This is a genomic window from Acinetobacter sp. YH12076 (assembly GCF_013419525.1).
GTDB classification, from domain to species: domain Bacteria; phylum Pseudomonadota; class Gammaproteobacteria; order Pseudomonadales; family Moraxellaceae; genus Acinetobacter; species Acinetobacter amyesii.
Genome location: NZ_VOZY01000002.1, coordinates 230687 through 288357 on the forward strand (window position 1 = coordinate 230687; position 57671 = coordinate 288357).

Consider the following 57671-nt stretch of genomic DNA (forward strand, 5'->3'; position numbering starts at 1 on the left):
TGTGCCGGGCCATCGTATGGTATCCGATTTTGATGGTGAGCCTTTGCAGGTCTATCGTGCACTACGTCACCTCAATCCATCGCCATATTTGTTCTTGGTGCAAGGGCAGACACTAGAAAATGACATTCCTTTTCATATCGTCGGTTCATCACCTGAAATTTTGTCCCGTTTAGAAAATGGTGTGGCAACAGTTCGTCCTTTGGCGGGAACGCGACCACGGGGTAAAACAAAAGAAGAAGATTTGGCGCTAGAAAAAGATTTGCTATCTGATGAAAAAGAAATTGCAGAGCATTTGATGTTGATCGATTTGGGGCGAAATGATGTTGGACGCGTTTCTAAAATCGGTAAAGTTCACGTGACTGATCAAATGGTGATCGAACGTTATTCGCATGTCATGCACATTGTGTCAAATGTGCAAGGTGAAGTACGTGATGATGTCGATGCTTTGGATGTTTTTAAGGCAACATTCCCTGCGGGTACGCTTTCAGGCGCACCAAAAATCCGTGCTATGGAAATTATTGACGAAGTTGAACCAGTAAAACGTGGAATTTTTGGTGGTGCTGTTGGTTATTTAGGCTGGCATGGCGAAATGGACATGTCGATTGCGATTCGTACCTGTGTAATTCGTGAAAATAAGGTCTATGTTCAAGCTGGAGCAGGGGTGGTGTACGACTCAAATCCTGAATCAGAGTGGAATGAAACCCAAATAAAAGCTCGCGCAGTGATCAAAGCGGTTGAATTATCATCAAATGGATTGATTTTATGAGTTTTTCACGTTTTTTTTAGAAAAAACACTTGCAAGGATTTCAAGATTTGCTAAACTGCACACCGTTCCGATACGAAACGCTAAGAAACGCCGGCATAGCTCAGTTGGTAGAGCAACTGACTTGTAATCAGTAGGTCCACAGTTCGAATCCGTGTGCCGGCACCATCTTAGAAAGTTTGAGAGTGAGTAGAGAGAACAACACTGAAGTAAGTGTAAAATGGTGAGGTTCCCGAGCGGTCAAAGGGGGCGGACTGTAACTCCGCTACGAAAGTTTCGAAGGTTCGAATCCTTCCCTCACCACCAATTTTAAGACTTCAATAAGTGGTTTGTACCAACATCGTGCGGGAGTAGCTCAGTTGGTAGAGCGGTAGCCTTCCAAGCTACATGTCGCGAGTTCGACCCTCGTCTCCCGCTCCATATCTATTGAAGTGCTTATATTTGCTCTTATAGCTCAGTGGTAGAGCACTCCCTTGGTAAGGGAGAGGTCTCGAGTTCAAATCTCGATAAGAGCTCCAGATTTTACAGTTTAGCAACTTTAAATGTTGCGCAAGATTCCAGAAGCAGGCTTTTTAGTCTGCTTTTCAAGTATTGGGTGTTTATTTTTTTTAGGCGATATGTCGGAGCTGGGTTTTACTCAGAATTGTGTTCGACGTAAACGAGGAAGAAAAGCATGGCTAAGGCTAAGTTTGAACGTAATAAGCCGCACGTTAACGTGGGCACAATCGGTCACGTTGACCATGGTAAAACGACTTTAACAGCTGCGATTGCAACTGTGTGTGCAAAAAAATTCGGTGGTGAAGCGAAAGATTACGCTGCAATCGACTCTGCACCAGAAGAAAAAGCACGTGGTATTACAATTAATACTTCACACGTAGAATACGATTCTCCAATCCGTCACTACGCTCACGTAGACTGCCCAGGTCACGCCGATTATGTTAAAAACATGATTACTGGTGCTGCGCAAATGGATGGTGCGATCCTTGTTTGTTCGGCGACTGATGGTCCAATGCCACAAACTCGTGAACACATCCTCCTTTCTCGTCAGGTAGGTGTACCTTATATCGTTGTATTCCTAAATAAATGCGATATCGTAGACGACGAAGAATTAATTGAATTAGTAGAAATGGAAGTTCGTGAACTTCTTTCTACTTATGACTTCCCAGGCGACGACACTCCAGTAATCCGTGGTTCTGCTCTTGCAGCGCTTAATGGTGAAGCTGGTCAATACGGCGAAGATGCTGTAGTTGCTCTTGTTGAAGCTCTTGACTCTTACATCCCAGAACCAGAACGTGCTATCGACCAAGCATTCCTTATGCCAATCGAAGACGTATTCTCAATTTCAGGTCGTGGTACAGTAGTAACTGGCCGTGTTGAAACTGGTATCGTGAAAGTAGGTGAAGAAGTTGAAATCGTCGGTATTAAAGATACAGTTAAAACAACTGTAACTGGCGTAGAAATGTTCCGTAAACTTCTTGACGAAGGTCGTGCGGGCGAGAACTGTGGTGTTCTTCTACGTGGTACTAAACGTGAAGACGTTCAACGTGGTCAAGTACTTGCTAAACCAGGTACAATCAAACCGCATACTAAATTCGACGCAGAAGTATACGTACTTTCTAAAGACGAAGGTGGTCGTCATACTCCATTCCTTAACGGTTACCGTCCACAGTTCTACTTCCGTACAACTGACGTAACTGGTGCGATCTCGCTTAAAGAGGGCGTTGAAATGGTTATGCCTGGTGACAACGTAGAAATGTCAGTAGAATTAATCCACCCAATCGCAATGGATGCTGGCTTACGCTTTGCAATCCGTGAAGGTGGCCGTACAGTTGGTGCGGGTGTTGTTTCTAAAGTAACTGCATAATATAATACAGTTATCTTTGTACAGATCGAGAGTTTCGACTCTCGATCTGCTCTGCAGGTCAGTAGTTCAATTGGTAGAGCGTCGGTCTCCAAAACCGAATGTTGGGGGTTCGAGTCCCTCCTGGCCTGCCAAATTTTTTTAAAAAGAAGCTTGATGCTGGCTCAACTGGTCATATAATAAGTCGCGAATCCTACGACGAGTACAAAAATGTCGAATGATAAATCGCGTGACGCATTAAGCGACGCGCCAATTCCTCAAAGAAATAATCCTGCTGAAGTTGTTAATTCTGGTTCCCCTTTAGACTATGTTCTATGGGTTATCGCGTTGATTTTACTCGGTAGTTCTATGATGGTGAATCAACATTTGCCAGCATACTGGGCACCAGCGAATGATGTTTGGGTCCGTGTTGGGGTAATTTTGGCTTGTATCATCGTGGCTTTAGGTTTATTATACGCCACCCATCAAGGCAAAGGCTTTGTTCGATTGTTGAAAGATGCTCGAATTGAGTTACGTCGAGTGACTTGGCCAACCAAGCAAGAGACCATGACCACATCTTGGCAGGTACTTGCGGTAGTCTTAGTGGCATCTATTTTATTATGGTGCTTTGACTATGCTTTGAGCTGGTTAATGAAGTTTATTATCGGGTAAGAGAGCTATGAAACGTTGGTACATTATTCATGCCTATTCAGGCTATGAAAAACAAGTGTTACGCTCACTTAATGATCGAATCCAGCGTAGCGCTGTAGCCGATAGCTTTGGTGAAGTCCTTGTCCCTACTGAAGAAGTAGTGGAAATGAAGGATGGTAAGAAACGTAAATCTGAGCGTAAATTCTTTCCTGGCTATGTGTTAGTCGAGATGGAAATGAATGATGAAACTTGGCACATTGTTAAAGAATGTCCAAAAGTATTAGGTTTCATCGGTGGTACTGCAGAAAAGCCTGCACCAATTACGCAAAAAGAAGCTGATGCGATTCTTGCACGTGTACGCAATACTGGCGAAGCACCTCGTCCTAAGACGATGTTTGAACCAGGTGAAGAATTACTCGTAATTGACGGTCCATTCACCGATTTTAAAGGCGTGGTGGAAGAAGTTCTATACGATAAGTCACGTTTGACGTTGACGATTAATGTATTTAATCGACCAACTCAGGTTGAGCTGGAATTTCGCCAAGTCGAAAAATCGGTTTAATTTAACTTGGTTGATAAACGCCCGATTTGTTATGAGTCGGGCATTGTTGTTGTAACGGTATCGTTACTTATATGTATGGGGAGCCTAGCGGCGTTAGTACCCAGAGGTAATTGAAATGGCTAAGAAGATTGACGGCTATATCAAGCTGCAAGTTCCAGCTGGTAAAGCAAATCCATCTCCACCGATTGGTCCTGCACTAGGTCAACGTGGTGTTAACATCATGGCATTCTGTAAAGAATTCAATGCTGCGACACAAAAAGTTGAAGCTGGTCTTCCAATTCCAGTAGTGATCACTGTGTACAACGACAAGTCGTTCACATTCATCATGAAAACTCCTCCTGCTGCGATTCTTCTTAAGAAAGCTGCGGGCATCCAAAAGGGTTCAGCTGTACCTAACAAAACTAAAGTTGGTAAGTTGACTCGCGCTCAATTAGAAGAAATTGCGACTACTAAAGAACCAGATCTTACTGGTGCTGATTTAGACGCACGTGTACGTACCATTGCTGGTTCTGCGCGTTCTATGGGATTGGAAGTGGAGCTATAAGACATGGCTAAATTAACTAAACGTCAAAAAGCCATTGTTGCTGCTGTTGAAGCTAACAAAGTTTACACTTTGGAAGAAGCAGTTGCAGTTCTTAACGGCCTTCCAGCAGTAAAATTCAAAGAATCTTTGGATGTTGCTGTAAACCTAGGTGTTGATCCTCGTAAATCTGACCAAGTTGTTCGTGGCGCGACTACACTTCCTGCAGGTACTGGTAAAACTGTACGTGTAGCTGTGTTTGCTCAAGGCGCTGCTGCTGAAGCTGCTAAAGCTGAAGGCGCGGACGTTGTTGGTTTTGATGATCTTGCTGAAAGCATCCAAGCGGGTAACCTTGACTTTGACGTAGTAATTGCAGCTCCGGATGCAATGCGCGTTGTTGGTAAGTTAGGTACGATTCTTGGTCCACGTGGCTTAATGCCAAACCCTAAAGTGGGTACTGTAACTCCTGACGTAGCTTCTGCTGTTAAAAACGCGAAAGCTGGTCAAGCACGTTACCGTGTAGACAAAGCGGGTATTATCCACGCTGCGATCGGTCAAGTAGGTTTCACTGCTGAAGCTGTTCGTTCAAACGTTGAAGCTCTTGTAGCTGACCTTAAGAAAGCAAAACCTGCTACTTCTAAAGGTGTTTACATCCAAAAGATCACTTTAAGCTCAACTATGGGTCCTGGTCTTGTTGTTGATGTAGCAAACGTTTCTAAATAAGTTTCGACTTATTACAGAATTTTAAAGCCCTGAGTAATATTTGAAGCACTGCTTTAAATATTACGCAAGAAACGCTTCGTTGTATATTGCGTGATTCAGGCAAACTTTGAATTGATAAATTTAGATTTATCAGCGTCAAAGACCTCAGGCGAGGGGAGTTTTATGCTTTCTTCTTAATAGCCCAGCCTGAGTAGACGCGGTGGTGTGATTTGTTCCTCCTCCGCGTGTTGGTTCAGTGATGAGCTAACGAATTGGGAGTGCATCTGTATAGGTGCATAAATCACCGTTAGGAGGTTTTACAATGGCTCTTCTTATCGAAGGCAAAAAACAGATCGTAGCTGAAGTAACTGAAGTTGCTTCTACTGCGTATGCTGCTGTTGTTGCTGACTATCAAGGTTTAACTGTTGAGCAATTAACTGCTCTACGTGTTGAAGCTCGTAAACTAGGTGTTGCTACTCGTGTAGTTCGTAACACTTTGGCTAAACGTGCTCTTCAAGATACTCAATTCAATATCTTGAGCGACAACCTTGTTGGCCCAACAATCTTAGCTTTCTCAACTTCTGAAGACGACATGGGCGCAGCTGCTCGTTTGTTCGAAGAATTTGCTAAAACTAATAAAGCATTTGAACTTAAAGCTGCTGCATTTGACGGTAAAGTTTATCAAGGTGCTGAAGTTAGCGTTATCGCGAACCTTCCAAACCAAGAGAAAGCGCTTACTATGCTTGCAAACGTTCTTCAAGCTCCTATTTCGAAATTGGGTCGCCTTATTACTGCGCTCAAAGAGAAAAACGAGTCAGAAGCTGCTTAAGCTTAAATCAATTTACACACCATTCAATACCCATTTGGAGTTACTCTCATGGCTTTAACAAACGAAGAAATCTTAAACGCAGTTGCTGAAAAAACTGTTCTTGAACTTGTTGAACTTATTTCTGCTTTCGAAGAAAAATTCAACGTATCTGCTGCTGCTGTAGCAGTTGCTGCTGCTCCTGGCGCTGCTGGTGCTGCTGCTGAAGAACAATCAGAATTCAACGTTGAGTTGACTTCTTTCGGTGCTAACAAAGTTGCTGTAATTAAAGCAGTTCGTGAAGCTACTGGCCTTGGTCTTAAAGAAGCTAAAGATCTTGTTGAAAGCGCTCCTTCAGTTCTTAAAGAAGGCGTTTCTAAAGAAGAAGGCGAAGAACTTAAGAAAAAACTTGAAGAAGCTGGTGCTACAGTTACACTTAAGTAATCTTAAGGGGAGTCGATTTTTTTATAATCGGCTCCAAAAAATGGCTGGTGGCCCTTGGGTCATCAGCCTTTTTGCGTTACAATAATCGGCTCGATTTTTGTTTGCATGATATAAAAATCATACAAATTAAAAATAATTTATAAAACCAAACGCTTACCAATATTTTTCAGTAAAAAATATTGTTAAGCGTTTTAATACCACTAAAAATTGCAGCATTTGTGAAAGTGGTGGCCATATCGGCCTGCGTAATTCCTTCTAAGTTCGTTCTGCAGGCGGACTTAGTTTACTTTCCGAGGACTCCAGATGGCATACTCATATACCGAAAAGAAACGGATCCGTAAGAATTTTGGTAAATTGCCCAAGGTAATGGATGTTCCGTACTTGCTCGCGATTCAAGTCGACTCGTACCGAACTTTCCTTCAAGACGGCAAAACTCCAAAAAACCGCGAAGATATCGGTCTCCAAGCCGCATTTCGTTCAGTTTTTCCTATTGAAAGTTATTCTGGCAATGCTGCTTTAGAATTTGTTGAGTATAGTCTTGGTAAGCCTGAATTTGATGTGCGCGAATGTATTCTTCGTGGCTCAACTTATGCGGCGCCAATGCGTGTAAAAATTCGTCTGATCATTAAAGATCGCGAAACTAAAACAATCAAAGATGTGCGTGAGCAAGAAGTCTACATGGGTGAAATGCCACTTATGACAGACAACGGTACCTTTGTGATCAATGGTACTGAGCGTGTAATCGTATCTCAATTACACCGTTCACCAGGTGTATTCTTTGACCACGATAAAGGCAAAACTCACTCTAGCGGTAAAGTTCTTTACTCTGCTCGTATCATTCCTTACCGTGGTTCATGGTTAGACTTTGAATTCGATGCAAAAGATCTTGTATATGTTCGTATTGACCGTCGTCGTAAATTACTTGCGACTGTTGTGCTTCGTGCCTTGGGTTATAACAACGAACAAATCCTAGACATGTTCTACGAAAAAGTACCTGTATATCTTGATATGGGTAGCTATCAAATTGACTTGGTTCCAGAACGTCTACGTGGCGAAATGGCACAATTTGATATCGTGGGTACAGACGGTAAAACAATTGTTGAACAAGGTAAACGTATTAACGCGCGCCATGTTCGTCAAATGGAAGCAGCAGGTCTTGAAAAACTTTCTGTTCCTGATGAATACCTATATGAACGTATTGTTGCTGAAGATGTAACGTTACGTGATGGCGAAGTAATTGCTGCAAATACAGTACTAAGCCATGAAATTATGGTGAAATTGGCTGAAGGCGGCGTTAAACAATTCAACGTACTTTATACCAATGACATCGACCGTGGCCCATTCATTGCGGACTCTTTACGTGCAGATACTACAACTGGTCGTGAAGAAGCACTTGTAGAAATCTACAAAGTGATGCGTCCGGGTGAGCCACCAACAAAAGAAGCTGCTGAAAACTTATTCAACAATTTGTTCTTCTCTTCTGAACGTTATGACTTATCACCAGTAGGTCGTATGAAGTTCAACCGTCGTTTGGGTCGTCCTTACGAAGTGGGTACGGATCAGAAGTCTCGTGAAGTTGAAGGTATTCTTTCGAACGAAGACATCACTGATGTATTGAAAACATTAGTTGAAATCCGTAACGGTAAAGGTGAAGTCGATGATATCGATCACTTGGGTAACCGTCGTGTTCGTTCTGTTGGTGAAATGACAGAAAACCAATTCCGTGTTGGTCTCGTTCGTGTTGAACGTGCTGTTAAAGAACGTTTATCTCAAGCTGAAACTGATAACTTGTCTCCGCAAGATTTAATCAATGCGAAACCAGTTGCTGCTGCAATCAAAGAATTCTTTGGTTCAAGCCAGTTGTCTCAGTTCATGGACCAAAACAACCCGTTGTCTGAAATTACACACAAACGTCGTGTATCAGCATTGGGCCCAGGTGGTTTGACTCGTGAGCGTGCGGGCTTCGAAGTACGTGACGTACATCAAACTCATTATGGTCGTGTATGTCCAATTGAGACTCCTGAGGGTCCAAACATTGGTTTGATCAACTCACTTTCTGTTTATGCGAAAGCGAATGATTTTGGTTTCTTAGAAACGCCTTACCGTAAAGTTGTTGATGGTCGTGTAACGGATGACGTTGAATACCTTTCTGCGATTGAAGAAGTAGGTACTGTGATTGCACAGGCCGATTCAGGTGTAGATAAAGACGGTAATTTAACAGAAGAATTTGTTTCTGTACGTCACCAAGGTGATTTCGTACGTATGCCTCCTGAAAAAGTGACGCATATGGACGTATCTGCACAGCAGGTTGTATCTGTTGCTGCATCACTTATTCCATTCCTTGAACACGATGATGCCAACCGTGCATTGATGGGTTCAAACATGCAACGTCAGGCAGTACCTACGTTGATCGCTGACAAGCCGCTTGTTGGTACAGGTATGGAAGCAAACGTAGCGCACGACTCAGGTGTATGTGTTCTTGCGAAACGTGGTGGCCGTATTGAATTCGTCGACGCGTCTCGTGTTGTTATTCGTGTAAACGAAGACGAAATGATCGCGGGTGAAGCAGGTGTAGATATCTACAACCTGATCAAATATACACGTTCTAACCAAAACACTTGTATTAACCAAAAAGTGCTTGTAAGCCTTGGTGATCAAGTGGGTCGTGGTGACGTATTAGCTGATGGTCCATCTACAGATGGCGGTGAATTGGCATTGGGTCAAAACATGCGCGTAGCATTCATGACTTGGAACGGTTACAACTATGAAGACTCGATCTTATTATCTGAGCGTGTGCTTCAAGAAGATCGTTTAACATCAATCCACATTCAAGAATTGTCATGTGTAGCACGTGATACTAAATTGGGTGCGGAAGAAATTACTGCCGATATCCCGAACGTGGGTGAAGCAGCACTTTCTAAACTTGATGAGTCAGGTATTGTTTACATCGGTGCAGAAGTAACAGCGGGCGATATCCTTGTAGGTAAAGTAACACCTAAGGGTGAAACCCAACTTACTCCGGAAGAAAAACTTCTTCGTGCAATCTTCGGCGAAAAAGCGGCTGACGTTAAAGATTCATCTTTACGTGTATCTTCTGGTGTTAAAGGTACTGTTATTGACGTTCAAGTGTTTACACGTGATGGTCTTGAAAAAGACGAACGTGCTCAAGCAATTGAAAAAGCTCAATTAGATGCTTACCGTAAAGATTTGAAAGAAGAATTCAAAATCTTTGAAGAAGCAGCTCGTGAACGTATTGTTCGTTTGTTGAAAGGTCAAGAATCGAATGGTGGCGGTACAACTAAACGCGGTGACAAATTAACTGAAGAGTTATTGTCTGGTCTTGAGTTGGTTGATCTTATTGAAATCCAACCAGTTGACGAAGCGATTGCTGAGCGTTTAACTCAAATTCAAGTGTTCTTGAAAGAGAAGAGCCTTGAAATTGACGAGAAATTTGCAGAGAAAAAACGTAAATTGTCTACAGGTGATGAGCTGACAACTGGTGTACTAAAAGTTGTTAAAGTTTACCTAGCTGTAAAACGTCGCATCCAACCGGGTGATAAAATGGCGGGTCGTCACGGTAACAAAGGTGTTGTATCAAACATCCTACCTGTAGAAGACATGCCACACGATGCAAACGGTGTTCCAGTTGATGTTGTACTTAACCCACTGGGTGTACCATCACGTATGAACGTGGGTCAGATTCTTGAAACTCACTTAGGTATGGCGGCTAAAGGTCTTGGCGATCAAATCGACAAGATGATGAAAGAGCAACGTACTGTACTTGAGCTTCGTGATTTCTTAGACAAGATTTACAACAAAGTTGGTGGCGAACAAGAAGATCTTGATAGCTTGACTGATGAAGAAATCTTGGTGCTTTCAGGTAACTTACGTAAAGGTGTTCCTTTAGCAACACCAGTATTTGATGGTGCTGAAGAATCACAAATCAAAGAATTGTTAGAACTTGGTGGCATTTCACGTACTGGTCAAACAGTATTGTATGATGGTCGTACAGGTGAGCGTTTTGACCGTCCAGTAACTGTAGGTTACATGTACATGTTGAAATTGAACCACTTGGTTGACGACAAGATGCATGCGCGTTCTACTGGTTCTTACTCTCTAGTAACTCAACAGCCGCTTGGTGGTAAAGCACAATTCGGTGGTCAGCGTTTCGGTGAGATGGAAGTATGGGCACTCGAAGCTTACGGTGCAGCATATACACTTCAAGAAATGCTTACTGTGAAGTCGGATGACGTTGAAGGTCGTACCCGTATCTATAAGAACATTGTAGATGGTAACCATTACATGGACCCAGGTATGCCTGAATCGTTCAACGTATTGACCAAAGAGATCCGTTCTTTAGGTATCAACATTGAACTGAAAAATGGTGACTAAGTAACCATTCAATCCCCCCAACCCCCTTTATAAGGGGGGGATTTACTCCTCTTATTTTAAGGGGAGTTTCCCGCTTAAATCAGGCGGGATTGAGGGGGATTACTCAGTTAAAAAACAATATTTGTGACCCAGTTGTGAAGTGAAAATCTCCACAACACACGGAGAAAAAAATTGAAAGACTTGCTCGATATCATGCGCAAAAAGACGGATTCAGACGGTCATGCTCCTGTAGAGTTTGATCGCATCCGTATTGGTCTTGCGTCACCAGAAATGATTAAGTCGTGGTCTCATGGTGAAGTTAAAAAGCCTGAAACCATTAACTACCGTACGTTCAAACCTGAACGTGATGGTTTATTCTGTGCCAAAATCTTTGGTCCAGTAAAAGATTACGAATGCTTGTGTGGTAAATACAAGCGTATGAAATACAAAGGCGTCATTTGTGAAAAATGTGGCGTTGAAGTAACAACTGCAAAAGTACGTCGTGAGCGTATGGGTCATATTGACCTTGCTTCTCCAGTTGCACATATTTGGTTTTTAAAATCACTTCCTAGCCGTATCGGTCTGCTTTTAGACATGACTTTACGTGATATCGAACGTGTATTGTATTTCGAATCATACGTTGTAACTGACCCAGGTATGACTCCACTTGAGAAATACCAACTTCTAAACGATGAAGAATACTTCACTGCTTTGGAAGAACACGGTGATGAATTTACTGCGAAAATGGGTGCGGAAGCAGTTCAAGATTTGTTGAAAGACATCGATCTTGAAGCTGAAATTTCTCGTCTGCGTGAAGAAATTCCAAATACGACTTCAGAAACAAAGCTTAAAAAAGCTTCTAAACGTCTGAAATTGATGGAAGCGTTCAAAGAGTCGAACAACAAACCAGAATGGATGGTGATGAATGTACTTCCAGTACTTCCACCTGATCTTCGTCCGTTGGTTCCTCTAGAAGGTGGTCGTTTTGCGACTTCTGACTTGAACGATCTTTACCGTCGTGTAATCAACCGTAACAACCGTTTGAAACGTCTTCTAGACCTTGCAGCACCAGACATTATCGTACGTAACGAAAAACGTATGTTACAAGAGTCTGTTGATGCATTGCTTGATAACGGTCGTCGTGGTCGTGCAATTACTGGTTCGAATAAACGTCCTCTTAAATCTTTGGCAGACATGATCAAAGGTAAACAAGGTCGTTTCCGTCAAAACTTATTGGGTAAACGTGTCGATTACTCTGGTCGTTCGGTAATTACCGTAGGTCCGACTTTACGTCTTCACCAATGTGGTCTTCCGAAAAAAATGGCGCTTGAATTATTCAAACCATTCATTTTTGCGAAACTACAAGCATCTGGCCAAGCGACAACCATTAAAGCTGCGAAGAAAATGGTTGAGCGTGAAACTCCAGAAGTTTGGGACGTACTTGCTCACGTAATTCGTCAACATCCAGTGATGTTGAACCGTGCGCCTACACTTCACCGTTTGGGTCTTCAAGCATTTGAACCAACCCTGATTGAAGGTAAAGCGATCCGTCTTCACCCATTAGTTTGTGCGGCATTTAACGCCGACTTCGACGGTGACCAAATGGCGGTACACGTACCATTAACACTTGAAGCTCAGTTAGAAGCTCGTGCGTTAATGATGTCAACAAACAACATTCTTTCTCCTGCGAACGGTGAGCCAATCATCGTACCGTCTCAGGACGTTGTCTTAGGCTTGTACTACATCACTCGTGATGCGATCAATGCCAAAGGTGAAGGCATGGTGTTTGCGGATACTGACGAAGTAAACCGTGCACTTGCAACAGGTCAAGTTGATTTACATGCTCGCGTAAAAGCACGTGTACACCAAACTGTCATTGACGAAAATGGTAACCGTGAACAACAAACTATTGTTGTAGACACAACTCCAGGTCGTTGTTTACTTTGGGAAGTTGTACCTGAAGGTATGGATTTCCAACAAATCAACGTTGAGATGACTAAAAAGAACATCTCTAAATTGATCAACTCTTGCTACCGTAAATTAGGTCTTAAAGATACTGTTATCTTCGCTGACCAATTGATGTACTTGGGCTTCCGTCAAGCGACTCACTCAGGTGTGTCTGTTGGTATGGAAGACATGTTAATTCCGCCACAAAAACAAGCAATTATCGAAAAAGCTGAAGTTGAAGTTCGTGAAATTGAACAACAATTCGAGCAAGGTTTCGTAACTGCCGGCGAACGTTATAACAAAGTTGTCGATATTTGGGCGCGTACAAACGACCAAGTAGCGAAAGCGATGATGGACAACTTGTCTTTCACAACTGTTAAAAACAAACAGGGTGAAGACGAGAAACAAAAATCATTCAACTCGATCTACATGATGTCTGACTCAGGTGCCCGTGGTTCGGCAGCTCAGATTCGTCAGTTAGCGGGTATGCGTGGTTTGATGGCGAAACCAGATGGTTCGATCATTGAAACACCAATTAAAGCGAACTTCCGTGAAGGTTTGACCGTACTTCAGTACTTCATTTCAACACACGGTGCACGTAAAGGTTTGGCCGATACTGCATTGAAAACTGCGAACTCAGGTTACTTGACTCGTCGTTTGGTTGACGTTGCACAAGACTTGGTAATTACTGAGCCAGATTGTGGTACTTTCGACGGTCTTGTAATGACTCCGTTCATTCAAGGTGGCGATGTCATCGAGAACTTAGGTACTCGAGTATTGGGTCGTGTACTTGCTGAAGATGCGAAGAAACCAGGTTCGGATGATGTGATTCTTCCACGTAATACTTTAATCGACGAAAAACTTGCAAACTACTTAGAAGAGCAAGGTGTCGATGAAGTGAAAGTACGTTCAGTTGTAAACTGTGAATCTACTTTCGGTGTATGTGCGAAATGTTACGGTCGTGACCTTGCTCGCGGTCACTTGGTGAATCCAGGTGAATCTGTGGGTGTAATGGCTGCTCAATCAATTGGTGAGCCAGGTACACAGTTAACAATGCGTACGTTCCACGTAGGTGGTGCTGCGAGCCGAACTTCTGCTGCTAACAGCGTACAAGTTCGTAACAAAGGTACAGTACGTTTCCACAATGTGAAAACAGTACAACACGCTAAAGGTCACTTGGTATCAACTTCACGTTCAGGTGAAATCGGTATCGCAGATGACATCGGTCGTGAACGCGAACGTTACAAAATTCCATACGGTGCTTCAATCATCATTAAAGATGGTGAAGCTGTGGAAGCTGGCGGTATCGTAGCGACTTGGGATCCGCATACACATCCACTTGTTACCGAAGTTGCAGGTAAAGTGCGTTTCAGCCAAATCGCTGATGGCGTAACTGTGACATCGAAAACTGATGATGCAACAGGTATGACGACTATTGAGGTACTTCCAGTAACTTCACGTCCAGCATCTGGTAAAGATATGCGTCCAGCTGTTGTATTGGATACAACAGATGGCGGCGAACAGTTCTACTTCCTACCACAAAACACGATTCTGACTGTGCGCGATGGCGAAACAATTGGTGTCGGTGATGTTATTGGTCGTGTGCCACAAGAATCTTCACGTACACGTGATATTACCGGTGGTCTACCGCGTGTAGCTGACTTGTTCGAAGCACGTAAACCGAAAGAACATGCGATCCTTGCTGAAATTTCAGGTATCGTAAGCTTCGGTAAAGAGACCAAAGGTAAGAACCGTCTTGTGATTACTCCGGATGATGGCTCTGAGATTTACGAAGAGCTAATTCCGAAATGGCGTACGATTAACGTGTTCGAAGGCGAGCATGTGAACCGTGGTGAAACCATTTCTGATGGTCCGCAAAACCCACACGACATCTTACGTTTGAAAGGCGAAGTTGCACTGACAAACTACATCGTGAACGAAGTTCAGGACGTATACCGTCTGCAAGGTGTAAAAATCAACGACAAGCACATTGAAGTGATCGTACGTCAAATGCTTCGTAAAGTTGAAATCACTGACGGTGGTGATACAAGCTTCATCAAAGGCGAGCAAGTGGAATACATCCGCGTTGTTCAAGAAAACCAAGCTGTGGCAGCTCAGAACAAGTTCCCAGCGAAGTTTGAACGTCAATTGATGGGTATTACCAAAGCGTCGCTTTCTACTGACTCGTTCATTTCTGCTGCATCGTTCCAGGAAACAACTCGTGTGTTAACTGAAGCTGCTGTAACAGGTAAAGAAGATGAATTACGTGGTCTGAAAGAAAACGTAGTTGTAGGTCGTCTGATCCCAGCGGGTACAGGTTTGGCTTACCACTTAGAACGTCGTCGTCAAGAGTCTGAAGCTGCAGAGCTTGAGCTTCACAATGATTTCTCTGATGTAGATCAAGCATTAAGCCAAGCGTTTAGCGATGAATTTAACGGTCTTTAATTAGCCCTTAAATCATTCAAAAAAGCCACCTTTGGGTGGCTTTTTTTATGCGGATGAATTGAAAATTAAAGCTTTCCTAATGTTGATTTATTTCCTATAGTAAAAATAGAACATAACAAATCTCTTGATTTTTAAACTTAAACATAACGGGGTCTTTTGATGAAATTCGCACAACAATTATTCGCAGTTTCTGCATTATTCAGCTCATTGACAGCGATTGCTGCACCTATGCCCAATTCGATTGTGGTAGAAGATAAAGCTGTAGTTCCAGTACTAAAAACAGAAGTGATTCGCCGTGTTGCAGGTCAAGAACCTGTACGCCAAGTGACTGCAACAGTGTTAGAAATGACCAATAAAGGTCAGGATATCGTGGCACGTGAAATTGAACTTTCAGACCATCAAAGTGATTTTTCTGAAAAGAAATTATCGATTCCAGTACTTCAACGTGGTGGCGTCATCGTCCCGACCTCTAAAATTGAAACCAAGACGACGGTGAAGCAGGACGGTCAGATTATTCGTCAAAACACCAATATTGATGCAGAAGGTGTAGAGTTTAAGAAAGGGCAAGACCCGATTAAACGCACGCTAAAACTAGATCAGGCAACAGATCCAGAAAGCAAAGCCAAACTCTCTCATGCTGTGCTGACTGAAAATGGTGAAACCACAAAAGATTTGATGATTTTGGATGAAAACCCTGAGTGATTCGTGAGCGATTAGGCATGGTTTTTACAAAATGCAGCATTTATGCTCCAAGCCGTAACAAGCTATGTTTAATTGTTTCATACAATGGTTTTAGAATCATAGGTATTGAAGAAGACAAGGAACATCACAATGAAAAAAGTAATGAGCGTATGCGCAGTCGCGATGATGTCGACCCTAATGCTTGCTGGTTGTGAAAGCATGTCGCCAAATGAACAACGTATTGGTGCTGCAGCTTTAGGTGGTGCTATAGGTGGTGGTGTGGGTAATAATGTCGGTGGTGGTGTAGGTGCAGCCGTTGGTGGTGGTGCTGGTGCAGCTGTCGGTAGTAAAACTCAAAACGGTTCAAACCGAAATGCCACATATAGTGGTGTAGGTGGTGCGATTGGTTCTGCAGTCGGTAAAAGTATCTTTGGTGGTAACACCGGTGCTGCGATTGGTGGTGCAATCGGTGGTGGTGCAGGTGCTGCAATTGAGCAAAATCGCTAATCCAATCCGATAAAATTGAATGAAAAGGCGCTTAAAGATAAGCGCCTTTTTTATTTGCGTGGACGGGGTTGCTTGCGACGAATGTATAGGGTTTTTTGCACTTCAGCGATACGTAAGCCTGCTTCATCAAAAATATTTAAGCTATAGTTCCGTAGTACAGGTGCGTGGTTATCTGCTAAGTTTTTAATATGATTGATTTCATTTGGGTCGAGCTGGATGTCAGCGTATACCGTTCCACGCCCAGGGGATAAAAATTGGATATTTGCAGCTTTGTCCCACACGATATAACGTGAGCCAAGGTGATGCATCAAAATCAACATATAAAATGGGTCAACCATTGAATAAAGACTACCGCCAAAATGTACACCGACGATATTTTGATTTTTACGAGTTAATGGCATTTTGACGCGAATGTGATAATTGGCGAGATCAATTTTATCAATCGAAATGCCAGCACCTTTATAAGGGGCATAATGATTGAGTAAGAATTTAGAGACAATAGGCATTGTCATTATTTTCTGGATTATGCTCATACTGGGTCAATTTTTTTTTATGCTGAACTTTGCATACTAAATGAGTTTCAAAACTGTGGCATTGATCACATTGCCCATGTTCACAAATAAAACGTCAATTCGATGGAATCGATAAAAGGACAAGAAGAATGCAACCACTAAATACGCAATGGGTGAATACCACAGATCAACAACGGCTCTATGTGAAGACATGGGGTGATGAAACTAAGCCGGCATTGGTTTTGGTTCATGGTTATCCTGATAATCAGGAAGTATGGGAACCGGTTATTGAACATCTTATTAATGAATTTTATATCGTCACCTATGACGTGCGAGGTGCAGGGCAGTCCTCTGTGCCCCGTAAAGTACGAGATTATCGTTTGGAGCAATTATCACTTGATTTGGATAGTGTGACGCAAGCGGTATTAGGCGAGCGTAGTTTTCATTTGGCCGCGCATGATTGGGGCTCTATCCAATCTTGGGAATCGGTAACTGAGCCAAAATTTCGCTCACGTATTTTGTCTTATTCAACTATTTCTGGGCCATGTTTGGATCATGCGGCATTTTTGCTCAGAAATAGCTTTAAGCATCAGCAGAAAAAATTACTCAAATTATTAAGTAAGTCATGGTACATCGGGGTATTCCAATTACCATTTTTGGCACCGACGGCGTGGCATTTTTTGAATGCTGAACGTTGGGGAAAAATTGTGAATGATTTAGAACGTACTCAAGAATTGCCTTTGAATTATAATATTCAGCATGATGGTAAACACGGTATTGCGCTTTACCGTGCTAATTTTATTCCCCGCTTAACTCAGCCTAGACAACGTCATGCCGTCTGTCCTGTACAAGCGATTGTGTTGAAACATGATAATTTTGTCAGTCCAGATTACATTAAAGAATTACCTAATTGGGTTGAAGATTTATCTGTAGTTGAAGTCAATGCCAATCATTGGGCCGTGCTGAGCCAACCCGAAAAAATTGCAAGTTACATCGCTCAATTTGCGCAATCACAGCAGCTTTAAGTAAATCGTTCAACAGTGGCAGTTTCATCGATAGGGGGCTAAATAGCGAGCAAATTCTGATAAAATACGGTTTTTTGTCAGACTCCCTTTTTTCTTATGTTTGCTATTCTTGCCGCAATTACAGTCATGTTTGGACTGTCGCTGGCACGCGTTCCTGTTGTATTTGCGCTGATCATTGGTGCAGTAACAGGTGGCTTGTTAGCTGGTCTTGGTATTCATGGCACCATCGAAGCGTTTAATAGTGGCTTAGGCAACGGTGCTCAAATCGCACTTGCTTATGGCGTGTTGGGGGCATTTGCTTTGGCACTTGCGCGTTCAGGTTTGCCAGATTTACTGGCTTATCAACTCATTACTAAACTCAAAGGTAACAGTAATGTGAAAGCCCAGAATCGCGTGAAATACGTAATTTTCGCTACTATCGCTTTAGCCGCCGTATGTTCACAAAACGTGATTCCAGTGCACATTGCGTTTATTCCAGTATTAATTCCACCATTACTCAGTGTATTTAATCATTTAAAACTTGACCGTCGTTTGATTGCTTGTGTTCTGACTTTTGGTCTTGTGGCGACTTATATGCTGGTACCTTTTGGTTTTGGTGCTATTTTCCTTAATGATATTTTAGGTCAAAACATCAATACCTTTGGTAAGCCATACGGTTTCAACATCAGCTATGATCAAATTCCAACTGCTATGGCAATTCCAGTATTTGGGATGTTTGTTGGCTTATTAATTGCTGTTTTTTATAGCTACCGTAAACCACGAGAGTATGCTGACGTTCAGGTTAAGGAATCACAGCACACCATCTCATCTGATGTAAAAGCAGATGAAAATGGTAAACCACAAGTCGCTAAATTTACTTTGATTATGGCTGCGGTTGCAGTGGTTGCTACGCTTTCTGTTCAAGTCATATCTGAGTCGATGATTTTGGCCGGTCTCGTTGGTGTTGCGATCTTAAGCTGCGCAGGTATCTTTAAGTGGAAAGAAGCCGACGATGTCATTATCAGTGGTATGCGCATGATGGCACTGGTGGGTTTCATTATGATTTCTGCGCAAGGCTTTGCATCTGTGATTGAGGCTACGAATCAAGTACCAACACTGGTACAAGCTTCAGTTGAATGGATTGGAAACAGCCAAGGTTTAGCGGCATTTTGGATGTTATTAATTGGGTTATTAATTACCTTAGGTATTGGTTCTTCATTCTCAACAATCCCAATTTTGGCCATTATTTATGTACCACTTTGTATTCAATTTGGTTTTAGCCCAGCGGCAACGATTGCAATTATTGGTACAGCAGCAGCTTTGGGAGATGCAGGTTCTCCAGCATCAGACTCAACTTTAGGGCCAACATCAGGTCTTAATATGGATGGTCAGCATGACCACATGAAAGATAGTGTGGTACCGACCTTCATTCACTACAATATTCCATTAATGATCTTTGGTTGGATTGCCGCAATGGTACTCTAAAAAATTTTCAAAGATAAATAAAAAGGCGATTATATAATCGCCTTTTTTGTTATTTAATCCTGAGGATTTTGGTTGGATTAAAATAATTCATTTTATTAATTCTGATTAAAAAGGTTGGTATATTATGAATAATAAATTAATTATAACGGTGAAAATATAAAACCAAGCATTGCGCTATGATTAAAATAAATATATTTAATTAATAATAACTTATATAATAATGTAATAAATTATTAAATAATGTTATTGCATAATTTTAATACTAATGTTTAATATTAATTATTCATTCTAGAAGGTTGTTTAAAAATGTTGAAACAAGCTGCTCTTATTGCATTATTGAGTATGTCTGCATCAGCTATGGCTGGTCAATGGCAGGTTAAAGTTGGTGGTTCTGTAATTTCTCCAACAGGTGACACTGAAACCGCATTAGGTACAGTAAAAGCGGATGATGAGTTAGCATTTACACCATCGGTTGAATATTTCTTTAATGACAACATTTCAGCTGAATTACTTTTAGCTACTCCAATTGGTCATGATGTACTTTTGGATGGTGATAAAGCTGCTAAAATTAAGCATCTTCCACCGACAATTACTGCAAAATATAACTTTAAAAATTCAACACGCTTTACACCATATATTGGTGTAGGTGGTACAGCATTTGTTGCTTGGGATGAATCTGGCGCGGCTAAAAATGTAAAAGAAGATTTTGGTTTTGCAGGTCAAGTCGGCTTTAATTACCAACCAGCTGATGCGAAAAACTGGGGTGTATACTTCGATGCTCGCTATGCTCAATTAAGCCCTGAAGTGACTTTAATTGATGAATTAGGTGGCGGTAAATTCGATTTAGATATCGATCCTATGGTGTATACAATTGGTTATAGCTACAAATTCTAAGCTTGAACTGATCTTAAAACCCTGCCATTAGGCAGGGTTTTTTTTATGCAGCATATTCCATTCATCAGTTGATCGAATTGAACAAATAGGCAATAGAAAATTTAGGTGGAACTGTTAGAGTCGAAATAAATCAGCAAGTTGGAAGAAGAGAAAAGACGATGAAAAAAATTATTCAGGGTATGCTGGTCTTGGGCAGTGCTTATTTTATTTCGACAAGTTATGCCGCAAGTTTTGATTGTAAAAAGGCGAAAACCATTACCGAACATGCGGTTTGTGATAACCGGAGTATTAATGATGCCGATGTCAAAATGGCCACGACCTATACGATTATTCGTCATTTAGTTCCCATGGGGACACGTGGTGCAATTCAAGATCAACAAATAAAATGGCTACAACTACGCGATCAGTGCCGTGACAATGTCAGTTGTTTAAGTGATGTATATAAAATGCGGCAGCAAAAACTGGATCTCTACATGGACCGCGTTTATAAACAAGGACCTTTTTAAACCTTAAAATTTAGTGCGACAGAATAAAAATTTTCCATTCACACTATTGAAAAATAGTGAAGTCCCTCCATTCATATAGGCAATTGATAATTTTACTCAGTATGAACGGAGAGACTGATGAGCGAACAACAATCTCAAAAACACAGCTTCCAAGCGGAAGTGGCTCAGTTACTGCATTTAGTAACACATTCTTTATATTCAAATCCTGAAATTTTCCTTCGTGAGTTAGTATCAAACGCATCTGATGCCTGTGATAAATTACGTTTTGAAGGGATTAACCATCCTGAATATTATGAAAATGATCCAGATTTACATGTGCGTATTCATTTAAATAAAGAGCAGAAGACAATTACCATTTCGGATAATGGTATTGGTATGACACAACAAGAAGCGATTGATCATTTGGGTACGATTGCTAAGTCTGGCACTAAAGATTTTATGTCGAAGCTTACGGGTGATCAAAAGTCAGATGCACAATTGATTGGTCAATTTGGGGTGGGCTTCTATTCAGGTTTTATTGTTGCTGAAAAAATTACAGTGGAATCACGTCGTGCTGGGGTAAATGCCGCTGAAGGGGTACGTTGGGTTAGTAATGGTACAGGTGAGTTTGATGTAGAGCCAATTGATAAGGCTTCACGTGGAACCGACATCATTTTGCATTTACGCGAGGATGCTTTAGATTATTTAGATCGTTACAAAGTTAAGCAGATTATTAATAAATACTCTGATCATATTAGTTTGCCAATTGAGATGCAGAAAGAAGTTTGGCAACAAGAGGAAGCTGCCGAAGGCGAAGAAGCAAAACCTGGTCAATATGTACTGACGGATGAGTGGGAAGCGATTAACTCAGCAAGTGCATTATGGACGCGTAATAAAAATGAGATCAGTGAAGAACAATATACTGAGTTTTATAAAAACCTGAGCCATGATTTTGAAGCCCCGCTTGCATGGACACACAACCGTGTAGAGGGAAGTACGGAATATACACAGTTACTTTATATTCCATCTCGCGCACCAAGCAATATTTTCACACGTGAAGCTAAAGCAGGAATTAAGCTGTATGTGAAACGTGTATTTATCATGGATGATGCGGATAATTTGATTCCAAATTATTTACGTTTTGTTCAAGGTGTGGTGGATAGCGCAGACTTACCACTTAATGTAAGCCGTGAATTATTACAAGAAAGTCGCGACGTTAAAACGATTCGTGAAGGTAACGCCCGCCGTATTTTAACGGTGCTAGATGGTTTGGCGAAATCTGAAGATGTTGCTGATCAAGAGAAGTTTGCAAAATTCTACGCTGAGTTTGGTTCAGTCTTAAAAGAAGGCTTAGGCGAAGACATGGCGAATCGTGAGCGTATTCTAAAATTATTACGCTTTGCTTCGTCAAATAATGATGAAGTGAAAACATCATTTGCAGACTATAAAGCCAATATGAAAGAAGGCCAAAAGGCAATTTACTATGTGACTGCTGATAGTTTAAATGCTGCGAAAAACTCACCACAACTTGAATTGTTCAAGAAAAAAGGTATCGAAGTGCTGCTCATGACTGAACGAGTGGATGAGTGGGCGATGGAATTTGTTTTTGAGTTTGATGGAACACCATTACAGAATGTATCAAAAGGTGCAGTTGATTTGGGTGATCTACAAGATGCTGAAGAGAAGAAAGCACTTGAGGAAGCTGCTGAGCAGTTTAAACCTGTTGTTGAAAAACTGTCGGATGCGTTAAAAGATAAGACCTCTGAAGTGCGTGTAACAACACGTTTAGTGGACTCTCCTGCGTGTTTGGTGGTTGCTGAGGGTGAGTTGTCACCGCAACTGGTTCGTATGCTGAAACAAGCAGGCCAAGCGGTACCTGAATCAAAACCAGTCTTGGAAATCAATCCATCCCATCCGTTGGTACAAAAATTAGAAAGTTCGGTGCAGTTTGATGACTTAGCAAATGTTATTTTTGATCAGGCGTTGATTGCTGAAGGCGGTTTACCCGAAGATCCTGCCCAATACATCAAACGGATTAACAGCTTATTGCTGAAGTAACGGTAGATATGAAATGAACCTCCTTCGGGAGGTTTTTTATTTGGTTTTTCGATAGAGCACATGAATAAAAACGTCCATGTTTCAATCTTTAAAATAGATTAAAAATAGATAATTAATCTATAATAACGATCATTAAGTGTTGGGAATCTTAAGATGAAAATTTTAGTGATCGCTGTAATGGGCTCGCTGCTCTCTATGGGCCTCATGCAATCTGCTCAGGCAGACAGCGCTAAGCAAAAAATGGTGCGTAATGACCGTGTGCAGGTTTCAAAGCAGATCGCACAATACGATATCAACCCTTTTGTTGATAGTCGCCGTGTGATGCGAAATGATCGTGTTCAGTATAGTTTTCCTAAAGTGAAAAAAGTCGCTGAAAAACAGCCAAGTATTGTACGTAATGATCGTGTACGTGTGATTAATAAAAATTGAAGCTGATTTATTTAAAAAAAGCCCATTCTGTTGAGATGGGCTTTTTATTCGCTGTGAAATAGCGGGTTCTAGAACAAGGCTTCAAGGCGCACTAAAGCGCCCACAAAGTGGCTTTTATCGTCACGATGGTTGTTGAGGTAGTTGAGATCACCTTGGATATAAAACCATTCGCGCAGAAAGGGCTGTCGCCATGATACATAGGGTCCCCAACTGTTTAAACGCAGTTGATCGTTATTGTAAAAACCACCTGTATATAGGCCGTAGTTGAATCGGTTACCTTTAAAAAATTGGTGTTGGCGGTAACTAAAGTTATCCCATTTCAGATCATCATCCTGTGCATCTGCATAGGTCAGGTTGAATTGGTTTGAGATAAAGGGTTGGCCTGGACGGGCATGGGTTAATTCTAAATTGGTTCTTAGATAATTTTCACTATCGATACCATAACGATAAATTTGTTCGGCTAAAAAACTGTAATCATTGTCGAGTTGCCATTTTTTAGCTGCTTTTAAGCGGACATATAGGTCATCACCAGAACGTAAACCTAGATCAACGTCAGTTTCGAAGGGCAGTCGATCTGAAATTTCTGACCAACGTAAAGCCAGTGAACTGTTATCTTCACGGGTTTGCTTATTGTCATAATTTTTATCACTACGCCCCGCAGGGTTTTCATTGGTAATTGCAGCATTATTTTCTAATTCATTATCAAGTGAGTCATCACCAAATACGACGCTTAACTTTTTTTCTAAAGTGGGAAGCTTAATTTTACCGCGAATACGTGGCTTAATTTCGTATTCATCGTGCTTATTCCAACTGTTGTCTAAAATCACCCTAAGGGTAGCATTGGCTGGTTTATCAGGCTCACTTTGCCCAAACCAGTTATCCATGCGAACGGCCGTTCGATCTGCCCAATTTCGGACTTTCTTCTGTTGTCGATCGGTCCAGCTATTATTTTCCGTTTGTTCTATTGTCGGAACAATGGGGTGATCTGATTGTTCAGGTAAGAAGGTCGGTGTTGCATCAATCCAACGTGGAATTTGATCTAAAAAATCATAGGTCTTTGGCATGATATACGGTGAACTTTGCTCGGTTGCAGGCACATCCTGAGAATGTTCAGCCTCAGTTTCATTGATGACAGCATCAGTTTCATTGGCCCAAGCAACTTGATACATCAAGCTCATTGATGCGGAAAAAAGCAAAGTCCGAATAAAGTACTGTTGTTTTTTATGCATATGTTTTGGCTCTATTTAATTATCATCTGAGTATCCTGCATCTGTAGTTTTGTTATTTTTATCGGATAAATGCAAGCCAAACTACAAAATAAATGCAATTAATCTTCGGTCATTTGCTTAAGTGCTTGATAAAGCGAAATCACATCAATGGGTTGAGGCAATTGTTGGATCACATTTTGGATGCTTTGCCAATTTAAACCTTGCTGTCGATGGAGGATCAAATAGGGAAAGGTTTGTTCGGTATGCAAGAGTGCCATGCGTTTTTGACCGTGGATTAACCGTATTTTTTGACGTTCTTGTAATAATAACAACGGGGTATGTAGCGTCGGTTCAGGTTCATCAAAATGAATGAATTTTTGCGTATGAATTAACTGTGCCGGGATAAATGGATAATAGTCGTTTTGCGACCAAATTATTTCAGCCTGCTGAGACTGTTGATAGAGCTGATCAGGTGCAGCACAGAGTTGCTCTAGATTGTCCCATGTCATGACTTTAATCGCGGCAAGTTCATGTTGATGTTGTTGGCAAAACAGTTGAGAGAGTCTAATGGCTTCCATTTGCGCTTGCGCACCAAACAACAAGAGATATTTGATGAAGCGACCTTCGGTATTGATTTGCTCTGCTAAATACAGTGGCTGATTTTTCCAATCTGTACCATCTGTCGTATGCAATAGAACATCAAGTTGCGTTGTGAGTTCAGGCTGATCTATAAACTGCAATTCATACAAGGCCAATTGCGCATCGATGTTTTGCAGCGTTTGAACGCGAGCGGTATATTGAGCGATTTGAACCTGTTCAGGAAGTTCAACGCCTGCCATTGTCGAGTTGAGATATTCCTCCGATGGGGCATGTGTTGGCTGCTCAATTAGAACAAGAGGAACGGTATCAGGTGCAGAAAGCTCTGGTTTATTTGTATTTGAGTTATCAAGCAACGTATCTGCTTCATTGATTTGCTTATCGCAATGATCTATATCGACAGATCCATCTTTATTTATTGTTTCAATCGGCAGTAGGGCATCCACACTTGCTGCAACATTGTTTGGTGCTGTGCTGACTTCTTCTTTTAGGCGTACGGCATGTAGACGTAGATCAGTATCACTGATTAAACATTTATATAGCTGTTGTTGCTCAATTAACCAATCATAGCATTCACTGAAATTGCCCCATTCACTGAGTAACGCCGTGCGCTGTTTGGCTGGAATCATCCAAACTTGCCAACCTAACTCATGGTCATGCAGCAAGGCCCAACCCATCTCTGGATATTGATATAAAGCACTTTCGAGTGCAGCGTCATGGTTAAAATAGCCACGAAATAACCATGAATATGGCGTTTGTTTGGCAAATTCAGTGGCAGCCATCTGTGGTTCAGTTAATGCGCGATAACTTAATATTTGCTTTTGAAAAATCGGTTCGTCACATAAGGCAAAAATTTCATGAATCCGACGTTTAGAAAGCGCAGTTTCATAAAAACTCAAAGCACGGTGTTCAAGTTGATGGGTCAGTACATGGATTTCTTTTATTAATTGTACTTTCTCTTGTAAATTCATTTGTCCGCTTCCTAAAGGACTTTTTGTGCTTTTTCTAAATATTTAGCCAATACAATATTGGTTGCAAGTTCTACTAATTTATATTCAGCCGAATTCGGGTTTCGATATGTATTGGCCAATTCAATCAGGCGTTCAATATCGATGACCTGCGGTGAAATTTTTCCTTGTATCAGTGCCTGAAGTTCTTGCATAGGACAATGTAAATTTAAAAATAAAGAAGTCGATTAGTTCATTTGATTATAGAGATTTCATTAAAAAAAACATGGAAATAAATGTCAGCTTCTACAAATTAAGCGTTAAATATGACAATTAATGCGCATTTTGTTTAAAAATAATACCAAATCATTAGCTTAAAGATAGGTTTTGCAAAAGATATAGCGGTATGGTTTGATCAATTTTTTTGAAGTCATCATCAGCGATCGAGCGCTTTTAGATGTTCATTTTTAATGTTAAGTAAAGAATAAAGCCCAAAGTAAAGGCATATAAAATAAAAAACCGATGGTGGGAGCCATCGGTTTTTTTTTGGAAAAATCAGCTAAAAATTAAGCTTTTTTTTCTGTGTTTGTTATAACTTCAGTTGTATCAGCAGCAGGCGCTTGGCTCTCTGCATTGGCAGTTTCAGCAGTTTCAGCTTTTTTTACTGGAAAATCTGGTACGTAAACGATTTGTGCAGAAACAGTTGCAGAAAGCGCCATCACAGCAACAGCCATAGCATATTTGATTGCGTTCATTTGTGTATTCCTATCAATCATTAGTAACTCAAAAATTGAGTCAGGGAGAAAATTAATCACTTGAATTTATGTGAAAATAATATCAAAAAATAATCAATTAAAAATGATCGATTCGGCAACACAAGATAAATGGTAGGATTTAATATTTATATAAAACAGTCTATTAGAGTTATTGCTCTAGAGTTTTTAGTGGCTGAGTGACAGCGGCGTATCACTCAGATATAGATGAAAAATCTATGAATGTTTGGCACATTTCTTTTCATAGACTTTGCCTGCGATACCACCAATAATGGCACCACTAATCGTACCAAAAACAGGCAAAATACTGCCTGCAACAGCGCCGATCGCAGCACCTTTGACGGTCGGAGAGAAATGTGAGAGAAAGCTATTCTTCCCTGTTTGGGACTCGTTGGTGGTTGTTTGAGGGATTGTATTGGTAGATAGTTCGGTTTCAGCAGAAGTTGCTTGAGGTTCAATAGTCATGACATTACTCCCGAGCATGATCGTTAGAAGAATGAAGCTTTTAGCCTAATCGGTAGTGGCCTTGGCTTAAACAGAAAGCATGTAATAAATGATGGTCAGTTTGTAATCCCTCGAAGTGGAATTCACTCCTGTGTAAGACATGTAATATTTTGCTGTTTTGATGTTTAAAAAATAACCAAAATAAGTGACTTAATCATATGATGAAGATTCAAAATCATAACAATGAGGATAAATACAATGTCTGTTGCTAAAGTCGTTGAAGTAAATGCAAGTAGCGCAAAAAGTTTTGAAGATGCGATCCAAACGGGAATTAATAAAGTCACTGAAACCGTAAAGAACGTTCAGGGTGCATGGATTAATGAACAAAAAGTTGTGGTGAAAGACAATAAAATCGCGGAATATCGAGTGAACTTAAAAATCAGCTTCTTGGTGGAATAAGTTTCATTTTATTGATGTTAAAAACTGATCATAAAAAATCCCCGAAGTTCGGGGATTTTTTATTGAACGCGCTGAATTATTTTTCAGGTGTTTCACAGCTTTCATCATTACAGACAGGTGTAGGAGCAAGCTCAGGGAGTTCCGCAGCTTTGTCCATCACTTTTTTAAATACATCTTTCGGTTGAGCGCCTGCTAAAGCAATGCGTTGCTCAAATACAAAGAACGGTACACCCGTAACTTTAAGTTGATCGCGTGCTACTTCTTCGTCGTATTTGACGAAATCAGCAAATTCATCTGAGTCTAATAAGTCATCGACTTCAACAGGGTTTAGACCAATACGAGATGCAACATCTTCTAAGGTTTCACGTTCACCAATGGCCAAGCCTTGCGTCATATAGCTATAGAAGAACGCTTCTTTGGCTTCACTGCCGAGACCTTTGCTTTGTGCAAGATGAATCAAGCGGTGCGCGTTGAAAGTATTGCCTGAATTGGCTTTTTGCCAGTTAAATTCAATACCTTCAGCTTTTGCCATTTCGGCAATATTGCGCTGCATTTCTTCAACTTCTTCAATAGTGCGGCCATATTTTTGAGCTAGACGTTCAGTATTAGAAATTTCTAGACGAGCGGGCGCATCTGCATCAAGTTGATAGCTATGCCAAAACACTTCAAGTTCTACACCCGATTCTTCGGCAGCAGCTTCAAGGCGTTTTTTCGCAATATAACAAAATGGGCAAACCACGTCTGACCAGATATCTACACGCATGGGAAATCTCTTTTCTATGTTCTGGGAAAATGATGGGGGCAAATCCTAAAATTTAAAGCCAAGCAATGCAATCCATTTTTGTTTCGATGGCGCAATGTCGTTTTTTTTTTGATTTTGTTACAAGGATTGAATGTAGATTTGTCGAACGATTAATCCGTGATTAAACGTTTACCCAAACAAATCACTTCAACCTCTTCATAGCCCAATTGTTCATAAAAATTTTGTACGTCAATGTTGTCTTGGCGAATCAGTAATTGAAGTTTTGGGCAGCCTAAAGCAATTAAGCGTTTTTCTAATTGCTGAATGAGGGCAGTAGCAACACCATTACGTTGAAAATGTGGATGCACGGCAAGATAATTGACCCAGCCTCGGTGTCCATCATAACCACCCATCACAGTTGCAATCAGTTGATCATCTTTGACTGCCAACAAGAATAATTGGTCGCGTTGCGCTAGTTTTCGAAATATATCAATTTCAGGATTATTCCATGGACGGGTCAGATCACACAGTTCCCAAAGTGCAATCACATCGTCTAAATCAGATTCGAGATAGGGGCGGATAATAAACATAATTTTTGTTTTAGCATGTAATTTGACCAATTTAGATTAGTCGAGTTTTGCAGACTTGATAAGTCATATTAAAAAATAAAAGCCATAAAAAAACGCTCCGAAGAGCGTTTTTTTAGTTCACTGTCAATTAAGCAGTTTTCACTTCAGGCTGAGCAGCTAACATATGGCCGTTCTCTTCGAAGTTGATGTGCCAAGACAATGCTTCACGTAGAAGGTGAGGTGTTTGACCACCTTTCGCACAAGCACGGTCGAAGTAATCATTTAATGCTGCACGGTAGCTTGGGTGTGCACAGTTGTCGATTACAGCACGAGCACGTTCACGTGGAGCAAGACCACGTAAGTCAGCAAGACCTTGTTCAGTAACCAAGATGTCAACGTCGTGTTCTGCATGGTCAACGTGAGAAGCAAATGGAACAACAGAAGAAATGTCGCCACCTTTTGCAATTGATTTAGTCACGAAGATCGCCAAGTGCGCATTACGTGCGAAGTCACCTGAACCACCAATACCGTTCATCATTTTTGTACCGCAAACGTGAGTTGAGTTCACATTACCGTAAATGTCAAACTCAAGTGCTGTGTTGATACCGATGATACCTAAACGACGTACAAGTTCTGGGTGGTTAGAAATTTCTTGTGGACGTAATACAAGTTTGTCTTTGTATTGTTCAAGGTTATTAAATACTTTTTCGCCATATTTCGCAGAAAGCGTAATAGAGGAACCTGAAGCAAATTTCATTTTGCCTGCGTCGATCAATTCAAATGTACAGTCTTGAAGTACTTCAGAGTACATGATCAAGTCTTCAAAGTTTGAATCTTTAAGACCAGTCAATACTGCGTTTGCAATTGAACCAATACCTGCTTGTAATGGACCTAGGTTTTTCGGTAAACGACCTTCAGCGACTTCTTTTTCAAAGAAAGCGATAAGGTGGTTTGCAATACCTTGAGTTTCATCATCAGGGGCAGTAACTGTAGATGGAGAGTCATGCAATTCGTTGTTAAATACGATACCTACGATTTTTGAAGGATCGATGTTGATTGCATGTGTACCAATACGTTCGTCAACATGAGTCAATGGAATAGCTTGACGTGTTGGACGATATGTTGGGATATAAATATCGTGTAAGCCTTCAAATGCTGGGCTTAAGTTGGTGTTGATTTCAACAATCACTTTTTCAGCAAAAATTGCGAAGCTTGCAGAGTTACCTACAGAAGTTGTAGGGATGATGCCACCATCTTCAGTAATCGCAACAGCTTCAATGATTGCTACATCAGGCTTTTTAAGCTGAAGATTACGCATTTGTTCAACTGTTTCAGACAAATGCTGATCGATGAACATTACTTCGCCTTTGTTGATCGCTTTACGTAATGTATTGTCTACTTGGAACGGTAAACGACGAGCAAGAACACCTGCTTCAGTCAATTTTTTGTCCAAATCGTTACCCAAGCTCGCGCCAGTAATTAGGGTGATTTTAAGAGGATTAGCACGAGCCTGTTGAACCAACGCTAAAGGTACAGCTTTCGCTTCACCTGCGCGTGTGAAACCACTCATACCTACCGTCATACCATCCTGAATGAATTCAGCAGCTTTTTCTGCGCTGATAACTTTGTCGTGAAGGGCAGCTAAACGGATGCGATCTAAAGACATCATATACTCTCGTGAAATTCTCAAAACTGATACGGATTGTACCGATCAAAAAAGCCATTTTGCATCCCTGTTAGGCTAAGGTCTAATTTTTTGAAAAAATGTGGGTATAAGATTTTATTATGATTTTTAAGATACTGAATAATAAAGTTAAAAATAACAATGGTTAAGGATTGAACAAAACTGTTCGTTGCTTTTTTGAACGCTTGTTAAAAGCGTTCAGTTAAACTTTGCTTAATTTTTTCCAACGGGCTGTTGTTTAATATTTCATCATTTTCGAGTTTTTGCAGTGGTAAAGAAATGATCGCTTCGAGTCCACCTTCTGCTCGATTGTGAATTGAAAGTTGACCTTCGTGAATATCCACAATACGTTTTACAATGGCTAAACCGAGTCCACTGCCTTGAATGGTACGTGCATCATTACCACGTACAAAAGGTTGCATCAGGTCTTCAATTTGGTCTTCAGGAATCCCTTCGCCATTATCGGCAACGCGAATTTGAATATGGTCACCTTCATATTCGGTAGACAGTTCAATCGGCTCGGCACCATAGCGTTTTGAGTTATTGATTAAGTTGCCTATTAGTCGTTTTAAGGACAGGCTACGTGCTTGAATAATCGGTAAGTCTTGAGGTTCAAAGCGAATATCTAAAGGTTTAAATTGAATCACTAATTCCTGCAATAGCGCATTTAAATCAGTATCTTGCGGAACTTCATCAGAGCCATCTCGCATATACGAAATGAACTGATTCAGAATCGCATCCATATCTTCAACATCGTAAATCAGACCTTCTTTAAGGAAGTCATCATCAGGCATCATTTCTGCGCTGAGTCGAATACGGGTCAGCGGAGTACGCAAATCGTGGGAAATACCGGCCAACATGATGCGACGATCACGTTCAGTTTGTTCCAGCGTGTATACCATGTGGTTAAAGGCTTGGTTTACTTCACGGATTTCTTGTGGCCCATGGTTGGTTTCTAAATAAGGAGCAGTGCCTTGTTTACTATAGTTGTTTGCCGCATCTTGTAAACGTTTTAGTGGACGGTTGAGCTGACGAACCAAGGTTAAGATAATGATGCCAGCAATCAGCGGAATACCCAATAACCAACCTAAAATCAGCTCTGCGCTATAGTTGGCATAGGTTTTTAAAGGCTCGCGAACCCAGTTTCCATTCATTTCTGGAGTTTGAATCCAGATGCGTGGGTCAGGTTTAAATTGGAAATACACGGTCGCATTATCAATGCGCATTTCTTTGGCCAGTTTCTTTTCAATTTGATTGGTAAAGAACTCTGCAATGACTTTGTCTTTGACATTCGGGAATTCTTTCGGATCGGTCACATATTCGATCCCGACACGGTTGCGCATCCAGTCGTCGACATCTACTTCGGCATTGTTATGAAAAATCCGTAAATCAGGATTGTTAATGATTTCAAGTTCGACCGCGAGGTAACGAGCATGTTGTTGAATTTCGGGTAAATAGAGTGTGCGCCAAAAGAACCATAAGGACATAAACAGGCTAAAAAACACCACAAATAAGACCAATACGGTGGTCCGCATGGCTGCAGAGCGGGGTTTGATTTTATCGAGGAAGCGTTCCCAAGGTGTCCGTTTTTTTTCGGAGTAGGTAACGTAGTCGGTAAATTCCTGTGGATCGATGGGTTCGAGTTTCACGCAGAATCCTTTAAGCAAATTTTTTGAAAGGCAGTTTTTATTCTTTGCGATGGAATCTTACTGCTGGAACGTTCTTTGGGAGGAGTTCGTTATGTTACTTTTTAAAAAAGTAACCAAAATTTTTGCCATTCGCTGAACTCGCGCACATTACTTTTATTCATTCAATTTCAAGTGGCTCGGACAGCAGCGAATGGCATTTCCGGACATGAGGTACGGTGACTCGATTCTCAGGTCTTATTTTATGGCTTATTCAGCACCATCTGGAACAAAGACATAACCTACGCCCCAAACGGTTTGAATATAGCGCGCACGTGCCGGGTTTTCTTCAACCAAACGACGCAGGCGAGAAACTTGAACGTCAATTGAACGCTCCATAGCACCCCATTCACGACCACGAGCAAGATTCATTAACTTGTCGCGTGTCAGTGGTTCACGAGGGTGTTGAACTAATGCTTTGAGTACGGCAAATTCACCCGTTGTTAATGTGACGACTTGACCTTCACGGGTTAATGTACGAGTAGACAGGTCGAGTGACCACGGACCAAAAGACACCACTTCCATTTGTTGGCTTGGTGCGCCCGGAACTTCACGCACTTGGCGACGTAGGACCGCACGAATACGAGCTAATAGCTCATTCGGGTTAAATGGTTTTGGTAAATAGTCATCTGCACCGGCTTCAAGTCCTGCAATACGGTCTGAATCGCTACCACGAGCGGTCAGCATAATGATTGGGGTGTCGATGCTAGATTGGCGCAGACGGCGACAAATACTCAAGCCATCTTCAACAGGCAACATAAAGTCGAGCACAATCAGGGAAAAGAGTTCCCGCTGCAACAGACGATCCATCTGAGTCGCATCATGTGCGGTTTTGACCACAAAACCTTTATCTTCTAGGAAGCGTTGTAAGAGGGTGCGTAGACGCACATCATCATCGACAACCAGAATGCGTTCGACTCGGTCGGTTTCGGCTTGTACGGCATCTGTTTTTTCAGCAGGTACAACTAAACTCATGACGTGCTCCTTATTCTTTATTGTCATCGTAAACAAAAAGTCGATTTCACTTGAGTATACGATTCATTTATATAAATTTACTATGCTCTAAAGCAACAAATATTGCAGTTAAAATCAAGACATAGATACCAAATGTATACATGTTGTTCGAATCAGTTTGCTTGTCTAAGTCTCGCTAATTTGCTGTTTCATAGTCAGTTTCGTAAAAAAATGTGTATTTGAGATGAATTGGCATTAAAAACCACGAATAAATTTATAAAAACAATTGTGGATTTTATGGTCTTGGTCTTTATAATCATGGCTTTTAGAACTTATCCTTGCAGGGATCTAATACGATGACTGACTTAGTTCAGCAGTTGGCAAAAGAAATTGCCGTACGTCCAAATCAAATTGAAGCTGCCATCAAGCTCATTGATGAAGGTGCCAGTGTTCCATTTATCGCACGTTACCGTAAAGAAGTGACGCAAGGTCTGGACGATACTCAATTACGTCAGCTCGATACACGTCTGACTTACCTGCGTGATTTATTTGAGCGCCGTGAAAAGGTAATCGAATCTCTAAAAGAACAAAACAAGTTATCTGATGACTTACTTGCTCGTGTGAATGCAGCAGAAACGAAAAATGCTTTAGAAGAGATTTACGCGCCGTACCGTCCAAAACGTACAAGTAAATCATTTAAAGCCAAAGAAGCGGGTTTAGGCCCAATCGCTGAAAAAATCTTTAATGAAGCGGTTGATCCAACCGAAGCTTTAGCTGGTTTTAGTCATGAAGATTATGCTGATGTTGAAAGCCAATTAGACGCGATTCAACACATTTTAATTGATGACTGGGCACAAAATATTGCATTAACCACTGAGCTAAAAGCGACATTTGCGAAAACTGCAGTGTTGAAAAGTTTAGTTGCAAGTGATGAGAAAAAGGAAGTCGGTAAAAAATTCCGTGATTACTTTGATTTCTCTGAAAGCTTAAACAAAGTCCCTTCACACCGTTTACTGGCGATGCTCCGTGGCCGTCAAGAAAATGTCTTGGGCTTAAAAGTCGATGGTGAAGATGAAGCACCATTGGTTCGTATTGAAACTGAATACAATATAGAAACAGCTCAGCCACAAGCGCGTGCAGATTTTTTAAAACAAACTGCAAAATTGTTCTGGCTCGGTAAAGTTCGTCCTGCGATTGAACATTCATTATTGACTGAAAAACGTTTGGCTGCTGAAGCTGAAGCGATGGATGTCTTTGCTGAAAATCTACGTCATTTATTACTTTCTGCTCCTGCAGGCGCACACTGCACCTTGGGTGTAGACCCTGGCATCCGTACGGGTGTGAAATTGGCTGTTGTCAATGCATCAGGTGATGTTGTTGCACACAGCACTATTTACCCGTTTGCCCCGAAAGAAGATAAAGCAGGTTCAGTTGCTGAACTTGCGCGCCTTTGCCGCGAATTCAATGTTGAATTAATTGCGATTGGTAATGGTACTGCAAGCCGTGAAACTGAAGCGGTTGTGGCTGAAATGATGGCTGCGAATACGGATTTGAATTTGATTCGTGTGTCTGTCTCTGAAGCGGGTGCATCTGTTTATTCAGCATCTGAATTGGCATCTCAAGAATTGCCAGAGCTAGATGTATCTATTCGCGGTGCAGTGTCGATTGCTCGTCGTTTACAAGATCCATTGGCGGAGCTTGTGAAAATTGATCCGAAATCGATTGGTGTAGGTCAATACCAACATGACGTGAACCAAACCGGTTTAGCAAAAACACTAGAAGCAGTAGTTGAAGACTGCGTGAACTCAGTAGGTGTCGATGTCAACACAGCATCATCTGCAATTTTGGGTTATATCGCGGGTTTGAATAAATCAATTGCACAGCAAATTGTGGATTTCCGTAAAGAAAATGGTCGTTTTGACAACCGCCAAAGTTTGAAAAAAGTTCCTCGTTTAGGCGAACGTACCTTTGAACAAGCAGCAGGTTTCTTACGTATTCAAGATGGTTCTGAGCCACTTGATGCTTCTGCTGTTCACCCTGAATCTTATGGTTTAGTAGAAAAAATTGTGGCAGCGAAAGCAACCACAGTCAAAGATATTATTGGTAATACTGAAATTATTCGCCAAGTAAACGCCGAAGAATTTGTGAATGACCAATTTGGTCTACCGACAATTCAAGACGTTTTATCTGAACTTGAAAAACCAGGCCGTGACCCACGTCCAGAGTTCCGCACGGCTAAATTCCGTGAAGACATTACAGAAGTGGCGCAGTTGACTGAAGGTTTACAGCTTGAAGGTGTGGTTACTAATGTAACCAACTTCGGTGCATTTGTTGATGTAGGTGTTCACCAAGACGGTTTAGTGCATATTTCAGAGCTTGCAAATGAATTTGTGGCAGATCCACATAAAGTGGTGAAACCAGGTCAAATTGTACAAGTTCGAGTGTTAAACGTTGATGTTGAACGTAACCGAGTGAACTTGTCGATGCGTGCTGAAGGCGCTGTTGCGGCAAAACCACAACGTCAACCACGTCGTGATAATGCACAGCAAGAGCAACGCGGTGAGCGTAAGCCACATGCGAAACGTCCACAGCAGTCTCGTCCTCAAGGCGACCGCCCACAAGGCAAGAAACCTCAAGCGGCTAAACCACAAGAAAACAAAATTGGTGGTTTGGGTGCATTGTTATTACAAGCAGGGATTAAAGGTTCGAAGTAATCTTGATCTGTTAAAAAAACCTCCCATTTGGGAGGTTTTTTTATTTCTTTTAAGGCCTATCAAAGATAAATGAGCTGAATCTTAAACTTCGCAATTAAGTGTAAAAATCACACAAATCATGTATCAAAACACACTATAGAATCGTTCGATTGCCAGACAATATAAGTCACGCCATAAAGTGGTCACAAACTTTAGGCTTTACACACTTACATCTAATTATTTGATATTTATTATAAACGGTAAAATGATGATATCTAAAATTGAACGACATCGATTTCATATTCACGACTTTTTATCTGGAACAGTGGTATTTCTCGTGGCTTTACCGCTATGTCTAGGCATTGCATTGGCTTCTGGCGCACCGATTCTCTCTGGTATTATTGCAGGCATTGTCGGTGGTATTTTAGTTGGGGCACTGAGTGGCTCACATATCAGTGTTGCAGGTCCAGCAGCAGGTTTAACAGCAGTCATTTTGGTACAGCTTGAACTACTCGGCGGCAACTATGCCGCCTTTTTATTGTGTATTGTTTTTGCCGGTATTTTACAGATTGGATTTGGCTTATTTCGGCTCGGTTTCTTTGCCAACTTTATTCCAAACAATGTCATATTGGGTTTATTGGCAGCCATTGGGCTGATCTTGATTGGGAGTCAAATTCCTTATCTGTTTGGATTGAACCAATTTTCATGGTCTGTGCTGTGGCAGTCACAGCCGCTCGATTTGCAATGGGATATCGGTGCCGTTCTGATCGGTATAGGTAGCATTGTCTTGATGTTGCTTTGGGAGAGGAGTCCATGCAAAAACTGGGTTCTGCCTTCAGCCTTGGTTGCTGTAGTCCTCGCTGCACTATGTAATGCCATGTTGGTGCTTAGTGGCTCGTCTTTTGCAGTTCATCCATCAAATCTCATCCAACTTCCTAACCTTTGGGATCAGCCACAAAATGTGATGATCTTTCCGGATTGGACCGCTTTAAATAATCCTCTGATTTATACGGGTGCAATTACTTTGGCGGTTGTGGCGTCATTAGAAACTTTATTGAATTTGGAAGCAGCAGATAAATTAGATCCGCATAAGCGTTCGTCACCCCCCAACCGAGAGTTATGGGCGCAAGGTATCGGTAATGTTGTTTCGGGCGCTATAGGCGGGATGCCGCTGACGTCAGTGATTGTTCGTAGTTCGGTCAATGCCAGTGCTGGAGCTAAAAGTAAATGTTCTGCCATCTTTCATGGCGTGTTGCTCCTGTTTGCCGTGCTGTGTTTAGTGCCCTTGATGAATATGATTCCGCTTTCAGCATTAGCTGCAATTTTAATCCTCACAGGTTTTAAACTGACACATCCCAAATTGTTTAAACAGCTGTATTTAAAAGGTTGGAAACAATTTATTCCTTTTATCATTACCTTACTGGCGATTTTATTCACAGACTTATTGGTCGGGATCTTGATTGGTTTAGCCAGTAGTGCGGCCTTTATTTTATACGCCAATTTTAATAAGGGACTGAAGGTGTATAAAGAGCATCATTTACATGGGGTGATTACACGGATTGAATTGCCTTCACAAGTCAGTTTTCTCAACCGTTCGGCATTAATCTCGGCATTGGAACATATCCATCGCGGCGAACAAGTGGTGATTGATGCCACACATGTGAGTGATATGGATGCTGATATTTTCCAACTCATTCAAGAGTACCAACAGGAAAAGGCGGCGCAACGTAAAGTGCAAGTGCAGTTGATTGGTTTCAAGGCACACTATGCCGATGCGCAGGAGGCGGCATTAGATATAGATATTAGTACTGCAGCTTTACAGCAACGTTTGACGCCAGAGGCTGTGCTCGCTTTGCTTAAAGCAGGCAATGAACGTTTTGTACAAAATGAGCGTTTGCAACGAGATATCTATCGTCAACTGCGGGTGACCGCACAAGAAGGGCAGCATCCGATTGCGGCAGTGTTAGGTTGTATGGATTCTCGTGCGCCGACTGAAATGATCTTTGATGTTGGAATTGGCGATTTATTTAGTTTACGCATAGCGGGGAATGTCGCGGGGCAAAAAGTTTTGGGTTCATTAGAATTTGCCTGCGAAGCCAAAGGCGCCAAAGTGATCGTAGTGCTTGGTCATACGGACTGTGGTGCGGTTAGCAGTGCTTGTCAGTTGCATTTAGCTGGTCAATCGATTCAGAGCCTGACGCGTATGCCACATATTCAATATGTGCTGGGGCCACTCAATGAGTCTGTATCGCGTGTTGCCGAATTGATGCAACCACAAACGCTGAGTCCGGCATTTTTAGAGCAAGTGACGCAAATGAATGTACATTACAACATCCGCTATATTTTGCAAAATAGTGAAGTGCTACAGCAGTTGGTGCAAGAAGGTAAAGTGGCGATTGTTGGTGCAGTGTATGATGTAAAAACTGGACGGGTTAATTTCTTCGGATAAATAAAATCCGATGACATAAAAAAGGATCATCATGAACACATGATGATCCTTTTTATTGAACTAAAATACATTAGCGAATCATCGGTACAATCCAACTGGTAATGATCAGCAAAATACCGAAATGTCCCAATTTACGGGTGACATATACCAATTTTGACGGCTTTTGTTCCAATTGTTTCGCATAGTCTTCGATGCTAATGCCTTGTTTTGCATTACTGGTAAATAAAAACACCGCCAAATCGATACAAATTAAAATGGTACCGACATCTGCTACCACTTCCATTAAATCGTATTGGCCGCTGATCAAGGCGGTTGACACTTGATAAACAAGGAAAAGTGCAAAAGCGATGCAGGCATACTGCAAAACAGTTAAAAATATCCGCATAAATCTATACTAAATAAGCTCAAAATTCTGAAACAGGATTATAGCGTCCCTCGCAAGAGATTACTGTAACGCTTAGAGTGCTTGCATGACTGCTGGAAAGTGTTGCTTCTCAACCATTTCCAAAAACTCATCGCCCATACGCTGACTTTCAGCCACACATTGGTTCCACATTTTAATCCGTTGTTGGTTGTCTAAGCCTTTGAGGGTAAAGTCTTTACGGTCAGGCAGTCGGCCAAGCGGCAAGCTTGCAAGGTATTCTTGTGAAGGTGACAGCAACAGGGTACGCGCCTGATTTTCAGGATTGGCTTGGCGTTTAAATAATTTATCAAACCAACCTGGGGTGATGCTATCCGTGAAATGCGGATACAGCACGATGCCCTGACTTTGGAAGGGTAGGTCAATATGATAGTCAATCAGGCCGCCATCGCGGTAACTGCCTTGTGGCGCATCAGGGATATCACGGATCGCGGCCATAACACCAGGAATAGATGCAGATGCCATAAGCCACGGCATGACACTGTCTTGAGTCAATGCATGGTAATGCGTGGTAAAGCCATCATCCGCCACAGTAAATTGATGACCTGACACAGGCTGACTAATCACACGCTGCATGAAATAACGACTGTGTTTACGTGCAAGCGCTGTCGTGCCCACGATCCCTGCGACAGAGGCTAACAGCGGCAGGGCTTTATCACTTTGGAAAATATGCTGAGCTTTGACTGAAAGCACAGTGAGGTGATAATCAGGATGATTAACCAGTGCAGCTTCTTGACCTTGAATCAAATCGATCAGCATGCCACGACACACATCGCTGACTTCTTGACGACTCATCTTTTTATGAAAGCTCAGATTGGTATACAGCTCAGAGAGGCGTTCCGTGCCTTCGATAGCTCCCCAAGCAGCAATACTGGCAAAGCGCCAACTGCCAATCGATGAACCAATTAAAGTACGCTTTTGTTGCGCACGTGGCAAAAAGTCAGCAAAAATCGCCTGATCTAAACCTTGAATACCAATGCCTTTCGGGCCACCAGCAGCACCGGGCAGGATATCCACTTGAGCAGCGTTTAAACCTTCTTGTTCAATCAGTTGGCGTGCTAAATGGCCAGCACGGATATTGAGCGCAGGCGGTTTTTTTTGCAAAATTTGAGTCATGGCAGTCGCTTAAAATACAGTCGTAGAATTATTCTAGTGCGTTTTTGCACAGACCCAATGGCTGAAACTTACGACAAATGACTTCTCAGTCATATCAGGGCACCGCTCACGAATGCTGTAATAATTGTTCATTATGCCGATGCAATTGAAACAAACTGAGGTAGACGATTGCCCATGTCGCCATTGGGAAGACCGCCCAAGCAAATAGATTAATGATAAAAACCACGGCCCCAGCTAATAACCAATAATTTAACCAACACATCAAGCAGGGTCGAAAAACTATACAGCAAGGCCGTTGCACATGCTCGGAGTGGATTTCGACCATACAGTACCCCTAAATAACTGTATGACATGGCGTTCAGCCTTATTTAAATTTTTTGTTTTTATAGCTTTAAGCCCTTTATTGTCAAAAGGCTTAAAGGATTTATGGATACATCAAGATCATTTAAATACAGATTATTTAAACACACGCCAAATGGCAAGTAAGCTTGAAAGTGCAATTAATACGATGGAAACATACCATGGCGCAATTATCGCAATGGAGAGGAAGATGGCCATAACACTACCAAAGACCCAACTACGCTTTTGCTGATGTTCCATTTGCAAGCGCATGCTTTGCAGTTCATTGAGTTGTTTTGCATGCCAAGCTGACTGATTTTTTAAACCATTCAGACTGTCGATCATCAGCGTTGGTAAATCTTGCGCACCTAAAAGTAAGTCTGGAATTTTTTGTCCGAGTTCTTTTAAGTTTTTCTGAGGATTCATTTGCGCTTTAATCCAATCGGTGAGGATTGGTTTTGCCAAACTCCAAATATCCAATTCAGGATAGAGATCCGTTCCTAAACCTTCGACATGGACCAAGGTTTTGAGCAGCAACATCAGTTGTGGCGGAATCTCTAAATGGAAACGACGCGCAATATCCATCACTTGAATCAGAATGCCGGCGAAGTCCAATTCATGCATTGGTTTAGAGACCATTGGGCCAACAGTGCGACGCATTTCACGTGCTAAGGCATCTTGATCTGTACCCGGTGGAATCCAACCCGCTTGATGCACAATTTGAATCAGCTGCATAAAGTCGCTATTCATCACTGCAAGCAACATGCGTGCAACGGTCATTTGGTCGTGCTTTGAAAGCTCACCCATAATCGCGCAGTCCAAGGCAATAAAGCGTGGATTGCTAGGATTGATGGTTTCGACGAAGACATTCCCCGGATGCATATCGGCATGGAAGAAGTTGTCGCGGAACACTTGGGTAAAGAAAATGGTGAGCCCTTTTTCGGCTAAATCTTTACGATCCATGCCCAAGCGATCAAAGGTCGCAATATCTGAAATGGGTACACCCGTAATACGTTCTTCGACCATGACATCACGGCTGTCCATATAGACTTCAGGCACGTACATCATGCTTGAACCGGTGAAGTAATGACGCATACGACGGGTGTTATCCGCTTCTAAAGTCAAATCCAACTCATTGAGAATAATTTGACGGTAGTCCTGAATAATTTCAGATAAATGCAGGGCACGAGCGGCTTCTAGACGTTTTTCAAGGAACTGACCAAGCCACTCTAATATTTCAAAATCTTCCAGAATTTGATTGCGAATATTTGGGCGAGTCACTTTTACCACGACTTCACGGCCATCATGCAGGGCTGCAGTATGCACTTGCGCAATAGATGCTGCTGCTAAAGGTTGCTCGTCAAAGCGTGCAAATAAGGTATTCACATCCGCTTTTAGTGATTCCTGAATACGCATTTTGGCAACGTCATTCGAAAAAGGTTTTACACGGTCTTGTAGTAGTACCAATTGCTGTAAAACTTCAGGTGGAATCAAGTCACGACGGGTAGACAGTAATTGCCCCATTTTAATGGCCAGCGGGCCCATCTCTTCCATGGCTTCTTTGAGCTTGAGCGGATTTTTACGCTCGCGGCTTGACCAAGCCGCAGGGTGCATGCGAATGAGAGAAAGAATATGACGGGCTTTTTCCGGTAATTCTTCCGCAGGAAACAACGTGTCGAGTCTATAGTGCGCAGCGATGCGCCAAAGGTCGAGTAAACGTGAAACGTGCGGAATCATATGTGCAATTACCTAGTCTTAAGTGTTGTCTTGTAATGAGTCAATTTGGCTATGCAGTTGCTGAATTTTTGCTTCTGCACGGTCCAGATTTTGATTCAAAATTCGTGTGTCTTGATTCAGGTCATCCATCTGCCAACGTGGGGCAAACAAGCCAGAATCTTCTTTTAACGCGTCTTCAGCAAAGAACAAATGGCTTTGTAAAGTACGTTTGAGATATTTGGGTGCAAGTTGCAACTTACCAATTTCATGCGCAAGGCTTGGACCTATCCAAGGGCTTAAATGCGAAGCTAAATCGGGCTCAGCTTGCTGCATAATGCGTTGGATATCCTGCAATAAATGATAATCACCTTGCAATGGGATATTGCCGACATCTTCAGCCAACAGCAGTTTAAGGAGCTCGACGACCGTTTTGACATGCAAGGTCGCTGTTGCTTCGGTCGTACTTGACTGCTGCTCGTAAGGGCGTTGCTCAAAGATAGATGCGGTTTCAGAGTGTCCTGTTGGCGTCGGTTCTAAGCGAACTTTCTGATTGTCAAAAAACACATCCACCGACAACTGTGGTGAATCGATCACCACACGAAGCATTTTGCCTTGCAATTCATTCAGTTGGATGCGAGTAATAGCATCCAGATCAATGAAATGATGAATTAAGCGTTCAACTGCACCAAGTGCGAGAATCGACCACATAGTTCAGCCTGCAGTATTAAAGTTTGAAACCACGATGTACGGCTACGATACCACCCGTTAAGTTGTGATAATCACAGTTTTGGAAGCCTGCATTTTCCATCATACCTTTAAGAGTACGTTGGTCTGGGTGCATACGAATTGATTCTGCAAGGTATTTATAACTTTCAGAGTCATTTGCTACGATTTTTCCCATAATTGGTAATGCAGTGAATGAGTATAAGTCATACAGTTTTGAGAATGGTTCAAATACCGGTTTAGAGAATTCTAAAATCAGTAAACGACCACCTGGCTTAAGAACGCGGTACATTGCAGCAAGAGCAGCATCTTTGTCAGTCACGTTACGTAGACCAAATGAAATGGTTAATAGGTCAAAACTGTTGTCTGCAAAAGGTTCTAAAGTTTCAGCATTGGCCAAAACGAAATCGACATTGGTACAACCAGCATCAATTAGGCGGTCACGACCGACATTGAGCATCGATTCGTTAATGTCTGAAAGCACCACATGACCTGTCGGACCAACTTCACGACTGAACACTTTAGCAAGGTCACCTGTACCGCCTGCAATATCCAGTACGTGCTGACCGCGACGAACACCTGACATGTTAATGGCAAAACGTTTCCATAGACGGTGAATACCAAATGACATTAAATCATTCATGATGTCGTATTTCGCAGCCACTGAGTGGAAAACTTCCGCGACTTTTTGCGCTTTGTCTTCGCTGCTCACGGTCTGATAACCAAAGTGTGTAGTTGGCCCAACATTACCTGTGTTCGCGCCACGTGGCAGATTATATTTGGGTACTGAACCTGTCACAGGTGTGTCGGTCAGACGTTGTTCTAAAGATTGTTGCTGACCTTGCGCTGTCCCTTGTGGTAAAGGTTCAGTTAAGAATGGACTCGCTTTGTCTGTATTTTGTGCCGACTCAGGTGTAGGGACAGGCGTTTGATTCTCGTTAGACATTAGAGTCACTCCTAACTTATAAATAGGGTTAATGTTACTTTGTAAGCATGATGACAGATTCTCTGTTGTTATACAGCAGTCATTTGCATTTGTTGTGAATAATATACAGAAAAAATAAGGGGCTGCTGTAATTGCTTTGCAAAACCCCTATAAAAAATCTGAATTCAGCCTTGAACGCCCTGTTTGTTTTATATCAAATGTGGGCTGAATGGGGATGATAATTTTGTTAGGCCGCAGGCTGAAACGGGTTCGGGTCTCCAGCATGTACACGGTCAATGATTTGACGTTCTACAGTGGTAAATTCACGCACAAATTTTTCTGCTGACTTAAGTGGTTTCATTGCGAGAAAGCCATCTTGCATAAAGTCATACATCACTTCGAAGTTATATTTTATTGCTGCACCTTTGCACATCTTAAAGGCGGTATAGACCATAAATGAGCGCATATATTTATCTAAATTACGACCTAAATCGTCCAATAGTTGCAGCTGTAACATACGGTCCTTGCCCTGATCGAGCTTAAGATAAGTCTGGCGCATCATTTCATCGGTTAAGGGCAGATTGGATGGATAATCTTCTAATAATTGCATGGCCACTTGTTCATCAAGCTGTACGGCTAAAATGGCAAGTTGTACGCCCGAAGTACCAGTCTTTATAGCATTGTCTGGAATCAATTTTTCAGCTTTGTGTGCATAGCGCGTGAGACGAGCAATTTGTGCTGCTAATGCATCAAAATCAGGACCGCCATATAAACGATTAATAAAATATTGAGACATCAGCACATTCTGTTTTTCAGCAAATTGTACGGCATGAGTGCGTTGCATACGCTGTTTTTGCCACTGCTGGACATCTTGTAAACGCTGTAAAATTTCTGGCTTTTTGTGGTAGTTCAACTGGTAATACAGTTCAAGTAAATCATCTAATACTGCAAGTTTGGACATTGAGTGTCTCAATTATTTTTTAGATGTTTGAATCTTAGTGGGTGTTGGAGCTTAGGGCTATGACAAAGTGACGAAATTACAGGTTAATCTGAGTCAGTTTGTTGCAGAAATGGTCATATTTTGCATTTCAGCATATACATGAAAGCATTGTTGTGTGATGAACGGCATGGTTATACTCAAAACAGAATAAAACCAAGGGTCCGCCATGAGCTTAAAAGAAACAGAATTTCAATTGATGGATGAAGAACAACTCTCGGTTGAGCTAATTGAAGCGCAATATCAACTGAAAAATACCAGCCGTCAGCCTAATGCCAAAAGCGTGTTGATTTTAGTCAGCGGAATAGAGCTTGCGGGTAAGGGGGAGGCCGTCAAACAGCTCCGTGAATGGGTCGATCCACGTTACTTAAGGGTGAAAGCGGATGCCCCGATCATATTTAATCCAAAACAAACCTTTTGGCAGTCTTATGCACGGTTTATTCCTGCCGAAGGGCAAATCATGGTGATGTTTGGAAACTGGTATAGTGATTTGCTCAGTACCGCCATGCATGTGTCGAAGCCTTTGGATGAAACCTTATTTGATGAATATGTCGAGAACATGCGGGCTTATGAACGAGACCTAAAAAATAATCATGTCGATGTGATTAAGGTCTGGTTCGATTTATCTTGGAAATCTTTACAAAAACGTTTGGATGAAATGGACCCAAGTGAAGCGCGTTGGCATAAATTGCATGGTTTAGATTGGCGCAATAAAAAACAATATGACAACTTGCAACGTTTACGTCAGCGTTTTAGTCATGACTGGATCATTATCGACTGTGAAGATGAGCAAGTCCGTGATCAGCAATTTGCACAGTATATTTTACGCACTTTAAAACATTGTCCAACACATGAAACTAAAGCGGTAGGGCGTTGGAAACAAGCCAAAACACCACAGGCTTTATTGGAGCCAAGTACAGCCATCGCTGATGAAGCCGATTATAAAAAAGAATTAAAAAAATTAAGCCGTAAGGTGGCTGAAGCTTTACGTTTTGATTCACGCAACGTGGTGATCGTGTTTGAAGGGATGGATGCCGCAGGGAAAGGCGGAGCAATTAAACGTATTGTTAAAAAGTTAGACCCACGCGAATATGAAATTCATACCATAGCAGCACCTGAAAAATATGAACTACGCCGTCCTTACTTATGGCGCTTTTGGAATAAAATTGTCCCTGAAGAGAAAATCACGATTTTTGATCGCAGTTGGTATGGTCGTGTTTTGGTTGAGCGGATTGAAGGATTTGCTAATACCGTTGAATGGCAGAGGGCATATGATGAAATTAATCGCTTTGAAAAGGACCTATATAACAGTCAAACGGTTGTCATCAAGTTCTGGTTAGCCATAGATAAGGATGAGCAAGCTGCGCGGTTTAAAGCCCGCGAAGAAACCGCGCATAAACGTTTTAAAATTACTCCAGATGACTGGCGGAATCGTGACCGTTGGGATGACTATCTCAAAGCTGCTGCAGATATGTTGCAACGCACTAATACAGAATATGCGCCGTGGCATGTGATTGCGACCAATGATAAGCATAGTGCTCGTTTACAAGTGCTAAAAACGATTTTAGCGCAGTTGAAAGCAGATTAATTTTATGAAAAAAGCCACGCAATTCGTGGCTTTTTTCTTCATTTTCAAAACTCGCTCATTTTCAGATTTACTTCATCTTTAGATCTATGGTTTAAATCACTTTGATTCTTAAATCTTGTTGATGCGCTATACATCGTTTCGTTAACCATTGTTAGGCGTTGGGACAGGTTGGTTCGGAAATTTCTGTTGAATACGCTTCGCCAATTGGTAGCTTTCTTCTACATGGGTTTCAGCGACTTTTTTCATCACAATATAACCCAAACTGGCTGCCACCAATTGTCCACCTAATGGAATAAATTTAGTGACTTGTTTGGTAATATATTTTGCTGCAATGTTATTTAGCGATTTTTTCATCGCGGTTCGTGCAACCACTAAACCAGAAAATTCGACACCACGTTTACGCAGTTCAGTCCAATGAATTTGTTTGGTTTTTGGATCATACACACTAATTTGATCTGGCGCTAAACCAAAACGCGCATTAATTTCTGGAATGAGCTGTGACAAAATTCCGACATCAATCACCACATCCAAAAATGGCACAGGAATAATGGCTGCACCTGCTGAAAAATAAGCACGTTTTTTAACGAGCTCTAAGCATTCAGCGCGAATAATGTCCAGATTTAAGTTAGGGTCGATGGAATCAGGAATGTTATCAATTTTCATAAGCAGATACCCTTGATACTGGATTGGTTTTTTTCTCATAAAGTATCATTAAGATACTTGTTTAAAAGCATTTTTTGCAATCTATTCTCTTGTCAAAGTCGCATAGACAGCCCAAGATGTATAGTAAATAATCATTGTTGTTTTGTAGTAGTTGGTCACTCAGGCTGTAAAGGTAATCCATGGCAATACATGTAATTCAGAGTCAAAGAATCGAAGTTTTGGTGGATTGTCTAATCAAAAAATTAAAATCAAATCAGTCGACTAATGCATTATCTGTCTTGCAAGAACGGCATATCGTGGTACCCGATCAAGCCATTGCAGCATGGTTAGAAAAACAAGTTGCTGAAAAAATCAGTATTAGTGCCAATATTAAGCATCATCGTAAAATTTTAGGGTTGCAGTGGAAAGCCTACGATTGGGCCTTGCCGAACAAACAAGACCGTGAGCGAATTAAAGGTATCAACATGCCGCCATTGATTATGCAATGGCGTATTTATAATGCTCTAGCTGGGTTTATTGCGGCTGATAAGTTTGATGCTGCTCAGATTCCGACAGACGTGCAGCCCTTAGTTCAGCGTATTTTTGACAGCACAGCACAACTCTCAGATCGAAAAAAACGTGAGCAAAAGCGCCAAGAAATGTTGTACTGGATCGCTGCTCAAGTCACCCGGCTTTTTACCAACTACATGGCCTTTCGTGGCAGTTGTATTCATACCCCTGATGAAGGTGTTGAGCAATGGATTTGTCCACATTGCGATACCGACTGGCTAAAAGCGTGGAGTCATAACCAGCCATTAAATATTATGCAACTCACAGGTCTGAAACCTGAACAAGCTGATGAATATTTACCGACGCAGGCTCGACAACTAGAGCAGTGGCAGCGTTGGCTGTGGCATCAAGTATTCAAAAAAGATTTTAATGACCGTCAGGAAATAGACAATAAATTTTGGTTTGCCTTGGCGCATGCTGAGCAAAATCGGCAGCAGCAGTTTGATTTGGATGCTGAGGATGATGAACGCGATGATGATGAGCGTCATCAAACCTATAACGGTTTACCTGAACAGATTTTCGTCTTTACTACCTTAGAACTACCACCTGCACAACTCAAATTTTTATATCGTTTGGCGGCGTATACCGAAGTACATTTGTTGTATTTCAACCCATCGCGTGAGTACTGGGCAGACATGGTCGATCCTGTTTGGAAAGATCGTTATAACCTGAAATTACAACAGCGTTATATTGAGCGAAATCCCAATGTCAGCACGGCACAAATTCAGGCCTATCTGAGTACGACCAATGCCGAATTTCGTGAATCTCAGCATTCATTACTGACTCGTTTAGGCAAACGTGCGCGGGATAACTTTGCATTATTGGTGAATATGTCTGGTGGCGAAGGCTGGGAAGATATTTTTCCAGATACTGAGCCGACAACGCTGCTCGCTCAAATTCAATATGACATCATGACTTTAGAAGAGCCCGAACAGCATCAATATGCACTCGCGGGTTCAGATGAATCGATTCAATTTCATGTCTGTCATTCTAACCTGCGTCAGTTAGAAGTTTTACGTGAGCAGTTAGTATATTGGTTGGCCGAAGGCTCGGAACAAGAGCCACGCCATCCAAGTGATATCTTGGTATTGGTGCCAAATTTAAAAGAACTGGAACCGCATATTCGGACGGTCTTTTCGACGACTCGAGGCATGGGTCGCAGTGCTGTGGATTTACCTTATATCCCAGTAAAAATTGCAGGAGTGGTTAGTCAAGATATTCAAAATGCATGGAAAGCCTTTGTTGGACGCATTGAAATTAGCCAAGGTCGTTTTACCGCAGAAGATTTTCACGATTGGTTGAATTTGAATGCGGTGCAAGAACTGTATCAGCTCGACCATGTACAAATGGAACGTATGATGGAACTGCTAATTCAAGCCGGTTTCCGTCGTGGTTTAGATGAACAGCACATGTTGGCTTATTTGTCTGAGCAAGACCGAGATTATCGTTATACCTTTAAATTTGCTTTAGACCGTTTGGCGTTAGGGATTGCGATTCCACAGCATGCCGTATTTGAGAATACCTTAAGTTTCGCAGGGGTGCAGAGTAGTGATTTTGAGTTGGTGCAAACCTTAATTCAGATCTATCAAGATATCAGTGCGCGTCGAGATTGGCTTAATCCGAACCTCAGTGCACAGACTGTCAAAGCGTGGTTGCAACAGCTAGATGCAGATTTAAAACCTTTTGTTGAAGCCAGTGGTCGAGCATTTGAAACCATACGCGGTGTGATGCGTGCAATGACACAACGACTGAAAAATGCCCAAAGTGAAAAAGTTGAGTCGCTACCAAATAGCTTTAATTTACCGCTATCTTTATTGCTCAAGGAGATACAACAAGGCATCGATGGTTCTGTCGATCAGATCGAACCAACTGGTTCAGTGACCTTTGCAGACATGGGTAAAATCCGTCAAGTCCCATTTTCACTGGTGGTGTTGTTGAACATGGATAGTGGAAAATTCCCACGTCGTGATCAGAAAGTACCTTTTGATTTAATGGATGTGTTTAAGCCAGTATTGGGTGATCGCTCACGTTTGGAAGATGATAAAGGTGCATTTTTAGATGCCTTGTTATTTGCCCGAAAGTCCTTATGGATTTTCTATAATGGCTTTGATGTCAATGGAGGTGAAAGTCGTGAACCATCATCTGTCATTTATGAGTTTAGCCAATTCCTCGCTCGAATGATTCAACCCCAGCAGTTAGATCAGCCACATGATGCCATGTTGGATTTGGATGGATTACGAATTCCAGAGCAACTCGAACCGCTCTATCATATTTATCCTTTGCAGCCATTTGACCCGACAGGATTTCAGCAGTCGAAAAACGTACGATATAAAGATCAATGGTTTGCTGTGGCGGAACATATTTTAAATCAGTCTGGACAACGCCAACCCTGGATTAACCTTGATTATCCAGTGCATGATACACAAGAAGTAAGGGTGTTAGATGGTCAGGAATGGATTAAAGATGTGGTATTCCCAGCTCGGGCATATTTGAAAACGCTTGGTGTGGCCAGTGTGTATACCGGTGATCAGTTACCACAGAAAGAGCCTTTATTACTTGACCGTTTACAGCAATACCATGTCCGTGAATTATTGCAAAAGCATTATGTGCAGCCTGCATCTCGTGTCAATCAAGCTGAGGATCAGAACTCTACGACTCCAACTGAACCAGATATAGCATTATTCCAAGATGTACTGCCTGTAGGACATAGCCAAATAGCAACGTGGAAGCTCAGTTTGCAAGAGCAGACACAATTATTAGAGCGTTTGGATGGACGCCGTGTAACTGCGACCACTTTACAAAACTTACAGCTTGAACCGCATTTGATACTGAGCATCACCGTGCCTGAAGACCGTCAGAGTATGCATTGGTTAAGCTGTATGGCGTCAGGGGCAAAGCCTAAACGTCAGACGCAAACGTGGCTCGAATATCTACTGTGGTTGAGCTATTTAGACTTAGGTGATGAGGGGGCGACGTATCGTCGTGAAGTAATTTGTAATGATAAAAGTATAGTTTGTTGTGGTTTAAGCTCCGCACAAGCCAAGCTACAACTCAGTGAATGGCTGGCGATGTGGAAACATGCGCAAAAACGTCCTGTGGTGCTGCCTGCTGCTTTAATTCGCCAAGAAAAATGCACTTGGGTGGAAAATGAAACAGGCCAACTCATGCCAGATAATTTTGCAAAACTTCAAGAGGAATGGTTGAAAAATCATAGTTTTGGTGGTGTGGAGTTGGAGTCGAATGAAGCCAATAGCCACCATCGTGATTGGAGCTTTATTTTACAGCAACAAGCGGCAGATGAGCTTTTGGCATTGTCCTGTCGTTATTATGCAGAACGTTTATATCATGTGATGGATACCGAGGCGGATGACGGCCTAAAAAAACTCAATATCATCAAGCCTGAGGTGAAAAAATGAATATGCCACAGCAAACGATGAATATGTCCACCAACCCGATTGCAGACATGAGCTTTACGGGACTGCATTGGATAGAGGCTTCTGCGGGTACAGGGAAAACCTATACGCTTTCCAGTCTGATGGTGCGGATTTTTCTCGATCGTTATATGCCGAATCAGGTCATTGCCACTACCTTTACACGTAAGGCTACAGCGGAACTCAAAGCGCGGGTTCGACTGCGGATTGAAGAAACCCGTGACTTTATTTATAGCCTGTTAGCGGCACCTCAAGATGAGTTGGCCGAACTTCAGCAGAGTTTGAGTGACCCTTTGTATCAGCAGGTGTTGAAAGATCATGGGCATCATTTAGATTATGCCTACAATCGGCTGAACGTGGTCTTACAACAATATGAAGAACTCTTTGTCGGAACTTTAGACAGCTTTAGTCAAAAGTTATTACGTGAATTTGCCTTTGAAAGTGGTCGTATTGAACAGGTGCAAATCAGTGAAGATGAAGATCTACATATTGAACGTATTATTCATGATTTATTAAGAGATTGGATTCAGCAGCAGCCTGCGCATTTGATTGAATATTTGCTGTTGAATCATCAGTTGAAAGGCCCTGAATACTATCTGGGCGTGGTAAAGGAAAGTCTAAACTTCCCATCGGTGGATTTACGTGTCCCTGAATTACCCGAAAATGCTTTGGCACATTTTGAGGCGATGTGTCATCAGCTTGCGCAGATGCTGCCTGCCGCTCGTGTAGAGCTTGCAGCGTGTTTTGATGCCGAAAGTCATTATAAGAACCTTGTCGACGCTCGACGTTTTAATAAAGGGGCATTCTTTGTCACTTTTAATACACGCATTCCCGAGTTTTTACAGCACTTTGAAGATTCGGGTAGCCAAGGGGTATTGACTCAGTCCGACGTGTTACAACCCACGATGAAAGCCATTCGTTCATTGTTTTATGATCCGAATAAAACTGAATTCAAGCCACGTGTCTTTAAAGACAAAGTCGTTGAAGAGCAGCCAGATGTCTCAAAAGAATTTTATCAACATACTTTTGTTCAACAACTCCGAGCAGTACTCAGCGCTTATGAACATATCAATCAAGCAGAGCAATTTCTAAACTTTTATTTGGCACAGGAAGTTAAAAAGCGTTTGCCTCAAGTGTTGTCCCACGCTGGGGAAACTACCTTTTCACAGCAAATTAGGACTTTATCGGAAGCCTTGCAGCAAAGTTCATCAGCAGGGAAAGATAGTTTTGCCGCTCATGTTTTAGCACGATATCCGCTGATTTTAGTCGATGAATTTCAAGACACCAACCAAGATCAAGATGACATGCTTTCTAGCATTTGGCGGGTCAAGGAGCGCTTACATCAGGGCTGTATGATTATGGTCGGCGACCCCAAACAGGCGATTTATGGGTTCCGTGGCGGTGACATGCTGACCTATCGTAAAGCGCGTCATGATATTCAAACTAAGGGTGGACGTTGTTATACCTTGAACAAAAACCATCGTTCAGTCAAAAATTTGGTTGAAGTGGTGGATGCCTTGTTTCATCGGCAAATGGACTTTGGTGAGCATGTTGAATACACCCCAATTCAAGCAGGGGAGCGCGAGCATCCTCCGTTGATTGATCATGATCAAGTCAATCCACAACCGCTGCGTTGGTTGGCTTTGGATGAAACGCTGAATGAAGCAGAGCAAGTGGCTTGGCAGATTCAGTCCTTGCTCAACCAAGCTCAGCAAGGACATTTATATTTTCAAGACAACAATACCCAGCGAGCACTGACAGCAAACGATATTGCGGTCTTGGGGCAAAACCATTTCGACTTAGAGCAAGTGCAACAATGTTTATTGCAGCTGGGCGTTCCTTGTTATAAAGCCTCTCGGGACAGTGTCTATAAAAGTTCCGTCGCACAAGATGTTGCCGCTTTGCTGACCGCAATTTTAAATCCTTATCAAGAAGCCAAGGTGAAACGTGCGCTGCTGAGCCGTTTATTGGGTTTTGATCTGAAACAACTGGTCGCACTCGAACAGCAGGCAGATGGACTGAGCGAAATTATCGAAAAACTCGAACAGATCCGACAAATTTGGAATGAGCAAGGATTCCGCAGCGCGTGGAATAGCTGCATGACGGTCTTTCAGGTGTGGACGCGTTTGGTGGCTGGGCAAAGTCGAGATAATGAACGCACAGTGGTGAATTTACGCCATATCGCAGAATTATTAAGTCAGCAAAGTGAACATTACACAGGTGCACATAAGCTTTATCAATGGTTTATTCGCCAAATCAATTTAGGCATCAATAATGAAAGCACCCAAGAGCGAAAATTGACTGGGCAATTGGGGGTGCAATTGATGACGATCCATGCATCCAAAGGCTTAGAGTTTGGTTGTGTATTTTTATTGGGAGCAAATGCAGGCTTAAGTGAAAAAGGCAATTTGAATTTTTCACTTAAAGACAATCAGCAAAAAAGCCTTGGGTTAGAACGTGTGATTGCCGTGAAGTCTTCGGACTTACCCGAAGATGATATTCAACAAAATGATGCGCGCAATGAAGCAGAGCATCATCGCTTGTGGTACGTGGCGTTGACCCGTGCCAGTTATCGTGTCTATGCTGTGCTACGTCATCATGAAGTCGAAAAGAAACGAATGGCAGAAGCGCGTTCAGGACTGACTTTTTGGCGTGGAAGCGAACCTGATCTGTTCCAACATGCAGAAAGTGTGGATGCTGATGTTTTGCGTGCAGCACCACCGATTTTGACTCAGACTCAGGTTGAAGCTGTTGTATTAGACGCGGCAGAAATTCCTAACAGCCATTTTTATCCACGGGAAACCACCAGCTTTACCGCGCTCACGCGCACGACACATAAGGCACATATACAACGTGACCAACTGGCAGCGGTCATGACCGAGCCAGAAGACAGTGCTGCCGATGAAGTTGAACAAATTGAAATCATTGAAGCAGAAACTGCAGAGAAAATTAGCTGGATTAAACGGCATTTTCCAAAGGGAACCAAGCCCGGAAGTTTCTTGCACAAGTTGATGGAAAAAGTTCGATTTAGCACTCCAGAAGATAAGTTGGCCAAAGCCATCGCATCGCGCTTTCACAGTGATGTTGAGTTTGATTCGCCGCAAATATTGCAAAATTTGATTAAACAGTTTGGGCAAACGGCGAACCCTGAACAAGACGAAGCTGAACTGATTGAAGAAATGCAGGAATGGTACAGTCAAATCATTCATACACCGTTGCATGATGGTTTTAGCCTGCATCAGTTAAACGATGGCGAATACCGTTCAGAAATGGACTTTCATTTAAGTATGGCGGATCGTGCATTGGCAATACGTAAAATACGCATGCTATTTGAAAGCCTAAATGAGCCAGATTTACAGATACAAGATTTGAATGATGTGTTTACGGCACGCTATCTGACGGGGTCGATTGACTTGGTATATTATGATGGTCAGCGTTATCACATTGCCGATTATAAAAGTAATTTCTTAGGCGATCAGACCGCACATTATAATCATGCCTATATTCGAGAAAGTATGAGTCATTCTAGTTACTGGTTGCAGGCGGCTTTATATTTGGTGGCCCTACATCGTTATTTGAAAGCCGTGATGAAAGACTATGACATGACGCAGCATTTGGGTGGGGCGAGTTATTTATATCTTCGCGGTATGGATGGACAGTCCGATCGTGGGGTATATCACTGGAAGCCGGCGGATACATTCATTCAAAACCTCGATGCAATATTGAGCGAAAAGGTTGTGGCTAAAACGTGAATAAGCACGAAAAAGATAAAAATATTCACGCTGAAACAATAAGTTGCATTGTGGATAAGTTTGAGGATAACTGTGTGGAAAATGATCAAAAAGCCTTATCAGCACAGCCTTTGCACGCGGGACAAGAAAATACTGTAGAAACGCAGGTTTTAGTTCCCCAAAATACCCAAGAAAAAGCTGATTTAGATGCGGTTTTGCCGGATTGGATTGACTATTTAATCCAACATTATTTACCCAATCAGGCCAGTCATCCTGCTGCAAATCAGTTAATTCAACAATTGATGCAAGCCGTGGAAAAAGGCGATAGTTGTATCTTGGCCGAAGATGCACAGATTCAATGTTTGGCTCAGATGGTTCAGCATGAGCAAGCTGAAAATACACCTGTTGCACCTTTTATTTTTGATTCACAGCGACTGTATCTTTATCGCTATTGGGCATTAGAAAATGCTTTGGCCAAGCAAGTCGCACGTTTAAAGCAGCAAACAGAGCAAAATCTTAATCAAACGCAGACGCTTAATATTGAAAAGGATTTACTGACCGATCCCCATCAGATTCAAGCACTGCACATGGTGTGTCAGCACAATTTTAATATCATTACCGGTGGGCCTGGGACAGGTAAAACCTATACCTTGGCACGGATTATTGCCGTGTTGAATGAGCAAAATCCAAATTTAAGAATTGCGATGGGAGCGCCGACAGGAAAAGCGGCGCAGCGAATGGAAGAAGCCTTACAAGCAGCGTTTAAAGATCCTGCATTGCAGCATTATTCGATTATTCATAAACAACTGAAACCTATAACTTTGCATCGTCTATTGGGATTAGGGACGCGCGCTATCCCGCGGTTTAATGAACGTCAACGCTTACCCTATGACGTCATTGTGGTCGATGAAGCCTCTATGTTGGACTTAAGTTTGGCGCAGATGCTATTCGCGGCAATCCCTCAGAACAGTAAGCTGATTCTATTGGGGGATGCAGAACAGTTGGCTTCGGTCGATGTTGGCGCTGTTTTGGCTAATCTTCAGGATGTCGATGCCTTACAAGCCAACCGCACCCATTTACAGACCAGCCGTCGCTTTGTACAGGGTGCAGCCATTGGTGAGTTTGCCCGTTTTATTCAACAACAAGAACAACAGCAAACAACCACAGAAGTTCTGGCGAAATTCGAACATCAGGTGGTATCTGCATCCGAACTTCAGCCGATTCATCTAACACCGAATATGAGCGATGTGATTCAGTTGCAATATCTCCCCGAAGCCACGAACAGTGCGGCACATTGGGCAAAATATTATGATCAACTAATGTATGGTTTTCAGCCTTATGTGGCATGGTTAAAACAATGGCCAGAGCAACCCGCTGAATATGCAGATTGGTTAGCCCAATTAATTCGTTATTTTGATGATTATCGAATTCTATCGGCCATTCGACATGGAAAATTAGGCTTACATGAACTCAATCAGCAGATTGAACTTCGGGTCTTAAATGCCTTGGGTGTGTTGAAACAAGGGGATTGGTATGTTGGTCGTCCAGTGATGATGACCTATAACGATTATCAACTTGGACTATCAAATGGTGATATTGGGATTTGCTTAAAACGACCGATGACGGAAAAGTCGCAGTTTGAGGTTTATTTTCCAAGTTTGGATAAATGGGTTGTGGCAACACGGCTACCTAAAAGTATAGAAACCGCCTATGCCTTGACCATACATAAGTCTCAAGGTTCTGAATTTACCCATACGGCGGTAGTTTTGGAAAATCATGCAACTGAAATGATGAGTAAAGAGCTGATTTATACTGCTATCACTCGTGCAAAAAAAGTGGTGAGTTTACTTGTTGCAAAAGATGCATTGGCAAAAGCGCTTATAAAAAGAACAGCACGAGTTAGTGGTTTGTTAGAAAAAATTAACAATCACCTATCTTTGTAAAGCCTGGGAAAAATGTACCGTATTTTGTAAGAAATAGCTTACATTGATTCAGGAGATTTGCGCATAGAGCTTCTTAGAGCTTTTTGAGAAGATGACTTCACAGAAAAAGAACTCAACACGGATGGTTGAGTAAAATCGCAAAAGTATAAGAATAACGTCAAAAGACAGCGAACTTACAGTGAAGTAAGGAAATAGGAAACTTACAGCCGCTAAGCCTTGTAGTTTTGGGAGAGACTACAAGGCTTTTTTATGTATAGAAAATAAGAAATGCCTATATGCTGTAACAGAAAAGAAATAGAGCTTAACCGATGTACGAAAAAGCTTACATATAGATACGAAAAATACGACTTTTATCTAACAGCCGTTGTGGCAAAATCTACCACATAAGGAAGTGCAAGTTAAAACATGGAATGTTTAACATAAGGACGCGGAAAAGCGCCACATAAAACAATAAATAATAAAACAATAACTAAAAAAGAAGAAACTACAGCGCAAAAAAGCCCGAGCCTAGCTCGGGCTTTTTTTTAATCATTCCACTTTGAGTTTTGCATGCTAAACATCGAGTGGCAAAATATATCAAAAAATCAGTTTAAAATTCATTCAATGACATCGTATTCAACATGTTAGAAATATGCGGTTTTGTGTCGCATAAAGTATCGAAACATATAAAAAATTTATAATGAAATTGAGATGAAAAATAAGGCGCTATTGTCGTCATGAAAACCTGACGAAGTCGGCCATCTCTTTTTGCAATTAAGACGATTTTCCCTTAATATAATGCACTTGCTGTAGTGATGCACGGCAGTCAGCTGATTTATCAGTTGATTCGTATCAAAAGTTAACTTTATAAGCATCTCGGAGAAATCGAATGGCTTTAACAAACGCAGATCGCGCAGAGATCATTGCAAAATTCGCTCGCGCTGAAAACGACACTGGTTCACCAGAAGTTCAAGTAGCTCTTTTAACTGCTCAAATCAATGATTTACAAGGTCACTTCAAAGAGCACAAACACGACCACCATAGCCGTCGCGGTCTTATTCGTATGGTTAACCAACGTCGTAAGCTTCTTGACTACCTTAAAGGTAAAGACGCTACTCGTTACAGCGCATTGATTGCTGCTTTAGGTTTACGTCGTTAATTCGATTTAAACTTTTATTTTCGGACTATTGCATGCTAAGTGCCGTATTACTGAAAACTAAAGTCTATCCAACCTTGGTTGG

At 41.8% G+C, this 57671-nt stretch carries 45 protein-coding genes and 5 tRNA genes (1 of these 50 cut by a window edge); 31 read left to right on the plus strand and 19 right to left on the minus strand.

The window, feature by feature from the left end:
* The 17 genes from trpE to FTU22_RS02700 form a co-directional block, all read left to right on the plus strand.
* Nucleotides 1-766: the 3' portion of an anthranilate synthase component I gene (gene trpE / locus FTU22_RS02620; RefSeq protein WP_078193306.1), read on the plus strand. Its footprint begins 728 nt before the window's first position; the window shows 766 of its 1494 coding nt (coding positions 729-1494); its start codon lies beyond the left edge, outside the window; it ends in the stop codon at nucleotides 764-766.
* A gap of 89 nt (nucleotides 767-855) precedes the next feature.
* Nucleotides 856-931: transfer RNA gene (locus FTU22_RS02625), tRNA-Thr, on the plus strand.
* Between the two features lie 54 nt (nucleotides 932-985).
* Nucleotides 986-1069 (plus strand) — tRNA-Tyr (locus FTU22_RS02630).
* A 38-nt stretch (nucleotides 1070-1107) separates the two neighbouring features.
* A tRNA-Gly gene (locus FTU22_RS02635) sits at nucleotides 1108-1183 on the plus strand.
* A 23-nt stretch (nucleotides 1184-1206) separates the two neighbouring features.
* Nucleotides 1207-1281 (plus strand) — tRNA-Thr (locus tag FTU22_RS02640).
* A gap of 155 nt (nucleotides 1282-1436) precedes the next feature.
* The gene (tuf, locus tag FTU22_RS02645) at nucleotides 1437-2627 is read left to right on the plus strand and encodes an elongation factor Tu (protein WP_180077405.1); all 1191 of its coding nucleotides are present in this window, start codon (nucleotides 1437-1439) and stop codon (nucleotides 2625-2627) included.
* Nucleotides 2628-2682: 55 nt separating this feature from the next.
* A tRNA-Trp gene (locus FTU22_RS02650) sits at nucleotides 2683-2758 on the plus strand.
* Between the two features lie 76 nt (nucleotides 2759-2834).
* Nucleotides 2835-3275, plus strand: coding sequence for a preprotein translocase subunit SecE (gene secE, locus FTU22_RS02655; RefSeq protein WP_078189832.1), 441 nt, complete (start codon nucleotides 2835-2837; stop codon nucleotides 3273-3275).
* Between the two features lie 7 nt (nucleotides 3276-3282).
* Complete coding sequence (nusG, locus tag FTU22_RS02660) at nucleotides 3283-3816, plus strand: transcription termination/antitermination protein NusG (protein ID WP_078189831.1); 534 nt, start codon at nucleotides 3283-3285, stop codon at nucleotides 3814-3816.
* Between the two features lie 115 nt (nucleotides 3817-3931).
* Complete coding sequence (gene rplK, locus FTU22_RS02665; RefSeq protein ID WP_004868049.1) at nucleotides 3932-4360, plus strand: 50S ribosomal protein L11; 429 nt, start codon at nucleotides 3932-3934, stop codon at nucleotides 4358-4360.
* A 3-nt stretch (nucleotides 4361-4363) separates the two neighbouring features.
* Nucleotides 4364-5059, plus strand: coding sequence for a 50S ribosomal protein L1 (gene rplA, locus FTU22_RS02670; RefSeq protein ID WP_078189830.1), 696 nt, complete (start codon nucleotides 4364-4366; stop codon nucleotides 5057-5059).
* A gap of 301 nt (nucleotides 5060-5360) precedes the next feature.
* Nucleotides 5361-5867 carry a 50S ribosomal protein L10 gene (gene rplJ, locus FTU22_RS02675; RefSeq protein ID WP_111885844.1) on the plus strand — a complete coding sequence of 169 codons (507 nt, stop codon included), beginning with the start codon at nucleotides 5361-5363 and terminating at the stop codon, nucleotides 5865-5867.
* 48 nt (nucleotides 5868-5915) lie between these two features.
* Nucleotides 5916-6287 carry a 50S ribosomal protein L7/L12 gene (rplL, locus tag FTU22_RS02680; protein WP_078189828.1) on the plus strand — a complete coding sequence of 124 codons (372 nt, stop codon included), beginning with the start codon at nucleotides 5916-5918 and terminating at the stop codon, nucleotides 6285-6287.
* A 303-nt stretch (nucleotides 6288-6590) separates the two neighbouring features.
* Nucleotides 6591-10679 (plus strand): DNA-directed RNA polymerase subunit beta, encoded by a 4089-nt coding sequence (rpoB, locus tag FTU22_RS02685; RefSeq protein WP_180024736.1) that lies wholly within the window; start codon nucleotides 6591-6593, stop codon nucleotides 10677-10679.
* A gap of 171 nt (nucleotides 10680-10850) precedes the next feature.
* Nucleotides 10851-15050: a DNA-directed RNA polymerase subunit beta' gene (rpoC, locus tag FTU22_RS02690; RefSeq protein ID WP_078192842.1), complete on the plus strand. Its 4200-nt coding sequence runs from the start codon at nucleotides 10851-10853 to the stop codon at nucleotides 15048-15050.
* 159 nt (nucleotides 15051-15209) lie between these two features.
* Nucleotides 15210-15752 carry a hypothetical protein gene (locus FTU22_RS02695; protein ID WP_111885842.1) on the plus strand — a complete coding sequence of 181 codons (543 nt, stop codon included), beginning with the start codon at nucleotides 15210-15212 and terminating at the stop codon, nucleotides 15750-15752.
* A gap of 129 nt (nucleotides 15753-15881) precedes the next feature.
* Nucleotides 15882-16238, plus strand: a complete 357-nt coding sequence (locus tag FTU22_RS02700) for a DNA transfer protein p32 (RefSeq protein ID WP_078192840.1) — start codon at nucleotides 15882-15884, stop codon at nucleotides 16236-16238.
* Nucleotides 16239-16288: 50 nt separating this feature from the next.
* Here FTU22_RS02700 and FTU22_RS02705 read toward each other — a convergent pair whose 3' ends face one another.
* Nucleotides 16289-16771: a DUF4442 domain-containing protein gene (locus FTU22_RS02705; protein ID WP_078189823.1), complete on the minus strand. Its 483-nt coding sequence runs from the start codon at nucleotides 16769-16771 to the stop codon at nucleotides 16289-16291.
* Nucleotides 16772-16899: 128 nt separating this feature from the next.
* On the opposite strand from FTU22_RS02705, the gene FTU22_RS02710 reads away from it, so the two are divergent.
* The 6 genes from FTU22_RS02710 to FTU22_RS02735 all read left to right on the plus strand — a co-directional run bounded on the left by FTU22_RS02710 (nucleotide 16900) and on the right by FTU22_RS02735 (nucleotide 23105).
* Nucleotides 16900-17775 (plus strand): alpha/beta fold hydrolase, encoded by an 876-nt coding sequence (locus FTU22_RS02710; protein ID WP_180092874.1) that lies wholly within the window; start codon nucleotides 16900-16902, stop codon nucleotides 17773-17775.
* Between the two features lie 96 nt (nucleotides 17776-17871).
* Nucleotides 17872-19239, plus strand: a complete 1368-nt coding sequence (locus tag FTU22_RS02715; protein WP_078192837.1) for a Na+/H+ antiporter family protein — start codon at nucleotides 17872-17874, stop codon at nucleotides 19237-19239.
* Between the two features lie 306 nt (nucleotides 19240-19545).
* Nucleotides 19546-20133 carry an OmpW family protein gene (locus tag FTU22_RS02720; protein ID WP_180092877.1) on the plus strand — a complete coding sequence of 196 codons (588 nt, stop codon included), beginning with the start codon at nucleotides 19546-19548 and terminating at the stop codon, nucleotides 20131-20133.
* A gap of 158 nt (nucleotides 20134-20291) precedes the next feature.
* Nucleotides 20292-20639: a lysozyme inhibitor LprI family protein gene (locus tag FTU22_RS02725; RefSeq protein ID WP_078189819.1), complete on the plus strand. Its 348-nt coding sequence runs from the start codon at nucleotides 20292-20294 to the stop codon at nucleotides 20637-20639.
* Between the two features lie 117 nt (nucleotides 20640-20756).
* Entirely contained in the window at nucleotides 20757-22676 is a 1920-nt protein-coding gene (gene htpG / locus FTU22_RS02730) for a molecular chaperone HtpG (RefSeq protein ID WP_180065892.1), read from the plus strand.
* 153 nt (nucleotides 22677-22829) lie between these two features.
* Nucleotides 22830-23105 carry a hypothetical protein gene (locus FTU22_RS02735; protein ID WP_180092879.1) on the plus strand — a complete coding sequence of 92 codons (276 nt, stop codon included), beginning with the start codon at nucleotides 22830-22832 and terminating at the stop codon, nucleotides 23103-23105.
* A 68-nt stretch (nucleotides 23106-23173) separates the two neighbouring features.
* Here the strand turns inward: FTU22_RS02735 and FTU22_RS02740 are convergent, their stop codons facing one another.
* The 5 genes from FTU22_RS02740 to FTU22_RS02760 form a co-directional block, all read right to left on the minus strand.
* A complete protein-coding gene (locus tag FTU22_RS02740) occupies nucleotides 23174-24334 on the minus strand; it encodes a hypothetical protein (RefSeq protein ID WP_180092882.1) in 1161 nt (386 codons plus the stop codon).
* A gap of 98 nt (nucleotides 24335-24432) precedes the next feature.
* A complete protein-coding gene (locus tag FTU22_RS02745) occupies nucleotides 24433-25881 on the minus strand; it encodes a hypothetical protein (protein WP_180092885.1) in 1449 nt (482 codons plus the stop codon).
* Nucleotides 25882-25892: 11 nt separating this feature from the next.
* On the minus strand, nucleotides 25893-26072 hold the full coding sequence (locus tag FTU22_RS02750) for a hypothetical protein (protein WP_078189814.1): 180 nt from the start codon (nucleotides 26070-26072) through the stop codon (nucleotides 25893-25895).
* 351 nt (nucleotides 26073-26423) lie between these two features.
* Entirely contained in the window at nucleotides 26424-26612 is a 189-nt protein-coding gene (locus FTU22_RS02755) for a hypothetical protein (protein WP_180092887.1), read from the minus strand.
* Between the two features lie 234 nt (nucleotides 26613-26846).
* On the minus strand, nucleotides 26847-27095 hold the full coding sequence (locus tag FTU22_RS02760; RefSeq protein WP_218954992.1) for a glycine zipper domain-containing protein: 249 nt from the start codon (nucleotides 27093-27095) through the stop codon (nucleotides 26847-26849).
* Between the two features lie 237 nt (nucleotides 27096-27332).
* On the opposite strand from FTU22_RS02760, the gene FTU22_RS02765 reads away from it, so the two are divergent.
* Nucleotides 27333-27533, plus strand: a complete 201-nt coding sequence (locus FTU22_RS02765) for a dodecin family protein (RefSeq protein ID WP_111885833.1) — start codon at nucleotides 27333-27335, stop codon at nucleotides 27531-27533.
* Nucleotides 27534-27609: 76 nt separating this feature from the next.
* Here FTU22_RS02765 and FTU22_RS02770 read toward each other — a convergent pair whose 3' ends face one another.
* The 5 genes from FTU22_RS02770 to ompR all read right to left on the minus strand — a co-directional run bounded on the left by FTU22_RS02770 (nucleotide 27610) and on the right by ompR (nucleotide 33188).
* Nucleotides 27610-28296, minus strand: coding sequence for a DsbA family protein (locus FTU22_RS02770; protein WP_180078042.1), 687 nt, complete (start codon nucleotides 28294-28296; stop codon nucleotides 27610-27612).
* Between the two features lie 149 nt (nucleotides 28297-28445).
* Nucleotides 28446-28865 (minus strand): GNAT family acetyltransferase, encoded by a 420-nt coding sequence (locus FTU22_RS02775; RefSeq protein WP_078189811.1) that lies wholly within the window; start codon nucleotides 28863-28865, stop codon nucleotides 28446-28448.
* Nucleotides 28866-28992: 127 nt separating this feature from the next.
* Complete coding sequence (locus tag FTU22_RS02780; RefSeq protein WP_180092940.1) at nucleotides 28993-30510, minus strand: acetyl-CoA hydrolase/transferase family protein; 1518 nt, start codon at nucleotides 30508-30510, stop codon at nucleotides 28993-28995.
* A gap of 206 nt (nucleotides 30511-30716) precedes the next feature.
* Nucleotides 30717-32177, minus strand: coding sequence for an ATP-binding protein (locus FTU22_RS02785; protein ID WP_180024744.1), 1461 nt, complete (start codon nucleotides 32175-32177; stop codon nucleotides 30717-30719).
* 246 nt (nucleotides 32178-32423) lie between these two features.
* Nucleotides 32424-33188, minus strand: coding sequence for a two-component system response regulator OmpR (gene ompR / locus FTU22_RS02790; protein ID WP_078189809.1), 765 nt, complete (start codon nucleotides 33186-33188; stop codon nucleotides 32424-32426).
* Nucleotides 33189-33523: 335 nt separating this feature from the next.
* Here ompR and FTU22_RS02795 point away from each other — a divergent pair, with 335 nt between their 5' ends.
* Both FTU22_RS02795 and FTU22_RS02800 read left to right on the plus strand, forming a co-directional pair.
* Nucleotides 33524-35881: a Tex family protein gene (locus FTU22_RS02795; RefSeq protein ID WP_180092890.1), complete on the plus strand. Its 2358-nt coding sequence runs from the start codon at nucleotides 33524-33526 to the stop codon at nucleotides 35879-35881.
* 247 nt (nucleotides 35882-36128) lie between these two features.
* The gene (locus FTU22_RS02800) at nucleotides 36129-38309 is read left to right on the plus strand and encodes a SulP family inorganic anion transporter (protein WP_257225872.1); all 2181 of its coding nucleotides are present in this window, start codon (nucleotides 36129-36131) and stop codon (nucleotides 38307-38309) included.
* 70 nt (nucleotides 38310-38379) lie between these two features.
* Here FTU22_RS02800 and FTU22_RS02805 read toward each other — a convergent pair whose 3' ends face one another.
* From FTU22_RS02805 to FTU22_RS02835, 7 genes are all read right to left on the minus strand, one after another.
* On the minus strand, nucleotides 38380-38694 hold the full coding sequence (locus tag FTU22_RS02805) for a hypothetical protein (RefSeq protein WP_078189807.1): 315 nt from the start codon (nucleotides 38692-38694) through the stop codon (nucleotides 38380-38382).
* 72 nt (nucleotides 38695-38766) lie between these two features.
* Nucleotides 38767-39846, minus strand: a complete 1080-nt coding sequence (locus FTU22_RS02810; RefSeq protein WP_180092895.1) for a patatin-like phospholipase family protein — start codon at nucleotides 39844-39846, stop codon at nucleotides 38767-38769.
* 209 nt (nucleotides 39847-40055) lie between these two features.
* Entirely contained in the window at nucleotides 40056-40199 is a 144-nt protein-coding gene (locus FTU22_RS02815) for a hypothetical protein (RefSeq protein WP_180092898.1), read from the minus strand.
* A 103-nt stretch (nucleotides 40200-40302) separates the two neighbouring features.
* Nucleotides 40303-41922, minus strand: coding sequence for an AarF/ABC1/UbiB kinase family protein (locus tag FTU22_RS02820; protein ID WP_111885633.1), 1620 nt, complete (start codon nucleotides 41920-41922; stop codon nucleotides 40303-40305).
* Nucleotides 41923-41940: 18 nt separating this feature from the next.
* A complete protein-coding gene (locus FTU22_RS02825) occupies nucleotides 41941-42609 on the minus strand; it encodes an SCP2 domain-containing protein (protein WP_180024751.1) in 669 nt (222 codons plus the stop codon).
* A gap of 16 nt (nucleotides 42610-42625) precedes the next feature.
* On the minus strand, nucleotides 42626-43570 hold the full coding sequence (gene ubiE, locus FTU22_RS02830; protein ID WP_078192823.1) for a bifunctional demethylmenaquinone methyltransferase/2-methoxy-6-polyprenyl-1,4-benzoquinol methylase UbiE: 945 nt from the start codon (nucleotides 43568-43570) through the stop codon (nucleotides 42626-42628).
* 226 nt (nucleotides 43571-43796) lie between these two features.
* The gene (locus FTU22_RS02835; RefSeq protein WP_180092901.1) at nucleotides 43797-44510 is read right to left on the minus strand and encodes a hypothetical protein; all 714 of its coding nucleotides are present in this window, start codon (nucleotides 44508-44510) and stop codon (nucleotides 43797-43799) included.
* A 205-nt stretch (nucleotides 44511-44715) separates the two neighbouring features.
* Between FTU22_RS02835 and FTU22_RS02840 the strand changes: the two genes are divergently transcribed.
* On the plus strand, nucleotides 44716-46134 hold the full coding sequence (locus tag FTU22_RS02840; RefSeq protein ID WP_180092904.1) for a phosphate--AMP phosphotransferase: 1419 nt from the start codon (nucleotides 44716-44718) through the stop codon (nucleotides 46132-46134).
* 141 nt (nucleotides 46135-46275) lie between these two features.
* Here the strand turns inward: FTU22_RS02840 and FTU22_RS02845 are convergent, their stop codons facing one another.
* Nucleotides 46276-46797, minus strand: a complete 522-nt coding sequence (locus FTU22_RS02845; protein WP_180024754.1) for a hypothetical protein — start codon at nucleotides 46795-46797, stop codon at nucleotides 46276-46278.
* A 179-nt stretch (nucleotides 46798-46976) separates the two neighbouring features.
* On the opposite strand from FTU22_RS02845, the gene FTU22_RS02850 reads away from it, so the two are divergent.
* The 4 genes from FTU22_RS02850 (at nucleotide 46977) to rpsO (ending at nucleotide 57589) form a co-directional block, all read left to right on the plus strand.
* Nucleotides 46977-50762 carry an exodeoxyribonuclease V subunit gamma gene (locus FTU22_RS02850; protein ID WP_180092907.1) on the plus strand — a complete coding sequence of 1262 codons (3786 nt, stop codon included), beginning with the start codon at nucleotides 46977-46979 and terminating at the stop codon, nucleotides 50760-50762.
* On the plus strand, nucleotides 50759-54529 hold the full coding sequence (locus tag FTU22_RS02855; protein WP_257225870.1) for a UvrD-helicase domain-containing protein: 3771 nt from the start codon (nucleotides 50759-50761) through the stop codon (nucleotides 54527-54529). Before FTU22_RS02850 ends, FTU22_RS02855 begins: the two co-directional genes overlap by 4 nt.
* Nucleotides 54530-54723: 194 nt before the next feature.
* On the plus strand, nucleotides 54724-56451 hold the full coding sequence (recD, locus tag FTU22_RS02860) for an exodeoxyribonuclease V subunit alpha (RefSeq protein WP_257225873.1): 1728 nt from the start codon (nucleotides 54724-54726) through the stop codon (nucleotides 56449-56451).
* An 868-nt stretch (nucleotides 56452-57319) separates the two neighbouring features.
* Complete coding sequence (gene rpsO / locus FTU22_RS02865) at nucleotides 57320-57589, plus strand: 30S ribosomal protein S15 (protein ID WP_067761248.1); 270 nt, start codon at nucleotides 57320-57322, stop codon at nucleotides 57587-57589.
* The last annotated feature ends 82 nt before the right edge of the window (nucleotides 57590-57671 follow it).

What these genes read in the sequence shown, in the direction of transcription:
- tuf (WP_180077405.1), top strand. Translation starts at nt 1,437, where the DNA reads ATGGCTAAGGCTAAGTTTGAACGTAATAAGCCGCACGTTAACGTGGGC.
- secE (WP_078189832.1), top strand. Translation starts at nt 2,835, where the DNA reads ATGTCGAATGATAAATCGCGTGACGCATTAAGCGACGCGCCAATTCCT.
- nusG (WP_078189831.1), top strand. Translation starts at nt 3,283, where the DNA reads ATGAAACGTTGGTACATTATTCATGCCTATTCAGGCTATGAAAAACAA.
- rplK (WP_004868049.1), top strand. Translation starts at nt 3,932, where the DNA reads ATGGCTAAGAAGATTGACGGCTATATCAAGCTGCAAGTTCCAGCTGGT.
- rplA (WP_078189830.1), top strand. Translation starts at nt 4,364, where the DNA reads ATGGCTAAATTAACTAAACGTCAAAAAGCCATTGTTGCTGCTGTTGAA.
- rplJ (WP_111885844.1), top strand. Translation starts at nt 5,361, where the DNA reads ATGGCTCTTCTTATCGAAGGCAAAAAACAGATCGTAGCTGAAGTAACT.
- rplL (WP_078189828.1), top strand. Translation starts at nt 5,916, where the DNA reads ATGGCTTTAACAAACGAAGAAATCTTAAACGCAGTTGCTGAAAAAACT.
- rpoB (WP_180024736.1), top strand. Translation starts at nt 6,591, where the DNA reads ATGGCATACTCATATACCGAAAAGAAACGGATCCGTAAGAATTTTGGT.
- FTU22_RS02695 (WP_111885842.1), top strand. Translation starts at nt 15,210, where the DNA reads ATGAAATTCGCACAACAATTATTCGCAGTTTCTGCATTATTCAGCTCA.
- FTU22_RS02700 (WP_078192840.1), top strand. Translation starts at nt 15,882, where the DNA reads ATGAAAAAAGTAATGAGCGTATGCGCAGTCGCGATGATGTCGACCCTA.
- FTU22_RS02705 (WP_078189823.1), bottom strand. Translation starts at nt 16,771, where the DNA reads ATGAGCATAATCCAGAAAATAATGACAATGCCTATTGTCTCTAAATTC.
- FTU22_RS02710 (WP_180092874.1), top strand. Translation starts at nt 16,900, where the DNA reads ATGCAACCACTAAATACGCAATGGGTGAATACCACAGATCAACAACGG.
- FTU22_RS02715 (WP_078192837.1), top strand. Translation starts at nt 17,872, where the DNA reads ATGTTTGCTATTCTTGCCGCAATTACAGTCATGTTTGGACTGTCGCTG.
- FTU22_RS02720 (WP_180092877.1), top strand. Translation starts at nt 19,546, where the DNA reads ATGTTGAAACAAGCTGCTCTTATTGCATTATTGAGTATGTCTGCATCA.
- FTU22_RS02725 (WP_078189819.1), top strand. Translation starts at nt 20,292, where the DNA reads ATGAAAAAAATTATTCAGGGTATGCTGGTCTTGGGCAGTGCTTATTTT.
- htpG (WP_180065892.1), top strand. Translation starts at nt 20,757, where the DNA reads ATGAGCGAACAACAATCTCAAAAACACAGCTTCCAAGCGGAAGTGGCT.
- FTU22_RS02735 (WP_180092879.1), top strand. Translation starts at nt 22,830, where the DNA reads ATGAAAATTTTAGTGATCGCTGTAATGGGCTCGCTGCTCTCTATGGGC.
- FTU22_RS02740 (WP_180092882.1), bottom strand. Translation starts at nt 24,334, where the DNA reads ATGCATAAAAAACAACAGTACTTTATTCGGACTTTGCTTTTTTCCGCA.
- FTU22_RS02745 (WP_180092885.1), bottom strand. Translation starts at nt 25,881, where the DNA reads ATGAATTTACAAGAGAAAGTACAATTAATAAAAGAAATCCATGTACTG.
- FTU22_RS02750 (WP_078189814.1), bottom strand. Translation starts at nt 26,072, where the DNA reads ATGCAAGAACTTCAGGCACTGATACAAGGAAAAATTTCACCGCAGGTC.
- FTU22_RS02755 (WP_180092887.1), bottom strand. Translation starts at nt 26,612, where the DNA reads ATGAACGCAATCAAATATGCTATGGCTGTTGCTGTGATGGCGCTTTCT.
- FTU22_RS02760 (WP_218954992.1), bottom strand. Translation starts at nt 27,095, where the DNA reads ATGACTATTGAACCTCAAGCAACTTCTGCTGAAACCGAACTATCTACC.
- FTU22_RS02765 (WP_111885833.1), top strand. Translation starts at nt 27,333, where the DNA reads ATGTCTGTTGCTAAAGTCGTTGAAGTAAATGCAAGTAGCGCAAAAAGT.
- FTU22_RS02770 (WP_180078042.1), bottom strand. Translation starts at nt 28,296, where the DNA reads ATGCGTGTAGATATCTGGTCAGACGTGGTTTGCCCATTTTGTTATATT.
- FTU22_RS02775 (WP_078189811.1), bottom strand. Translation starts at nt 28,865, where the DNA reads ATGTTTATTATCCGCCCCTATCTCGAATCTGATTTAGACGATGTGATT.
- FTU22_RS02780 (WP_180092940.1), bottom strand. Translation starts at nt 30,510, where the DNA reads ATGTCTTTAGATCGCATCCGTTTAGCTGCCCTTCACGACAAAGTTATC.
- ompR (WP_078189809.1), bottom strand. Translation starts at nt 33,188, where the DNA reads ATGAGTTTAGTTGTACCTGCTGAAAAAACAGATGCCGTACAAGCCGAA.
- FTU22_RS02795 (WP_180092890.1), top strand. Translation starts at nt 33,524, where the DNA reads ATGACTGACTTAGTTCAGCAGTTGGCAAAAGAAATTGCCGTACGTCCA.
- FTU22_RS02800 (WP_257225872.1), top strand. Translation starts at nt 36,129, where the DNA reads ATGATATCTAAAATTGAACGACATCGATTTCATATTCACGACTTTTTA.
- FTU22_RS02805 (WP_078189807.1), bottom strand. Translation starts at nt 38,694, where the DNA reads ATGCGGATATTTTTAACTGTTTTGCAGTATGCCTGCATCGCTTTTGCA.
- FTU22_RS02810 (WP_180092895.1), bottom strand. Translation starts at nt 39,846, where the DNA reads ATGACTCAAATTTTGCAAAAAAAACCGCCTGCGCTCAATATCCGTGCT.
- FTU22_RS02815 (WP_180092898.1), bottom strand. Translation starts at nt 40,199, where the DNA reads ATGTCATACAGTTATTTAGGGGTACTGTATGGTCGAAATCCACTCCGA.
- FTU22_RS02820 (WP_111885633.1), bottom strand. Translation starts at nt 41,922, where the DNA reads ATGATTCCGCACGTTTCACGTTTACTCGACCTTTGGCGCATCGCTGCG.
- FTU22_RS02825 (WP_180024751.1), bottom strand. Translation starts at nt 42,609, where the DNA reads ATGTGGTCGATTCTCGCACTTGGTGCAGTTGAACGCTTAATTCATCAT.
- ubiE (WP_078192823.1), bottom strand. Translation starts at nt 43,570, where the DNA reads ATGTCTAACGAGAATCAAACGCCTGTCCCTACACCTGAGTCGGCACAA.
- FTU22_RS02835 (WP_180092901.1), bottom strand. Translation starts at nt 44,510, where the DNA reads ATGTCCAAACTTGCAGTATTAGATGATTTACTTGAACTGTATTACCAG.
- FTU22_RS02840 (WP_180092904.1), top strand. Translation starts at nt 44,716, where the DNA reads ATGAGCTTAAAAGAAACAGAATTTCAATTGATGGATGAAGAACAACTC.
- FTU22_RS02845 (WP_180024754.1), bottom strand. Translation starts at nt 46,797, where the DNA reads ATGAAAATTGATAACATTCCTGATTCCATCGACCCTAACTTAAATCTG.
- FTU22_RS02850 (WP_180092907.1), top strand. Translation starts at nt 46,977, where the DNA reads ATGGCAATACATGTAATTCAGAGTCAAAGAATCGAAGTTTTGGTGGAT.
- FTU22_RS02855 (WP_257225870.1), top strand. Translation starts at nt 50,759, where the DNA reads ATGAATATGCCACAGCAAACGATGAATATGTCCACCAACCCGATTGCA.
- rpsO (WP_067761248.1), top strand. Translation starts at nt 57,320, where the DNA reads ATGGCTTTAACAAACGCAGATCGCGCAGAGATCATTGCAAAATTCGCT.